Source organism: bacterium, assembly GCA_016708315.1.
In the GTDB taxonomy this organism is placed as follows: domain Bacteria; phylum Zixibacteria; class MSB-5A5; order CAIYYT01; family CAIYYT01; genus JADJGC01.
In genome coordinates, this window is the sequence record JADJGC010000004.1 from 57672 (window position 1) to 115342 (window position 57671).

General features: G+C 51.4%; 60 protein-coding genes (2 of these 60 cut by a window edge). 39 read left to right on the top strand and 21 right to left on the bottom strand.

Annotated features, from left to right (window positions below):
* The 3 genes from ispH to IPH59_05520 all read left to right on the top strand — a co-directional run.
* Positions 1-650 carry the 3' portion of a 4-hydroxy-3-methylbut-2-enyl diphosphate reductase gene (ispH, locus tag IPH59_05510; GenBank protein ID MBK7091163.1) on the top strand. It extends 280 nt beyond the left edge of the window, so the window shows 650 of its 930 coding nt (coding positions 281-930); its start codon lies beyond the left edge, outside the window; its stop codon occupies positions 648-650.
* Positions 631-1743 (top strand): flavodoxin-dependent (E)-4-hydroxy-3-methylbut-2-enyl-diphosphate synthase, encoded by a 1113-nt coding sequence (gene ispG, locus IPH59_05515; protein MBK7091164.1) that lies wholly within the window; start codon positions 631-633, stop codon positions 1741-1743. The genes ispH and ispG overlap by 20 nt, the downstream gene beginning before the upstream one ends.
* A gap of 106 nt (positions 1744-1849) precedes the next feature.
* Positions 1850-2197, top strand: coding sequence for a hypothetical protein (locus IPH59_05520; protein MBK7091165.1), 348 nt, complete (start codon positions 1850-1852; stop codon positions 2195-2197).
* 32 nt (positions 2198-2229) lie between these two features.
* Here IPH59_05520 and IPH59_05525 read toward each other — a convergent pair whose 3' ends face one another.
* The 6 genes from IPH59_05525 to tmk are packed head-to-tail and all read right to left on the bottom strand — an operon-like array spanning position 2230 to position 8589.
* On the bottom strand, positions 2230-4722 hold the full coding sequence (locus IPH59_05525) for an NTP transferase domain-containing protein (protein MBK7091166.1): 2493 nt from the start codon (positions 4720-4722) through the stop codon (positions 2230-2232).
* Between the two features lie 29 nt (positions 4723-4751).
* Entirely contained in the window at positions 4752-5417 is a 666-nt protein-coding gene (locus IPH59_05530; GenBank protein ID MBK7091167.1) for an MtnX-like HAD-IB family phosphatase, read from the bottom strand.
* Positions 5405-5677, bottom strand: coding sequence for a hypothetical protein (locus IPH59_05535; protein ID MBK7091168.1), 273 nt, complete (start codon positions 5675-5677; stop codon positions 5405-5407). Before IPH59_05535 ends, IPH59_05530 begins: the two co-directional genes overlap by 13 nt.
* A 2-nt stretch (positions 5678-5679) precedes the next feature.
* Entirely contained in the window at positions 5680-6432 is a 753-nt protein-coding gene (locus IPH59_05540; GenBank protein MBK7091169.1) for a sulfite exporter TauE/SafE family protein, read from the bottom strand.
* Positions 6432-7868 (bottom strand): hypothetical protein, encoded by a 1437-nt coding sequence (locus tag IPH59_05545; GenBank protein MBK7091170.1) that lies wholly within the window; start codon positions 7866-7868, stop codon positions 6432-6434. The genes IPH59_05540 and IPH59_05545 overlap by 1 nt, the downstream gene beginning before the upstream one ends.
* Positions 7843-8589: a dTMP kinase gene (tmk, locus tag IPH59_05550; GenBank protein ID MBK7091171.1), complete on the bottom strand. Its 747-nt coding sequence runs from the start codon at positions 8587-8589 to the stop codon at positions 7843-7845. Before tmk ends, IPH59_05545 begins: the two co-directional genes overlap by 26 nt.
* 14 nt (positions 8590-8603) lie before the next feature.
* Between tmk and ruvX the strand changes: the two genes are divergently transcribed.
* Together ruvX and mltG are read left to right on the top strand one after the other, a co-directional pair.
* Positions 8604-9026: a Holliday junction resolvase RuvX gene (gene ruvX, locus IPH59_05555; protein MBK7091172.1), complete on the top strand. Its 423-nt coding sequence runs from the start codon at positions 8604-8606 to the stop codon at positions 9024-9026.
* A 6-nt stretch (positions 9027-9032) separates the two neighbouring features.
* Positions 9033-10139, top strand: coding sequence for an endolytic transglycosylase MltG (mltG, locus tag IPH59_05560; GenBank protein MBK7091173.1), 1107 nt, complete (start codon positions 9033-9035; stop codon positions 10137-10139).
* 4 nt (positions 10140-10143) lie between these two features.
* Here the strand turns inward: mltG and IPH59_05565 are convergent, their stop codons facing one another.
* Positions 10144-10668 carry a DinB family protein gene (locus tag IPH59_05565; GenBank protein ID MBK7091174.1) on the bottom strand — a complete coding sequence of 175 codons (525 nt, stop codon included), beginning with the start codon at positions 10666-10668 and terminating at the stop codon, positions 10144-10146.
* Positions 10669-10805: 137 nt separating this feature from the next.
* On the opposite strand from IPH59_05565, the gene rtcA reads away from it, so the two are divergent.
* The 4 genes from rtcA to IPH59_05585 all read left to right on the top strand — a co-directional run bounded on the left by rtcA (position 10806) and on the right by IPH59_05585 (position 16256).
* Positions 10806-11918: an RNA 3'-phosphate cyclase gene (rtcA, locus tag IPH59_05570; protein MBK7091175.1), complete on the top strand. Its 1113-nt coding sequence runs from the start codon at positions 10806-10808 to the stop codon at positions 11916-11918.
* An 89-nt stretch (positions 11919-12007) separates the two neighbouring features.
* The gene (locus IPH59_05575; GenBank protein MBK7091176.1) at positions 12008-13198 is read left to right on the top strand and encodes a hypothetical protein; all 1191 of its coding nucleotides are present in this window, start codon (positions 12008-12010) and stop codon (positions 13196-13198) included.
* Positions 13195-14916, top strand: a complete 1722-nt coding sequence (locus IPH59_05580) for a sensor histidine kinase (GenBank protein ID MBK7091177.1) — start codon at positions 13195-13197, stop codon at positions 14914-14916. The genes IPH59_05575 and IPH59_05580 overlap by 4 nt, the downstream gene beginning before the upstream one ends.
* On the top strand, positions 14916-16256 hold the full coding sequence (locus IPH59_05585; GenBank protein ID MBK7091178.1) for a sigma-54-dependent Fis family transcriptional regulator: 1341 nt from the start codon (positions 14916-14918) through the stop codon (positions 16254-16256). Before IPH59_05580 ends, IPH59_05585 begins: the two co-directional genes overlap by 1 nt.
* Positions 16257-16265: 9 nt before the next feature.
* Here the strand turns inward: IPH59_05585 and IPH59_05590 are convergent, their stop codons facing one another.
* Positions 16266-16679, bottom strand: a complete 414-nt coding sequence (locus tag IPH59_05590) for a dockerin type I repeat-containing protein (GenBank protein MBK7091179.1) — start codon at positions 16677-16679, stop codon at positions 16266-16268.
* A gap of 4 nt (positions 16680-16683) precedes the next feature.
* Entirely contained in the window at positions 16684-18240 is a 1557-nt protein-coding gene (locus IPH59_05595; protein ID MBK7091180.1) for a pentapeptide repeat-containing protein, read from the bottom strand.
* Between the two features lie 243 nt (positions 18241-18483).
* Here IPH59_05595 and IPH59_05600 point away from each other — a divergent pair, with 243 nt between their 5' ends.
* On the top strand, positions 18484-19638 hold the full coding sequence (locus IPH59_05600; protein MBK7091181.1) for a hypothetical protein: 1155 nt from the start codon (positions 18484-18486) through the stop codon (positions 19636-19638).
* Positions 19639-20056: 418 nt separating this feature from the next.
* On the opposite strand, the gene IPH59_05605 is transcribed toward IPH59_05600, so the two are convergent.
* From IPH59_05605 to IPH59_05650, 10 genes are all read right to left on the bottom strand, one after another.
* Entirely contained in the window at positions 20057-20917 is an 861-nt protein-coding gene (locus tag IPH59_05605; GenBank protein MBK7091182.1) for an NmrA family NAD(P)-binding protein, read from the bottom strand.
* 120 nt (positions 20918-21037) lie between these two features.
* A complete protein-coding gene (locus IPH59_05610; protein MBK7091183.1) occupies positions 21038-22054 on the bottom strand; it encodes a hypothetical protein in 1017 nt (338 codons plus the stop codon).
* A gap of 132 nt (positions 22055-22186) precedes the next feature.
* The gene (gene recA / locus IPH59_05615; protein ID MBK7091184.1) at positions 22187-23212 is read right to left on the bottom strand and encodes a recombinase RecA; all 1026 of its coding nucleotides are present in this window, start codon (positions 23210-23212) and stop codon (positions 22187-22189) included.
* A gap of 167 nt (positions 23213-23379) precedes the next feature.
* On the bottom strand, positions 23380-23931 hold the full coding sequence (thpR, locus tag IPH59_05620; GenBank protein MBK7091185.1) for an RNA 2',3'-cyclic phosphodiesterase: 552 nt from the start codon (positions 23929-23931) through the stop codon (positions 23380-23382).
* A 55-nt stretch (positions 23932-23986) separates the two neighbouring features.
* Entirely contained in the window at positions 23987-25222 is a 1236-nt protein-coding gene (locus IPH59_05625; protein MBK7091186.1) for a competence/damage-inducible protein A, read from the bottom strand.
* Positions 25219-25677 (bottom strand): phosphatidylglycerophosphatase A, encoded by a 459-nt coding sequence (locus IPH59_05630; protein ID MBK7091187.1) that lies wholly within the window; start codon positions 25675-25677, stop codon positions 25219-25221. Before IPH59_05630 ends, IPH59_05625 begins: the two co-directional genes overlap by 4 nt.
* A 5-nt stretch (positions 25678-25682) precedes the next feature.
* Complete coding sequence (pgsA, locus tag IPH59_05635) at positions 25683-26270, bottom strand: CDP-diacylglycerol--glycerol-3-phosphate 3-phosphatidyltransferase (protein ID MBK7091188.1); 588 nt, start codon at positions 26268-26270, stop codon at positions 25683-25685.
* A 143-nt stretch (positions 26271-26413) separates the two neighbouring features.
* Complete coding sequence (locus IPH59_05640) at positions 26414-26659, bottom strand: GNAT family N-acetyltransferase (GenBank protein ID MBK7091189.1); 246 nt, start codon at positions 26657-26659, stop codon at positions 26414-26416.
* Entirely contained in the window at positions 26589-26999 is a 411-nt protein-coding gene (locus IPH59_05645; protein MBK7091190.1) for a hypothetical protein, read from the bottom strand. Before IPH59_05645 ends, IPH59_05640 begins: the two co-directional genes overlap by 71 nt.
* Positions 26947-27084, bottom strand: a complete 138-nt coding sequence (locus IPH59_05650) for a hypothetical protein (GenBank protein MBK7091191.1) — start codon at positions 27082-27084, stop codon at positions 26947-26949. The genes IPH59_05645 and IPH59_05650 overlap by 53 nt, the downstream gene beginning before the upstream one ends.
* Positions 27085-27154: 70 nt before the next feature.
* Between IPH59_05650 and IPH59_05655 the strand changes: the two genes are divergently transcribed.
* From IPH59_05655 to IPH59_05705, 11 genes are all read left to right on the top strand, one after another.
* Positions 27155-27895 carry an SDR family oxidoreductase gene (locus IPH59_05655; GenBank protein ID MBK7091192.1) on the top strand — a complete coding sequence of 247 codons (741 nt, stop codon included), beginning with the start codon at positions 27155-27157 and terminating at the stop codon, positions 27893-27895.
* Between the two features lie 100 nt (positions 27896-27995).
* Entirely contained in the window at positions 27996-28577 is a 582-nt protein-coding gene (locus IPH59_05660) for a hypothetical protein (protein ID MBK7091193.1), read from the top strand.
* Between the two features lie 106 nt (positions 28578-28683).
* On the top strand, positions 28684-29265 hold the full coding sequence (locus IPH59_05665; protein MBK7091194.1) for an arginine decarboxylase, pyruvoyl-dependent: 582 nt from the start codon (positions 28684-28686) through the stop codon (positions 29263-29265).
* Positions 29266-29364: 99 nt separating this feature from the next.
* Positions 29365-29568 carry a hypothetical protein gene (locus IPH59_05670; protein ID MBK7091195.1) on the top strand — a complete coding sequence of 68 codons (204 nt, stop codon included), beginning with the start codon at positions 29365-29367 and terminating at the stop codon, positions 29566-29568.
* Complete coding sequence (locus IPH59_05675; protein MBK7091196.1) at positions 29565-30365, top strand: glycosyltransferase; 801 nt, start codon at positions 29565-29567, stop codon at positions 30363-30365. Before IPH59_05670 ends, IPH59_05675 begins: the two co-directional genes overlap by 4 nt.
* Positions 30366-30424: 59 nt before the next feature.
* A complete protein-coding gene (locus IPH59_05680) occupies positions 30425-31402 on the top strand; it encodes a deoxyhypusine synthase family protein (protein MBK7091197.1) in 978 nt (325 codons plus the stop codon).
* A gap of 271 nt (positions 31403-31673) precedes the next feature.
* Positions 31674-32312 carry a regulatory protein RecX gene (locus IPH59_05685; protein MBK7091198.1) on the top strand — a complete coding sequence of 213 codons (639 nt, stop codon included), beginning with the start codon at positions 31674-31676 and terminating at the stop codon, positions 32310-32312.
* Between the two features lie 122 nt (positions 32313-32434).
* Positions 32435-33640, top strand: coding sequence for an alanine--tRNA ligase (alaS, locus tag IPH59_05690; GenBank protein MBK7091199.1), 1206 nt, complete (start codon positions 32435-32437; stop codon positions 33638-33640).
* Between the two features lie 11 nt (positions 33641-33651).
* On the top strand, positions 33652-34641 hold the full coding sequence (locus tag IPH59_05695; protein MBK7091200.1) for a hypothetical protein: 990 nt from the start codon (positions 33652-33654) through the stop codon (positions 34639-34641).
* A gap of 111 nt (positions 34642-34752) precedes the next feature.
* The gene (locus IPH59_05700) at positions 34753-35526 is read left to right on the top strand and encodes a geranylgeranylglyceryl/heptaprenylglyceryl phosphate synthase (GenBank protein ID MBK7091201.1); all 774 of its coding nucleotides are present in this window, start codon (positions 34753-34755) and stop codon (positions 35524-35526) included.
* Entirely contained in the window at positions 35513-36094 is a 582-nt protein-coding gene (locus tag IPH59_05705) for an SIS domain-containing protein (GenBank protein MBK7091202.1), read from the top strand. The genes IPH59_05700 and IPH59_05705 overlap by 14 nt, the downstream gene beginning before the upstream one ends.
* A gap of 1 nt (position 36095) precedes the next feature.
* Here IPH59_05705 and IPH59_05710 read toward each other — a convergent pair whose 3' ends face one another.
* Positions 36096-37229: a hypothetical protein gene (locus IPH59_05710; GenBank protein MBK7091203.1), complete on the bottom strand. Its 1134-nt coding sequence runs from the start codon at positions 37227-37229 to the stop codon at positions 36096-36098.
* A 147-nt stretch (positions 37230-37376) separates the two neighbouring features.
* On the opposite strand from IPH59_05710, the gene IPH59_05715 reads away from it, so the two are divergent.
* From IPH59_05715 to IPH59_05740, 6 genes are all read left to right on the top strand, one after another.
* Positions 37377-38477, top strand: a complete 1101-nt coding sequence (locus tag IPH59_05715) for a DNA replication/repair protein RecF (protein MBK7091204.1) — start codon at positions 37377-37379, stop codon at positions 38475-38477.
* Between the two features lie 163 nt (positions 38478-38640).
* A complete protein-coding gene (locus tag IPH59_05720) occupies positions 38641-38928 on the top strand; it encodes a DUF721 domain-containing protein (GenBank protein MBK7091205.1) in 288 nt (95 codons plus the stop codon).
* A gap of 14 nt (positions 38929-38942) precedes the next feature.
* On the top strand, positions 38943-40886 hold the full coding sequence (gene gyrB / locus IPH59_05725) for a DNA topoisomerase (ATP-hydrolyzing) subunit B (GenBank protein ID MBK7091206.1): 1944 nt from the start codon (positions 38943-38945) through the stop codon (positions 40884-40886).
* Between the two features lie 172 nt (positions 40887-41058).
* Positions 41059-41895 carry a hypothetical protein gene (locus IPH59_05730; protein MBK7091207.1) on the top strand — a complete coding sequence of 279 codons (837 nt, stop codon included), beginning with the start codon at positions 41059-41061 and terminating at the stop codon, positions 41893-41895.
* Positions 41896-41927: 32 nt separating this feature from the next.
* The gene (gene gyrA, locus IPH59_05735) at positions 41928-44396 is read left to right on the top strand and encodes a DNA gyrase subunit A (protein ID MBK7091208.1); all 2469 of its coding nucleotides are present in this window, start codon (positions 41928-41930) and stop codon (positions 44394-44396) included.
* Positions 44397-45270: 874 nt separating this feature from the next.
* Entirely contained in the window at positions 45271-45486 is a 216-nt protein-coding gene (locus IPH59_05740; protein MBK7091209.1) for a hypothetical protein, read from the top strand.
* Positions 45487-46211: 725 nt separating this feature from the next.
* Here IPH59_05740 and IPH59_05745 read toward each other — a convergent pair.
* Complete coding sequence (locus IPH59_05745; protein MBK7091210.1) at positions 46212-46415, bottom strand: hypothetical protein; 204 nt, start codon at positions 46413-46415, stop codon at positions 46212-46214.
* A 152-nt stretch (positions 46416-46567) separates the two neighbouring features.
* Between IPH59_05745 and IPH59_05750 the strand changes: the two genes are divergently transcribed.
* The 12 genes from IPH59_05750 to IPH59_05805 form a co-directional block, all read left to right on the top strand.
* Positions 46568-49552 carry a hypothetical protein gene (locus IPH59_05750; protein MBK7091211.1) on the top strand — a complete coding sequence of 995 codons (2985 nt, stop codon included), beginning with the start codon at positions 46568-46570 and terminating at the stop codon, positions 49550-49552.
* 57 nt (positions 49553-49609) lie between these two features.
* Positions 49610-50446, top strand: a complete 837-nt coding sequence (locus IPH59_05755; GenBank protein ID MBK7091212.1) for an isocitrate lyase/phosphoenolpyruvate mutase family protein — start codon at positions 49610-49612, stop codon at positions 50444-50446.
* A 120-nt stretch (positions 50447-50566) separates the two neighbouring features.
* The gene (locus IPH59_05760) at positions 50567-51046 is read left to right on the top strand and encodes a hypothetical protein (GenBank protein MBK7091213.1); all 480 of its coding nucleotides are present in this window, start codon (positions 50567-50569) and stop codon (positions 51044-51046) included.
* Positions 51046-51438 carry a glyoxalase gene (locus IPH59_05765; protein MBK7091214.1) on the top strand — a complete coding sequence of 131 codons (393 nt, stop codon included), beginning with the start codon at positions 51046-51048 and terminating at the stop codon, positions 51436-51438. Before IPH59_05760 ends, IPH59_05765 begins: the two co-directional genes overlap by 1 nt.
* A 60-nt stretch (positions 51439-51498) precedes the next feature.
* Positions 51499-52038 (top strand): hypothetical protein, encoded by a 540-nt coding sequence (locus IPH59_05770; protein ID MBK7091215.1) that lies wholly within the window; start codon positions 51499-51501, stop codon positions 52036-52038.
* 19 nt (positions 52039-52057) lie between these two features.
* Positions 52058-52384, top strand: coding sequence for a hypothetical protein (locus IPH59_05775; GenBank protein MBK7091216.1), 327 nt, complete (start codon positions 52058-52060; stop codon positions 52382-52384).
* Positions 52385-52448: 64 nt separating this feature from the next.
* Positions 52449-53438, top strand: coding sequence for a GDP-mannose 4,6-dehydratase (locus IPH59_05780; GenBank protein ID MBK7091217.1), 990 nt, complete (start codon positions 52449-52451; stop codon positions 53436-53438).
* Positions 53439-53560: 122 nt separating this feature from the next.
* Complete coding sequence (locus IPH59_05785) at positions 53561-54511, top strand: SDR family oxidoreductase (GenBank protein ID MBK7091218.1); 951 nt, start codon at positions 53561-53563, stop codon at positions 54509-54511.
* A complete protein-coding gene (locus IPH59_05790; protein ID MBK7091219.1) occupies positions 54504-55397 on the top strand; it encodes an exosortase/archaeosortase family protein in 894 nt (297 codons plus the stop codon). The genes IPH59_05785 and IPH59_05790 overlap by 8 nt, the downstream gene beginning before the upstream one ends.
* Positions 55394-56032 (top strand): EpsI family protein, encoded by a 639-nt coding sequence (gene epsI, locus IPH59_05795; protein ID MBK7091220.1) that lies wholly within the window; start codon positions 55394-55396, stop codon positions 56030-56032. The genes IPH59_05790 and epsI overlap by 4 nt, the downstream gene beginning before the upstream one ends.
* A gap of 34 nt (positions 56033-56066) precedes the next feature.
* Positions 56067-56954: a decaprenyl-phosphate phosphoribosyltransferase gene (locus IPH59_05800; GenBank protein ID MBK7091221.1), complete on the top strand. Its 888-nt coding sequence runs from the start codon at positions 56067-56069 to the stop codon at positions 56952-56954.
* A gap of 36 nt (positions 56955-56990) precedes the next feature.
* Positions 56991-57671, top strand: the 5' portion of a protein-coding gene (locus tag IPH59_05805) for a hypothetical protein (protein MBK7091222.1). The gene runs 234 nt beyond the window's last position; only the first 681 of its 915 coding nucleotides appear in the window; its start codon is at positions 56991-56993; the stop codon falls past the right edge of the window.

Below are 57671 nucleotides of genomic sequence, written 5' to 3' on the forward strand. Positions count from 1 at the left end.
CCACTTGTCCCTTGGTCGAGAACGTACACAGCTTCACGCGCGAACTGCTTCGCGACGGCTATCAGGTGATTCTCTATGGAGAGCCGGGTCACGATGAAGTACACGGCGTGATGGGGATTGACGAAGCCAACATTCACTTGCTTGCTGAGTATGAGGATATCGACCATTTACCGCGCTTTGAACATGGAAAGGTGGCTCTAATTACTCAGACCACTCGCGGCGTCAAAGCCTTCCAGCAAGTCTGCGACAAGATGAAAGAAATCTATCCCGAGATCAAAATCGTCAATACCATCTGCGACGCGACCGACACCCGGCAGGCAGCCATTCACGAATTGGCGCCGAATGTTGATCTGGTGTTGGTAATCGGTTCGCAAAGCTCCGGCAACTCGCAGCGACTTCGCGATATCGCCGAGTCGATCTGCGGCAAAGCCTATCTCGTCGACCATCCGACCCAGATCGATTGGGGTTGGTTTGAAGGTGTCGAGAAGGTTGGCATCACGGCGGGCGCATCAACACCAAGTTTCGCCATCGAGGGCATGCTCAAAGCGCTTCAGGCCGGCGTGGGAATCGATGTCGCCAATTCCGATGCAAAGTTATTCGAATACAAATCTTTTGCCCCATATAAGAAGAATGTTCAACAAACAGCGTAGAAAATCACATCAGGTCAAGGTCGGCAATGTGCTGGTCGGCGGCGATGCCCCGGTTTCAGTTCAGTCGATGACCACAACTCAGACTCGCGACATCGATGCTACGGTCGCACAGATTAAGCGCCTCGAGGATGTCGGCTGCGATATCATTCGCGTGGCCGTACTCAACAAGGAAGATGCTCAATCGCTCGGCGAGATCAAGAATCAGATCAAGATCCCGCTCGTCGCTGACATTCACTTCCATTACAGATTGGCTTTGATTGCCGCCGAACAAGGTGTAGACAAGATTCGCACCAACCCTGGTAACATCGGCGATGATGTCAAAATGGAAAGCGTCGTCGAGATCTGCAAGGAACGCAAGATTCCGATTCGCATCGGCGTCAACACCGGTTCGCTGGAATGGGATCTCGTCAAATCAATGGGGCGCTATAACCCTGACGCGTTGGTGGAATCAGCGATGCGCAAAGTACGCTTGCTTGAAGAGATGGACTTTCACGATATCTGCATTTCGATGAAGTCCTCCGAAGTCCCTGGCATGGTCGAGGGATATCGGAAGATTGCCCAGCTTGTAGACTACCCGCTTCATCTCGGCGTTACCGAAGCCGGTCCCCTTATGGGCGGCACGATCAAGTCATCGGTAGCATTTGGATTGCTTCTTCACGAAGGCATTGGCGACACGATTCGAGTCTCGCTTTCTACCGACCCGGTCGAAGAAGTGAAAGTCGGCAAGAAGATTCTCCAATCGCTCGGTCTCTTCAGCAATATGCCTGATCTTGTCAGTTGCCCAACTTGCGGCAGACTTCAGACCGATCTCTTCGGACTTATCAGCCGCGTCGAGAAGGTACTTGAAGGTATCAAGAAGCCGATCAAGGTTGCCGTGATGGGCTGCAATGTCAATGGTCCCGGTGAAGTTGGCGATGCCGATCTCGGCGTCGTCGGTTCGGCGGACTATCTCTCGCTTGTCCGCAAAGGCAAGGTCATCGGCAAGTTTCCGCCGGAACAGCTCGAGGTCGAGTTGCTCAAGGAATTGCAGGCTTTCCGCGATGACGAAATTGGCGCGAATGCCACGCAACCGATAATGGTGCCGACAGAGTAAAGACTTCCGCACAGGCAATTTCTGAACGGCTGAGAAGTTCCTCGGCCGTTTTTTTTCGTCCATTTCTCATTGACGAACGTGGCTGCAGTTTTTTTATTTATCAGCCATGTCGCAGAAGATCTGCATAGTCAACAAAGAGCACACGCCGCCTTCGTATGCTCCCGTCGTTTTCGCCAAAGGCGACCGCGTTATTATCGACAAGCGCGACACTGAATGGCCGGAATTTCTATGGTGTGTAAATGATGATGGCGAAGGGGCGTGGATACCGGAAAGCTATCTTGATCGCGACGATGACGTGGGAATACTAAATACTGTCTACTCTTCGATTGAGTTGAAGGCCGATAAGGACGAGCGCATGAGTATCATCAAGTCCGTCGCAGGCTGGCATTGGTGCCGCAACTCAAAAGGGAAACTCGGCTGGATTCCCGAAAAGAATGTGCAAGTAATTGAATAGAGCGAAAATCTGCTGTCTCCGCAGATACTACTTTACTCCTGCCACTTGACGACTTGCTCGCAATACTTCTTGGCCAGCACTTCGGCCTGCTTTTTGTCTTCCGATTCTGCGACCACTGTGAAATATGCCGCATTGCGATCCGGAGCAATCCAGACCCAGCTGTCGCCATCCTGGAAGCGTGCACCGTCCACGAGCTGTCGGTTCTTGCCTTCGGTGTTTTCCATCAAGAGGCGCATGACTTGGCCCTTCTTGGACCATGAGCAAGGGACCTGTTCTTCCACACTGTGAAAGCGTTCAAACTCCGAGCGCATTTCGGCAAGGTCGGCATTCTGTTTTGCGAGCATTTCCAACAACTTAATCGTGGCAAACATACCGTCGGCACCGAGTTGGAAACTCGACAACATGAATCCGCCGCGTGTTCCGCCAACAAAATCGATGTCCTCTGACTTGTAGGCTTGCATCATTGCCAAATGGTCGCTGCGTACGCGCGTAACTTGCACGCCGTATTGTTCTGCAATCTTCTCTACGCCCATGCTCGCCATTACCGGAACGGCGATTTTTCGCGTTTGGTAACTGCTTAGAAAAAGCGAGGTCACAATCAGCAGAAGCAACTGATCGGTTATCACGGCGCCGTTGCGATCAACAACAGTAATCTTCTCAGCACTGCGCGAAAGTTGAATACCGACATCGGCGCCAAGAGACTTTACGATTGAGGCCATTGTATTGAGTGAACGACGGCTGTCGGCTACCAACAGATTTGGATCAGGGTAGGCATTGAGAGAAATCAGTTCGGTGTTAAGTGAACTGAAAATCCCGCCGAAAATTTCCGATGCGCCGCCATGCGAGAAGTCGATTACTAATTTGAACTTCTTGGCGGCTATCGCCTCGGAATCGACGTGCTTCAAAAAATCAGTACGATAAGACTCAACGGTTCTTGTCGGATAGTCAAGATGCCCCACCTGCTCGACTGGTGCACGACGGAAATCTTCTCGGGCAAACAGTGTCTCGATGGAACGGGTCTTGCGCGTGGGCAAATCCATTCCATCGGGACCGAGGAAAATCATATCGGTAATGTGATACTGCGATGGATTCTGACGCACGTGCACGCCACCGCCATGCTTTCCCTGCTTCAGTTCGTAACGCATGATCGGAATCGGCAGCGTCCGCAAATCGACTACGTTGATGCCGCAAGACAACAGGCCGGAGATGAAACTCCGCGAGAATACTCGAGATGCCGAGGACACACCACGGCTGACGACGATCGACTCGCCTTTCAGAAGTGTGGCTCCAAATGCACATCCCAATTTTGCGGCGAATTCCGGTGTGACCTCAATATTTCCGAGGCCGGATACTTTGGAATCAGAGAACAACTCGCGATTCCATTTCTCGCCCCAGATAAGCGACGACGATACGGTAGCCCCAGCCTCAATCTCTTTGCCCGGCCAGATCTTGCAGTTCGCTTTGACGGTGGAACCTTGACGCAATTTGACATGGTCGCTGACCACAGCTTCTTCGTTGATGGAGACGTTCTTCTCGACAGTTACATCATTGCAGACAATCGCCTGTGTGATCTGCGCACCTTCACCAACAGTCGTGTCGTGCCAGATGACGCTGCTTTCGATGGTCGCATTGGCGGCAATTTTACAGCGATCGCCAATGACGGAATTGCTGATATGAGCTCCAGCCTCGATCTCGGCTCCGTCTCCAACGATGACCGCTCCCGAGAAATGAGCATTCTCATCGACGTGGAATTCGCGGTTAATCCAAATCGTTGCATTCTCGCGATGGAGCTGATTGTATGTTGTCTCGATCTTAACTTGTTCATTCAGAATGTCCAGATGTGCTTTCTGGTACTCGGAGAGATTGCCGATATCGCGCCAGTATCCGGGGGCAATGTAGCCATACAGGCGTTCATTGTCTTTGAGCATGCCGGGAAAAAGATTCTGCGAGAAGTCAAAGTTCTGCCCTTTGGGGATGCGCTCGAATACCTTCGGCTCCAGGATGTAGATGCCTGTGTTGATTGTATCTGAGAATACTTCACCCCAAGTGGGTTTTTCGAGGAATCGCGATATCTTTCCATCGGCGTCTGTAATGACCACGCCGTACGCGAGCGGGTTTTCCATTCGTGTCAGTATGATAGTAGCTGCCGCTTGCCGCTCTTCATGGAACTTGATTGCCGCCGTGAGATCGAAATCGGTAAGCACATCGCCACTGATAACCATTACCCGGTTGCCCTGATAGAAATCCTCGGCGGCTTTGACTGCACCGGCAGTGCCAAAATCATCCTCGGCGAGCAAGTACTTCATATTCACTCCGAATTCGGAGCCGTCTTTGAAGTAGCTCTTGATCTCCTCCGGCTGGAAATACAGAAGTGTGACGTAATCTTTGAGGTCGTGCTTCTTGAGGAGATTAACAATATGGTGGAGCATCGGGAGATTTGCTACCGGCACCATCGGCTTCGGCAGACTCTGAGTTAAAGGACGCAGCCTTGTTCCAAAACCTCCGGCCATAATAACTGTTTTCATATTCTATCGAGTTCCTGTTCCACGAAGCATCATGTTAGCAGATTAGCATCAAAATATCTTATCACATCATAAAAGTCGGCAAATTTCTGCCAGTCAACCGCTTTTTCCTGTGCGAGTTTGATTAAATCGCCGCGGGCAAAGAGGACATCAGCGACCCCGACTGCACAGCGATCCGAGAAACCGTCGCCGATATAAACAGTCAGCTCACCATCTTTTCGAAGGGACTTTACGCGTTCACCCTTGCAGGTACCGCAGAAACCGCAGCCATTAGCGAAGTAGGGGAAAGTCGGGTACAGACTGCCATTTATGAAGTTTGCTTTATTGGCGTGGATGTCCAGATCCGCGAACCCTGCCTTGCCAAGAAAGGCGTCGATGTAGAAATCGAGTCCATCGGAACAAATATGAAGCGGGATTTGGTGCTGTCCGAGAAGGTCGACGAACTCCTGAAAACCCCTCTCGACTTCAATGCGGCTAAGAGCTTCGATCATCTCTTCGCGGCTGGCTTTGATGTAATGACATTCGCGCCACAAACATTCACGCGAATTGATCTTTTGCTCAATCCAGAGCTTGACTGTTCCGTGATTTCGTTTGCCGGAGAAGTGATTAAACAGCGAGGCGCCAACGTCCTTGGCGGAGATAGTGCCATCAAAATCCGAGAAAACCCGAATTGGGCGAGGTTTCGTTAACCGATCCATTTGAATATCAGCCAAAGCAGCGATAGAATCAAACCGGCGATGGCGAGGTTCATTACTCGCCGGACGAACATCGTTATGGTAAACGCCATGAGTACTGCGGGAATGACTAAGAGGTAGAACTTGATTGCCAGCGCCGAGACCGGCAGGTTCTGTATCGAAATATCGAAGAACGAAGCGACTGAAGCTGAAATGAGCAGTAAGATCATGATGACAAGAGCGCTCTTGTACATTTGAGCCATGATCTGTTCTGGAGATTTCATTCTTAGCCTTTCACTGCTGACATGATCATGGTAACTGCGGTATAGAGCAAAATCGCCGCAAAGAGAATCTTGATATAGAGAGAATCGATCTTGTGAAACACCCTCGCGCCAAGAAAGGCTCCGGCAACCGTACCAAGAGTTGCAAACGGCACCCACTCGACGGGAAGATCCCCTCTGGTCACGTAAGGGATTGAAGCTACCGCGGCACTGATTCCGACCATCATCGTGGAAGTTGCGACTGCTTCCTTCACTGGCTTGCCGAGAATGATCTGGAGAATCGGCACTTTGACAATACCGCCGCCAATTCCCAGCAGTCCAACTAATCCGCCCGCGAATACCGAGGCTCCCATTGCCACCGGATAGGCGTTCTTTATTCCGCCGGCATTTTTGGCATCCGATCTCCCGAATAACATTACTACGGCTGAAAACACCAGGATTACTGCAAAGACTATTGCCAATCCTTGTTCAGAGACGTGACCCGCCAAACTCCCGGCTGCGTAAGAACCGACGATTGTCGTGGTTTCCAAGTACAATACTGCCTTGAGATCGACCAGGCCGCTCTCCAGATACTTTGTCGCTGAGGTCACCGAGGTCGCCATCACGCAACAGAGCGAAAGTGCGACAGCTTGGTGGATCGGCAGTTTGAGAATCAGCGTGAAAATCGGAACGAGCAGGACGCCGCCGCCAAGACCAAGTATTGATGATAGCGCACCGACAATTGCGCTGAGGGCGAGAATAACTGCGGAATCTTGCATTACTGGGCTGCCTTCTTGACGATTGCCAAAGCCTCAGCGAGACACGGATCATCGGTGCGAGCGCTGAACTCCAACGATGGCTCGCCACCGATCTTGACCCGGTGAATTGTCTTCAACAAGGTTCGGACGATCTCGAATCTGTACTCACCGAGCGAAACATCGCCAATATCTCGATGTGTCTCACGCATATGGCGATAGATCGGATCCATTTCCTTGTTCATGTCGTTAAGGCTCATATCGCTCAGAGCCCGGCCGAGCGGGTCATAGCGAAATCGTCTGTCGCGCAAATAGTTTTCGAACTGCGCCAAGAGCGAGTCTTCGTCTTCAGATCGAGGAAAGTCGGGAAATTTGTTCGCGGTGACGAAGTCGAGCAGATAACCGCCATGAATCAACTCAAATAGCAGTGAGCTCATGCGCGGTTTCCGACACTCAATCGAAGGAATTACTGCAGTCGAAGGTTCGGACGTCTTGGTCGAGTCGAGCAAAGTATCAACAACCTCACTGAATCCGTGATCGATTCTCTCGTCGAGTGAGACATAGAGCCGTTGACCGCTGCGCAGTAAAATCTCGTCGACCTCGGCGAGTGAACCGGCCGTGGATGCTCCAATTGTGGTTGCTTCGTCGATTGTTGCGAGATTTCGGGCGATTTCTTCGGTAGCGCCCTTGGTCGTGCGATCGATCAGGATGGCAAGTGGTTTACCTTTGACCGAATCTTCAATCAATTTTGAAATGCGTTGAGCCATCTTATGGTCATCACCGCCTGAATCGCGCAGGTCAACGATGAAACCACGAGCACTGTTTGTGTTCAACGTCTTTATCTCTTGCTCTATATCTAGTGCTGCTGGCAGTCGCAAGACAATGAAGCATATAGAATCTTCGAATGCAACCCGTGCACCATCGGCCGATTCAATCGCCGCAATTTGAACGGTGACACTGTCATCACGACCTTCGCGCTCGAAGAATATCTGCGTTGCTCCCTCGGAGCGCGAATTCAGATAGTCGATGAAGTCGATTACGACTTGATTTCGAAGCGTATCTACACCGGTAATCTTGTCTTGGGGAAGAAGGAAGCCGCTGAACGGCGAACTCTCAGCGATATCAGCGACAACAACGGCACTGTCTTGCGGTCTAAGTGTTAGTCCCCAGTTTCGCGGGCGGTTCGTTATCGTTGGTCGGTCAGCACCGCCGTCCGATAGTTCTACTCTGAACGGAATGGCGCTTTGCATTCCTCGCCAGGCGTCTGCAAAAACTTTGTCTGGTGCGACCTCGCCAAAGTACCTGCTCGACAATAACTCCGACTGTTGTGCCAACGCGATCATCACCTTGAAGAGCGAATCATTGACGCATAGATACGCTGCGCCAAGAACGAGCAGTACCGTTAGCGTGAAGAACGAAAGTGTAGCAACAGACTCACTTCGTGCGTTTCTGCGGTCCAATTTTTCTCCTGTTCAGAAACGCCTGACTCACAGCAAGAATCTCGGTAAAAATTTCTTCTGGTGTGTTTCGTCCGTCCACAACTTTGACGCGACGCGGCTCAGCCTTGGCGATTTTTAAGAATCCGTTACGCACGCGCTTATGGAAGTCACTTGCCGCTGATTCCATCCGGTCTTTATTGGCCTTGAGACGAACATGCGCTTTCGCGATCTCCAAATCGACAATGAATGTCAGGTTGGGTTTGATCTTCGCGGCGGCAAACTCGTTGGTGTCCTTGACGACCTTGGCCGGCAATTTGCGACCGTCGATTTGATATGCAATTGTGGAATCGGAGAACCGGTCGGTGATAACGATCTTGCCTTGCTTTAATGCCGGCTCGATAACCTTGTCGACTAATTCGGCGCGGGCAGCCAGAAACAAGAGCAGTTCGGCTCGGGCGCTCATTTGTTTGTGGGAGTTATCGAGCAGGATAGCGCGTACCGACTCCGAAACCGGTGTTCCTCCCGGTTCACGGATGAAGAGTACGTTGAAGCGATTCGCTTTAAGATAGTCATACAGCATCCGCGCTTGAGTCGACTTGCCGGAGCCATCGACGCCTTCAAAACTGATTAAAATACCGCGTTTAGTCATGATGGGAATATACGCACTGCTTTGATGACTAACCAACGAAAACTCTGCGAGACGGATATCACAGCTAACCATTTGACTCTCATAGCCAGTCACCGTACATTCCTCCAATGTTTGAAAAGCGTATTATCGGCATCGACTATGGCCGCAAGCGCATCGGAATCGCTTATTCTGATCCGATGCGGCTTTTCGCACAGCCACTGACGACCTTGACTCTCAAATCGCCTTCCGAGGCTGTCAATCGTGTTTGCGACGCACTGGCGGCTTACGATGTAGAACTAATTGTAATCGGCATTCCGTTGTCGCTGTCGGGCGGTCAGGGGGGCCAGATGGTTAACGAAATTCACGCCTTCGTTGAAGGATTACAGCAGCGCGGCTTCGAGACGCATCTGGAGGACGAAGCGTTTACCTCTGAAGTCGCGAAAGACACCCTGCGGGCCGGCGGCAAGAAAGAAAAGCAGATGCGCGGCAAACTGGACGTTGTTGCGGCTCAGATCATACTGCAGGATTATCTTGACTCGCACCGGCAATGAGAGCTTATGAAACGAATTTGGGAGATCGCGGTATGGTTCGTTACAACTCTCGCGATATTTGCGCTCATTCCCTTGATTCCCTTTGTTTATCTGATTCGGTGGATTGTGTTCGGTAAGTGGTACACCAAAGCGGCGCTGATACTTGTCATCATTCTGGCGGCCGGTGGTATTTATGCGTATCTTGAAGTCAGCGCGCCACTCGGGGATCAGCAACGCGAGTATTCCGTTGTAATCCGCCCCAATGATGACGCTGCCGATCTACGCAACCGGCTGGCCGATTCCGGAATCGCCACAGATCGAAGACTCTACAACATCACTATGAAATACACTCGTGCCGACCGGAACCTGAAACCGGGACGATACCGATTCAGAGGCGGATTGACACACTTCGAACTCGCCCTCCACTTCAAGAATTCCAATCCTGAATTGAGCAAGGTCACTATTCCTGAAGGAAAGACTATCAAGGAAATCGTCCCAATGTTGGTGAAAGGAATTCCAACGGATTCTGCGCAGTTGATTTCGTTGTTGAACGACGAGTCATTCAAGAAGAGTCTTGGTATCGAGGCGCCTTCATTCGAGGGCTATCTCTTTCCTGAGACATACTCATTTTATCCGTATCAGGAACCAGATGATGTGATTCGCGAGATGGTCGAAATGTTTCGAGGTTCATTTACGCCGGAAATGACAAATCAGATTGCGACTCTGAAGATGTCGTTGAACGAAGTGGTTACCTTAGCATCGATGATCGAAGCTGAGGCTGCTGATGGCTCCGAACGCGAATTGATATCGTCAGTTTATCACAATCGACTTCGCAAAGGCTGGAAGATGCAATGTGACCCAACCGTGATTTACGCGCTTGGCGGGCTCGATCGGCCGCTGCTGCGGAAGGACCTTGATTTTGATTCGCCCTACAATACTTATCTCTACTATGGATTGCCGCCCGGTCCGATTGGAGCACCGGGACTGGCCTCGCTCAAAGCGGCGCTTTTCCCCGCAGAAACAAACTACTTCTTCTTCGTTGCCACCGGCGACGGTCGCCATATTTTCACGACTTCACTTTCACAGCACAACAATGCTGTCAGCAAGACCAAGCGTTCCCGCCGAAGTAACTAGCCAATTAAGTTGCCTGACCTTGCGCGGCCTTGCGCCGGGCAGAGGCCAAATCAAAGATGCTGTCGACTCCTAACATGCGGCGCTGGGTGCTCATTTGGCCGATGTGGTAGGCTTCGTGCATCGCCAGAAACGCAATCGCAGACAACACGGTCTGCTCTTGTGTCGGCAGCTTGAACGGTACTGCTTTAGTGAGACTCTCTTCCGGCATATTCACAAGGCCATTCTGAAGTTTGGTCGTTTGATCCAACCAAATCGTCTTGATTTCGCCTAACGACGGGAATTGTGATTGGTCAACCTTGGAAATTGAAGACTCAAACATATCACCCCAAGGGCACTTCTCCTCGAGGCCCGTGAGCCCGAGCAGGTAGAATCGATTGGAAGCGACATGCCCCATGATCCACGTAAGCGAGTTGGCATTGGGCATGAGTTGTTTGCGGGCGAGGTCTTCCTCGATCCCTTCAAATCCAAGCCCAAATAGGTAGTTGTTGACCTGGATGATCTCGTTGATTGGTTTCAATGCAATGTGCATCTGTTCTCCTTCTCTTGCTCCCGGTTGAATATCTACTTTGGAGGACGATAATGGAATCACAAAGTTGCCTTGGTGATGCAGGAATATCGAGACTATTCCCTTGACCGCAGACGTAATTCCCCATAGTTTAGTAGCTTATGGCTGACAAAGACTTTCTGCGAGTAGACGGCAGTTTTGGCGAAGGCGGCGGGCAAATCCTGCGCACTTCGATATCCCTGTCGACTCTACTTGGTCGCCCTGTTGAAGTGACCAATATCCGCCGGAATCGCAAATTCCCAGGTATGATGCCGCAACATCTGACCGCCGTCAAGGCTTGCCAGCAGATTTGCAGTGCCACGGTGGAAGGCGCTGAAATCAATTCCGAGCGCTTGGCATTCACTCCCGGACAAATTCGCGGCGGCAAGTACACTTTTGATGTCGCTGAGAGCAAGAAGTCCGCGGGAGCCGCAACACTGGTTTTGCAGACGATCATCTTACCGCTCTTGTTCGCCAAGAGTGAGTCGAACATCATTATCCGTGGTGGCACTCACGTCCCGTGGTCGCCGCCGGCCACTTATCTCAAGCAGGTCTTTCTTCCGGTTATTGGATTGATGGGTTGTCAGACGTTCTTGAAGATAAACCGTTGGGGTTGGTACCCTGAAGGCGGCGGTGAAATAGCCTGTCGTGTTCGACCAATTGATCGACTTCGAGCCCGTCAATTCAATCGACGCGGCGAACTTCGCAAAATATATGGCATGTCTGTGACCTCCAATGTAGGAGGCGGTGTTGGCGAGCGGCAGATGCGCGCCGCAGTTAAACAGCTTCGTGCGAACAATCTCGACGCTCAGATGCGCAATAGCGATGTCGCTGCCAACGGCAAAGGCACGATCATCTTTCTGACAGCCGAATTTGACAATGTCCGGGCCGGATTCTCGACAATCGGCGAAAAGGGCATGCCGGCTGAAAAGGTCGCCGAAGCTGCGGTTACGGAGTTGCGTAACTATCTTGGCAAGGATGTTTGTCTTGATCACTATCTCGCCGATCAGCTTATCCCTTACATTGCTTTGTGCGGTGAGCGTGTTGAGATGAACATCTCGAAGATCACAAATCACCTTAAGACCAATCTCTGGGTGACGCAGAAATTCATACCGATCAAGTACAAGCTCAGCGGTCCGCTTGGATTTCCCGGGGTGCTTACGATAGAACCGGCACCCGAACCGGAGCCGCAACCCGCGGCGCCGGAAGTTGAAACACCGGCTGTACCTACCTAAAGGGCAAGCTTCTCATCCAAGCCGGAGATTATTTCGATTCTCCCAATTTGGATGTGTATAATCTTCAGAATTATTGATGAAACAATACCATGTTCAAGATCGCTAAATTCCATGCCACCATACTGCTTGGATTGATCTTGCTTTCCTTGAGTGGTGTAGCAAAGGCGGAGCATCTCTACGAAACCCGGATTGATCCTTTGCGGCTCGATTCGAGTCGACTTTATCTCTGGCTCGACGCAGATTTCACTGCAACCACTGACTTCACTTTGGAGCTGACTATCAATGATGGGACACTATATAGCGGCCGTGTTGACGGTGTGCTTGAGCGCGTCGTTGTAAGCCAGGAATTACCTGAGAGTGTGGTAGCGTCACTGCGTAGTTCCAAGGAATATACGGCTCGCATCTTTCTGGAAACCGAGTTGGTGTGCGACTCGCTGATTATCGCGGTGCCAGGTAATTTGAGACAATTGTGGCTTGATACACTACTTACTTCCAATCCTGAACTGCCGATTCGTTACATGTTTCGATACTATGATGACATTCGTGAGCTTGAGATTGCAGCGAGACTCGAGCAGGTCGATTTGCTTCTGCAACCGGAGATGGGAATGCCAGGATTTAGTACGCTTTTTGATTCACCATACATACTGGAATGGAATCTTGTCAGCGAAGGAATCAAGGACGATCTCTTGGCTACTGCGCTGAACTACTGTCTGCGCGGTATCTTTGCAGAAGCGAATGACAACTCGTACTCATGGCTCATCTCGCCATCTCATATCGAGACTATATTCCCTAAGAATCCCTCGCACGCCGAAGAGCTTTTCGCACAGTCGAAGAATGGAAAGGACAAAATCGTCTGCTCGTTTCCCGGATTTAAGATGTATCCGCAGCTTTCCGACAGAATCAGTATGACGGTTTCAAAATGCGGCGCTGAGAAGTTCATCTTTCGTGACGACCGCTCCCAGGCTTCGACACTTCAGTTCTTTGCATTTAGTTCTGCCGAAGATTCAAGCTCCATACTTGCCCGCGCATGGCGGGAGGTTCTGCTTCCCCAGCGCGGACTGCTTGAATTTGGCGACGGAGCCAAGCTCGACAGTTGCCTAATGGCCTTATCAGCAGGTATTGATTGCCGCGAGCAAGTCTCGCGACGTCTTGCTGAATCTGCACGGTTTGTTCCGCTGGGACGTACAATGCTCGCAGTCAGGAAATTCGATCATGTCCGCTATCTCGGAATCGAGTCCACAGAAGTAAAACTCTCAGATTTCTACACAATCAAGCGATGAGATTACCCGGAAAGATCATTTCAGCCTTTGCGCTGGTGTCGTTACTGCCGTTGATATTGATGTCAGTGCTCCTATATCTCTTTGTCAATAGCAGTACTGAAGAGCACTATATGCGCCAATCTGAATCGGCATTGGCAGCGTTTCGATTTCATTTTGACGATCACTTGATGCGGCTTGAACGCGACGCCAATCAGCTTACCGGCGATTCAGAGTTTCTCGTAAATGCTCTCGATCTCCCAAAGCGTGAGGCTGAACTTACCGCCCTGCTTGAGACGTACCTTGCACGAGACGAGTTCCAGTTTGCAGTTATCCAGATGAATGAACCACCGGCATTGTTTAAAGTATTCCAGGATGGGTTGGGTTCTTACGTCGGTATGTACCAACCGACGCCACTCTCCGCTGATGGAGGTTCCAACGCCGGCGTGGTTCGCCTTTCGGAACAGCATGGCAGTTCCTTGGCGGTCACAGTCTCCGTACCCGTGTATTTTCGCGACCAAATAGCAGGAGAACTGACCGTCGGCATTATGCTCTCGACCCTGATCGAGCACTTTCCGCTGGCTGCTGCCAATCTCTCCGGAATATTAGTAACAGCAAACGGCCAAGGTCTGTATGCTGCTACTCCTGATTCGTTGTTGCGCGCCAACATAGCCCAGATTGCTGCAGTGCGTTCTGCCGAGTCTATCTGGCAGGCAAGCGTGCAAAACCGAAACTATTTCATACAAGAAAGTGAAATTGTCGGAATCAACGGACAGATAGTAGCATCGATTGAATACATCTTTGATCAAAGCGACCGTGATGAGAATCGCGCGCGTCTACTGCGAGTGTTCGTAGCGTTGGCAGCAGCATCGGTGGTGTTAGCAGTTCTTCTCGGCTACTTTTTTCAACGCGCACTTTCAAAGCCAATTGCCGAAATGGCGCTATCAGCCAAGAGAATTGCGGGTGGCGAAGCGCCAAACCGGATTCACTACTATTCTGACGATGAAATTGGCGATCTCGTAGCCGGTATCAATCGGCTCTCCGATGACCTTCGTGACACAGAAATACGCTTGCGCCGCTCCGAGCAGGTTGCGGCATGGCAAATGTTCGCGCGACAGACAGCTCACGAAATCCGAAACTTCCTCATGCCATTGGCTACAACGGCAGCCCAGCTTGAGCGCTGGTCGCAGAGCGGCGATGTCAGTCAAGAGCGCGCGGCAGAGATATCGCACAGCATTCAAACTGAGATACAGCGTATGAAGCATCTCCTTGGTGCCTTCAGCGAGTTTGCAAGGATGCCGGCGCCGGAATTGAAGCTTACTTCATTGACTGCGATTATTGCCGAAATCCGAAGTGACTTCTCCGAAGAAATCGCACTTGGCCGGATTCATCTCGAATCAAACGGCGCCAGCGGAACCCTCAATTGCGATGCGAGCCAGATTAGGCAAGTCCTGCTTAATCTTATCAAGAACAGCTTCGAAGGAAACGCGAGCGTCGTTGAGCTTCGTATTCACAATTCTGACCAGAAGATGCTCTTCGAAATCTGCGACGATGGCTGCGGCATTGATCAATCGCGAGGCATTGATCCGTTCACGCCTCTGTATACGACAAAAGAACGAGGCTCCGGTCTGGGATTGGCAATTTGTCGTCGAATCGTCGTCGACCACGGCGGAGATATAACTTGTGCAGCGAATCCCACTCGCGGTATGACTTTTACGTTCTATCTTCCGATTGAGGCGTAATGAAGAAGACTCGGTTACTCATAGTCGATGACGATCAGCGCATCCGTGCGACTCTTTCTTCCTATTTGCGCGAAAGCAACTTTGACGTGATCACTGCGGCGAGTTGCGCCGAGGCGCGCAAGCTCAACAATGATAACATCGATGTAGTTCTGCTTGATCTCATGCTTCCGGACGGCAGCGGGCTTGATCTACTTCGCGAATTTCACGAACGCTTTCCCCGCCAGGAAGTCATTATGATATCGGGTGAAGCTTCACTTGCCGATGCCGTGTCAGCAGTGAAGTCCGGCGCTATCGATTTTCTGGAGAAACCGCTTGGTCCGGAAAAAGTCGAGCACACGATCAATAACGCGGTGCGTCTTGCTCAACTGAACCGCCGCGTCAATCTTGATCAAGAGAACATCGAAAACCGCTATCAGTTGATTGGCGATTCGTCAGCCATGCGAGCTGTGCGAGAGCAGATTGATGCAGTGAGCCAAACTGATTCGACGGTCCTAATTCTCGGAGAGTCTGGTACCGGCAAAGAGGTGGCCGCAAATCTGATTCATCAGAAGAGCACTCGCACGTTGGCTCCATTTATTGCTGTGAACACTGCCGCCATTCCGAGTGAGCTGTTGGAATCAGAGATGTTCGGTCATGAAAAGGGTTCGTTCACCGGAGCGACGCAACGTCGAATCGGCAAGATTGAGCAGGCCGCTCAAGGGACTTTGTTCTTGGATGAAATTGGCGAGATGCCGCCATTGCTGCAGGCTAAGCTCCTTCGCGTCCTCGAAGAATTTCGCGTTGAGCGAATTGGAGGCGACCATTCAATCGAAGTGGACTTCCGCCTGATTTGTGCTACTAACCGACCGCTTGCCGAAGAGGCGCGCAATAGCAAGTTCCGCCAGGATCTTTACTACCGTATAAACGTCTTCACAATCGAGTTGCCGACACTGCGAAGTGTTCCCGGTGATATTGAAGTCATCGCAAACCATCACCTAAAGCGGCTTTGTGCAAAGATGGGCAAGGTTCAAACAACGCTCGGTGGCGATCTTCTGCGCTGGCTGAAGTCATATCAATTCCCGGGCAATGTGCGCGAGCTGCGCAACATAATCGAACATCTGCTGATTACTCACCGCGAAGGAGAACTCTCTCTAAGCGGTCTGAATCGGCTGACCGAATTGTCTCACGCCGCATCGGGATTGTCATTGAAGGACGCGGTCGCTAGGTTTGAGGCAGAATACATAGAGAAGATTATCAGGGAGTCGGGAGGCAATGTGTCGCGTGCAGCCGAAACTCTTGGGCTCGATCGGAGCTATCTCTATCGCAAGATGAAATCTCTGGGGTTGGACGGCTCTGAATAGGACAACGACTTAGTTACAGTAGGATGGCAGCGACCCGCCATTAAAGATGTAGCTGATAAGAAATACCGCATCCGATATTGTCAGCATCCCACTGCAATCTGCATCGGCACTGGCCGGATTCGGCGGCGGCTCAGTACCGCCAAAGATATAACTAATAAGAAACACAACATCGCTGATCGTGACAGATCCGCTTCCGTCAACATCTCCAGCGACAAAATTCGGGAGATTCTGCTGTGCAAAGAAACCCGAAGTGAGTCGTCCTGCGTTACCTGATATCGCTTGTCCATAGACAGAATCAAGAATTAGGGTGCCACTGCCTGACCGTCCCGAGGCAGTGTTACCGGTTTCCGAATTTATGGAAGCGGTAGTTGCCGAGCATAGGAGCAGTACCAGTGCGGCCACAATCGCGATAAGGGCTTTCATCGCTCTAATACCCCGTGCGAATGAAGATTGCCTGCATTCCGCCTTGCGACATATCGATTGGGGCTGAGCTGAGAACGCTTGCCCGAACATTACCATAAACGGTCACAGCACCCGCGGCCGCCACAGGGATGACAGTTGAGATCGAGACCGTGATGTTTCCTCCAACGTTTCCGCTCGCGGAAGATATTTTTGCTTCGCCGTAGTGATCGAATCCTGAGGATGAGGTGCTTATCGAAATCTGTGCCGCTTCGTTGGCGCCAAGGTTGGCAATGCCATGCATCAGAACGAGAATATATCCAGGTGCCGGTGCATTGACCGTGATGCTCATCCAATTAACGACGGTTGTGCTGACTGAAGTCAGGATTCCGCCGCTTGTTTGTGCTATACCCGGTTCATCGAGGAGCTTTGCTGAAGTGATTGAATTTGCGCCGACATGTCGATCAACTATGGAGTTGATCGCGATGTCTGTTCCGGTAATTGTTTCGTCGGATATCGAAGCACCGGTAATGGAGTTCGTTGTTATATCGGAACCCGTGAGAGAGCCATCCTGGATGTGATAGCCGGACAGCTGTTGTGGACCAATGTCATTGAAACCGATAGATGCGTTTGAAATATCCGCGCCGGTAATCGTGCCATCCGTTATCTGCGCACCGGAAATTGCTACTCCTGACAGGTGACTCGACTGAATCGAGCCGGCAGCTATCTTAGCGCCGATAATAGTCGAATCAGCAAGGTCAGCTTGCGTCAGACTCCCGTCAACGATACTGCTTCCGTCGAAAGCCGATATCGACAAATGCTCCGCGGAAATTGAACCGGCTGCTATTTTTGGCCCAGTGATAGTTGAGTCTTGTAGATCATTAGCTGTCAACGATCCGTCTTGAACTGCCGTCGACCCAACTGCGCCGTTGGCTATGTGGGCTTCTTCAACTGCACCAGACTTGAGCTTGTTTCCGGTAATCAATGAGTCAGCAAGGTCAGAACTGTTTATTCCACCATCATTGATATTGCTGGAGTCTACCATCACTGCCGGCAAACGTTCCGGCGCAATTGTACCTGACACGATTTCGGAAGCGTCGATGTACATCGGATGATGTGCGGAGGTATCTGAATTGTGTTTAGAGATTGCAAAATTCACGGTCTGGCTGTCGGCGAAATGACTCGAGTTGTGTCCTTCGAGCAACAGAGCGTTGCCTGCAATAAACGAATACACTGTCGAACCGATTAAGTGTCTCGGCGAGAACTCAGGTTCGTTTCCCATCTTGATCCCGAGCCACAAAGGTGAAGTCGCGAAGACTTGTGGGTCGAACGCAGTCACCGAACCGAGATAGGCGTGAATCAGCCCGTTCTTGATTTCGAGTACTTGTGATTCGCTCCACAGCCCGATGCCACCAGTGGAATCATTATAAAGAGAGAAAAGGAAGGAATAGCTTCCATCAGCATAAGCGGCGCCGGATGAATCCTTGAGGCTCCCTTGGTAACTTAAGACCGGATTGATTGCCCCACTTGCGGGTAATGCCAAACAGATAGCCAACACCAAAGCAACGATAGCAGTAGCTTTCAACGCAACCTCCGACAGGTAGAAATGTTCGCAACGCGTAGACCTTGAGGGTAGACCTCTTAAATATACTCATATACCCAGTTTTTCCAAGTAATTTGTGGTTTCCACGTCACACGATGTCACACTTCTATTGTCGGACATCTACGTTAAGTTATTGTTGTCCCTATGGTTAGAATCTGGCACGCCCTTTGACTGCTTAGTTCTCCAGGAACTGTAAACCGAAACCTCTTATACGGAGAACATACCATGTTAAACAAACTCAAATTCGCCGCCGGACTCGCCGTAGCAGTCACCGCATTCGGACTGATAATCGGCTTGAGCCTGAAACCGCGTCTCGCGGTCGAGACTATTGAAGTCCCCGCATTGACTTCCAATGATCAACACAACTCTGAAGTGCTTTCGTCTTCACAAGAACTCCCATTTGGTCCCGACACAAATCCAATTCCCGAAGTAGGACCTAATGCTGAGTTGGATCGCAATCGTATACACCTGAACGGTGCGAACAACAGCCTTGAAGATCTGGCATTGCTCGATTCGTTGGAATTTGACGATGTTCGCGATGTCGAGATTGATTTTGATCGCGCTCTATTGGCCACTGCCGGTGGAGTGCTCGAATTCTACACTGATGATTCTTCGTTCGCAATCTACAGCTATCCGCAAGAACTGCATAACTACGACAGTTATGCGGTGCTCTCGGTCGATGACAATATTCTTGTCGGCACAGCTGCTGGAGTCTACTTGATCGACGCGCTTGGAATTGTCCAGCCAATCTGGAGCGAGATCTCAGACACAATCACAGTGCTCGAAAATGTCGAAGGCTGCATCTATGTCGGTACGCGCAACCTGGGGTTGTTCGAAGTCAACGGCAACATTGTGACCCATCTCCTCGCAGGCAAGAGTGTCATCGCTGTGGCGGAAGACGAATATGCACTGTGGTGTGCAACTGCTGAAGACGGTCTTCTCTACAACGAAGGAGACGGCTGGCACAAACGTCAGCTTCTCAGCGACACCGAAGCATTTGATACTGTAACCGCACTTGAGTCTGCGTTCGGCAAACTTTGGGTTGGTACACCCAAAGGGCTTTTCGTCTACAATGGCGACAACTGGCAGCGCGTTGACACCACTGAGTATCTCTTCGATGAGGGTGTTACGGCACTCGCGGCGGGCAGAAGCTACATGTACATAGGCACGAAGCATGAAGGCGTGTTCGCTTACTACAACGGCTGGCTTTCGCCGCTCGACTGGAGCGACAATCTGCCGGTGCGTTCGCTCGATGTTTACGACGGCAAGTATCTCGTGGGGCTCGACAAAGGGGGAGCCATCCTCAACTCACGCAAAGGGGCAGTTGATATTCTTCCGCTGATCCGCCAGAATCAAGGCATTCTCTCTATCCTCCAGTAGCCTCGGGTTCAGCGGTTGAAACAAAGCCCGGGTAATCCCCGGGCTTTTTGTTTTGTGTCGGGAGTCATGTGTTGTGGTTCACCAAAGCAAAAAGCGGCCGAAACCGCTCTTTGCTTGATGGGAAATAGTCCTGACTCGATTTACCGTCGTCAGGAATGTAAGTTAACAACTTGCAAATCTCTTGCCAACTGCGATGGAACTATTGCGTAACAACGAGTTGTGCGTCAAGCACTCGCCCGGATCAAACTCCGATGGGAAAAAAAGTGTCGGTATTATCGACACCTTCTTCCGCTTTTGTGCACAATCGAATACAAGTTATGCAATTACAAACTCTGACAGGCGTCGATATGGCGGACAGAATTGACGAGAGAAGTAGCCGGACTCAGTGAATCAGGAAAATTCTACCGCGACATCCAACTTACTTCCAGATTTCGGCACACTCTGCGCAGAAGGCACTGAATGCCCTCGGCTTGTGATGCAGAATCTTCTCTGCTTCGACAATGTCGGCGGGCTCCGGCTTCAGGCCTTTCTTCTGAAAGTAGTCATACATGATCCGGAAATCGTGTACCATCCAGGCAGGCAAACTCGCACTCGCCGATTCCGACCACTTGTTGAGATCATCTCCCATGTAGTTGATCTCTGTGCCAAGATGCTCACTCCAGATGCGTGCGCATTCTTTGCCTGTCAGCGCATCGGGGCCGTTCAAGTTGATAGTCTTGCCCTCGAATCCTCTTTCGGTTAACGCATTGGTTGCGGCATCGGCGACATCGCGAACATCAACGCGATAAATGCCGGTCGAGCCAATTGGCTGCGGATACAAGCCATATTCAAGCATCACGTCTTTGTACCAGAAGTCGTTTTGATAGAAGTTATTCGGACGGATGATTGTGAATGCGATGCCCGATTCTCTGATGGCATTCTCGATCGGAATCTTGCTGGCAAAGTGCGGGATGTGAGTTGAATCGGGAGGCAACACAACTGAGAGATAAACGATTTTCTTTACTCCGGCTTTCTTTGCGGCTCGGACGGCATTTTGACCGTGAACAGCTTCATCGGGATGAACAGGAGTGATCAAGAATAGTTTCTCGATGCCGCTGAACGCCTTCGTCAATGACGGCGGATCGGACAGATTGCCGACGACACCATTGACTCCACTTGGCAATGAGGCTGCTCTCTCCGCTGAGCGTGTCATGACGCTGACCTTCTCGCCTGCTTCCAGTAGATTGAGTAGGGCTTGAGTTCCGACTGTGCCGGTACCACCGACTATGAAAATTGACATCTGAGAGTCCTTTCAGATATGGCAGATTTGATGAGTGCTGTTTGAAGTTGCGACATTAGTTATACGAGCAATTGTGCAATGTTGAAAGACTCAACAAAAGACTCGTTTGGTGGTGGTGAGCTAGGGGTGGGGTGCTCTATAGTCGAGCCCTGAAACTTCAGGCTCGATAGTTTCAATGAAGTTATCCATTCCACAATGAGGACAGTCGAATCGCTTGAGAGTTAGTTCGCTATCATTGATAGAAACTTCTGAGCCGCACTTGATACATACCCTTGAGTACCTGGCAATTGACAGCAAATTCAAGAACACGATTATTGAGAGACCAACAGCCAAAACTTGGAGCGGTGTGCCCAGGAACGTCATCCAGACAATATCTGATAGGTAGTCCGGAAGAATAATATCAATCAGAAAGGAAAGCAAAAATCTGGGCTCCATTAACAGAAAGAGAAACGAAAGCTTCCACCAGCTTCCGTGAATCAGTCGAATTGAGGTTCGGAGAGACTCCAGCACTCCAGTCCGTTGAAAAACAGCTGAATACAGAAAAAAGAAAAGGTAGGACGCCAAAGCAAATCCGATAATCATCGGAAGAATTAACTGTACGACGAAGCTGACGTTGACAAACATGAACTCTGGACCGATCAACTCCTCAAGCCTGTAACCCACATCAGATAGAAAACCCCAAATCGGTCGAATCAACACTGGAATGTTCATGCCTGAGTTAAGCACGAAATCATAGATCGTGCCGGCCAAGAAGAGAGTCAGAGCGATTTTTCCCGATTGCCGCAGAATATCCGGTGGTCTTGGTAACTTGCCTTCAATCTTGGACCTGACCATCACGAGCGCAGGAGCCAGCGCGACAAACCAGAGTGCTTCGATGGCGCTTCTGGTGATCATTCCAAGCAACATTGCCAGACTATACGAGTAATCAAGATTCTTGAGAAGGACTCGCGTGATTCCGTCACGAACCATCCACAGGATCGGCGGCGCGAACAAAGCGGTGACAAGTATTTCCGGCCAACACCTTTGAAGCAGCGTACGAGTGTCGGAGAAAATGACGCGATACGACCATGTGCCTGATTTGAGCACAGCGAGATTAAGACCTGCGGGCACTGTATCTTCGACAATTGGTTCCGACACAACAAACACTCCCTTAAGAGGGCAGGACTATATAGACCAAACAAGTCGACTTGAGGCTCAGTACACCAAAGCCCACCTGAAGCAAAACACAGGCGGGCTTTGTACTTAGGTTAGCTTAATGGAAAGTCGAAGCTACTCCTCCGCCTCCTGATGCCCGTTCGTTCCCAATCCGACCTTTTCCATGATCGCGGCTTTGAGCTTCTCTTTGATTTCAGGATTGTTCTGCAAAAACGCCCTAGCATTTTCGCGTCCTTGGCCCATGCGCTCTTCACCGTAAGAGAACCACGTCCCGCTCTTTTGAATCAGATTGTGATTCGTCGCGATGTCAAGAATCTCGCCTTCGTAGTTGATACCGGTACCGAACATGATATCAAACTCCGCTTCCTTGAACGGCGGCGCGACCTTGTTCTTGACCACGCGCACCCGTACGCGGCTGCCGATCACCTCGTCGCCTTCTTTGAGCGACGAAATGCGGCGGATATCGAGGCGCACCGAAGAATAGAACTTCAGCGCATTGCCGCCTGTCGTGGTTTCCGGATTGCCGAACATCACACCGATCTTCATGCGGATCTGGTTGATGAAAATCACGCTGGTCTTCGATTTGGAGACCGTGCCGGTCAGCTTGCGCAGCGCCTGCGACATCAGACGCGCTTGCAATCCCATGTGCGAATCGCCCATTTCGCCGTCGATTTCAGCCTTGGGTACCAATGCCGCAACTGAGTCGATTACGATACAGTCGATTGCGCCGGAGCGCACCAGTGTTTCGGTGATTTCCAGCGCCTGCTCGCCTGTGTCGGGTTGGCTGATCAACAGGTTATCAGTGTCCACGCCAAGCTTCTTGGCGTACTGCGCATCGAGCGCATGTTCGGCATCGATGAATGCCGCTGTCCCGCCGGCGCGCTGGGCTTGCGCGATGATGTGCAATGCCAGCGTTGTCTTGCCGGAGGATTCCGGGCCGTACAGTTCAACCACGCGGCCGCGCGGTATTCCGCCGGTGCCGAGTGCGACATCGAGTGTGAGCGAGCCGGTCGAAATCACCGGGATACGATCAGTGGCATGAACGGCGCCGAGGCGCATAATCGAGCCCTTGCCGAACTGCTTTTCTATTTGCGATAGCGCTGCATCCAACGCCTTGGTTTTGCCGTCTGTGGCTGCCATATTGTATTTGTCCTTTCTATAATTATCAGTGGGAGATGCCCATTACAATTAGTCACCGCTTTGCTTCAAAGTCAAGCAGATGCACCAATAAAATCGCATTGGCTTCTCCCCTCGCCCGCTGGGAGAGGGGTCGGTCAGCGATCCCGATCTTATCGGGAGGGTGAGGGCTACAAACTAAACCCCGCTACATCCCGATACACTGGACCGCTGGACCGCAGCTGCGATTCGATCAGGTGAATCTCATCTACCTGAAGCGGCATCGGACCGAAGTTAGCCCTGCCGAACGCCGCCTTGACCATTTCGAGACGATCCTCTTCTTTTACCCGCCCCAATGTCAGATGCGGCGAGAACGGCCGCTTCTCAGGATCGAATCCCAACGGTGTCATGTTCGAATCAATCTTTGCAGCCAATGATGTCAATCGCTTTTGGGGATCATTTATTCCAATCCAGAATACACGGGGAGCACGCATATTCGGAAATACTCCGCATTGCTGCAGTGAGACTTCAAATGCGCCGAAACCAGATGCCGAACTTGCGACCGCCTTTTTGATGCCATCCAGCTCGTTGATTTCTGCTTCGCCGAGGAATTTCAGGGTGATGTGAATGTTATGCGGCTCGACCCATTTGACCCGGCCGGGGAGTTTGTGGAATTGTTCAAGGAAGTCCCCCACCTGATTTTGTATTTCTGTTGTGATTCTTGCGGCAACGAAGAGGCGCATAATTGACCGTGGGTCCCTTCTCCCCACCCCGAAAGTTTCGGGATCGAAGAGTCTTCTAAACGAGTTTTCGCCGGAGTATATCGAGCGCCATCATGGCTGAACGCTCGCGGATTCGCTCACGGGTGCCGAAGAGCTTCAGTTGTTCTGCCGACACGCGGTCTTGCTTGTCAGCGTACCCAACGTATACCATACCAACCGGTTTCTCGGCAGTGCCGCCGCCCGGACCGGCGACTCCGGTGACAGAGATCGCATAGTCGGCGCCAGTTAAGCGCAATACGCCCCACGCCATCGCCTCAGCGACTTCGTGACTGACCGCGCCCCTTTCCGCTAACAGATCATGCGGCACATTGAGCACTTTCTCTTTCACATTATTGGCGTAAGCCACAACTGAGCCGACAAAATACTCGGAACTCCCGGGCATATCTGTCATCATTTTGGCGATGAGTCCGCCGGTGCATGACTCGGCCGTCGCCAAGGTCTTGCCTTTGGTCTTAAGAAGCGCTCCGACCATTTCGGGCAGACTTTGTTCGCCGACTGTGAAAACATAGTCGCCAATCCGGCTGGTAATTGCCTTCGCCAAGGTGTCCGCAGCTTCGAGCGCTTCGGTTTCGTTCGGCGAGATTGAAGTAACTCGCAAATCGACGCCCTTGTAGCTGGGCAGATACGCCAGTCGTAGTTTGTCGTTGTTCGGCTCCAAATCGGCAATCACGTCCGCGATTCCGGTTTCGGTAATTCCGACAGTGCGAATTCGCCGCATAATGATATGATTTCGTCCCGGGCGTTTGGCGAGGTAGGGGATGATCGACTGGTCGAGAATTGCCTCCATCTCGGACGGCACTCCCGGAAGCGCGGCAAAAAATCGCTCGGAGTCCTGAAACACAATTCCCGGGGCCGTACCAATCGGGTTGTTGATCAGGTCAGCGCCCTGCGGTTGTAACGCCTGATTCTGCGCCAATGCCGGCATTTTCATGTTTCGCAAGCGGAATAGCTCTTCGAGTTTCTTGAGTATCTCATCCTGCAACACTAGTTTGCGGTCGAATGCCGCACAAATGGCGTTCTTGGTAATGTCATCTTTTGTCGGTCCCAAGCCGCCGGTCATGATTGTCACCGCTGATCTGTTCCAGGCTGCTGTGATTGCTTCTCTTATGTCGTCATGACGATCACCGACGGTCGTTTTGTGGACGACTTCAATACCGACGTTCGCCAGCTTGCGCGCTATGTAAGACGAATTTGAGTCAACGGTCTGGCCGGAGAGAATCTCTTCGCCGACAATAATGATTTCCGCGATCACATCCAGACTCCGAAATAGAGCAGAACTTGCAGCATAAGATTTGTATAGATGCCGCAGGCAAAGTCGTCGCCCATGATTCCCCAGCCGCGCGGAAGAGTACGCTCCCAATAGCGCGCCGGGAATGGTTTGATGATGTCCAATATCCTGAAAATGACAAATCCGGTCAGATAATATTGCCACATCACCGGGACGAAACAATACGACACCATGATACCGGCGACTTCGTCAATCACAATCGGTTTGCCGTCGTGTCCGAAGAAGTGCTCGGCTTCGGTGGCGATCCAGACCCCGAGAGCGGTCATTAGAACCGACGGGATGACCTGATACGGAATCCCCAGCGGAAACAAAAACCACGCAATCACGACACCGGGGATTGTCCCGGTCGTGCCTGGGATCGTCGGTGACAAACCGAACCCAAATCCCGTGGCCATCATTTTGATAAAGAAATTCTTCAATTCGCCTACTTCATTGTATTACGCAGAAGATAGTAGCTTCTGCGCAGGTAGTCAATTCCGGTACCGACTGTAATTACGACAGTCGCGAGCATCAGCCAAAAGATGATCTCATCGGGAATGGATGATTGGAGCCATTCCGATTCAATATTCAGCGGCGGAAGAAACGTACGCAAGTTGATAATCAGCATGATGACAGTGATGGAAGTCATCTGCAGGAAAGTCTTGATCTTGGCGGGAAGCGACGGCGTAATCAACGCTCCTCGATAGGCTGCCAGTGTCCGCAATCCCGTTATCAAGAACTCACGCAAAATGATTAGCAACACCATCCACATCTGCACGTAACCCAGTACGACAAACGCGATGAAAGCCAATGAGATGAGAATCTTATCTGCCAGCGGGTCGAAAAACTTACCGAAACTCGTCGAGATGTTGTACTTGCGAGCATAGTAGCCATCGAAGAGGTCAGTCAGAGCCGCAACAATGAAGAGTATCATTGCCCAGAATTTTGCCCAGACATCGTCAACAATGACCAGCGCCATAAACACCGGCGCGAGCACGATGCGGACCATGGTCAGGAAATTCGGAAGATTCACGCAGCTCCCTCGATTTCAGACTCCCTTCTGAAGGCCGGGATTTTCAACTTGCGTGAATGTACGATGGAAGAGCGAACGGGTCAATGAATTATCACGCGATTAGTCAGGTACCAGCAAAGACACTTGTCTTTGCTGGCAGACGTTCAAACCTGCTTGCGGACAATCGCCCGGCTTGGTGTCGGTTTCTTGACAATCTCGAAACCCGCCTGCTCGAAAGCGCTGGGAAGGCCTGTGAATGCAAATGCATCCGGCATCATTCCCTTGCGCGATATCACCGGATAGCCTTCGACCATTCTCCCGCCAGATTTCTTGACAAACTTAGCAGCGGCATCGATCAACTTGACCGCGACACCTTGACGCCGGTATTCTTTGTCGACAAAAAGACACACTATCGACCAGACCGGGAATTTCGTCGAGCGGCTTCAAAGTTCGGGCGCGCTCCAAACCGGGAAATTCCTCACGCGGCGCTACTGAGCACCAGCCGATAGCCCTGTCGCCGTCGAATGCCAGTATTCCCGGTACCGCTCCGGAGTCGACCAACTTCTTGAGTGCCCGCTTGTTGCCGTCGCCGGAGTTTGCTTTGTATTCTGAGCGCGGAATTCGCCAGAACATGCACCAGCAGCCCGCACAAGCACCGCGCTCGCCGAAGAGTTCAGTCAGCTTCTTCCACTCCGGCTTAGTCGCCGGTCGGAAGGTAATCTTGGACTTGGTTGATTTTGGTTTTGCCATAGTACAAATTATAAATATCATTCGGTTCAGCGGCGCCATCACTTTTTGCAGCGTCCAATCCGCGGCCAAGTCTCTTCGTTGACAAAGTCCCTCCATTTATGTAGATTCGGCGCGGTTATTAACATGATATTCAAGGAGGAACGACTTTGCAGAGTTTGAAAGGTAAGGTCGCTTTGGTGACGGGCGGCACCAAGGGTATTGGAAAGGCCGTGGCAATTCGCTTAGCGCAAGCAGGAGCCGATGTCGCGGTGAACTATTTTCGTAGTCGTGATGCAGCGGATGAAATGGTCGCCGAGTTAAAGGCGCTGGGCTCCGACGCTATTGCCATTCGCTCAAATGTTGGCAAACACGAGCTGCTGCATAAGATATTTGATGAGGTTCGCGAGAAGTATGGCAAACTCGATATCCTCGTTTCTAATGCTGCTCTGGGGCTTTACACCGAAGCGCTCAAAATCGACGACAAAGCTTGGGATCTTTCGATGCACACCAACGCTCAGGCATTCTTGCTTTGCGTGCAGCACTGTATCGACATGATGCCGGATGGTTCGCGAATCGTTTCGCTTTCGTCGCTTGGCTCGCATCGCTATATCAATGGATACTCGGCAATCGGCGTGTCCAAGGCTGCTGTCGAATGCCTGACTAAATATCTCGCATATGAGCTTGCCCCTAAACGCATCAATGTTAATTGCGTATCTGGCGGATTTATCGACACCGACGCCTTAAAAATCTTCCCTTCATACGATGAGATGTTCAAGGAAGTCGTTCGCCGCACGCCGTTTGGACGCGTCGGAACACCGGACGAAGTTGCCGGCGTTGTGTTCTTCTTGTGTACCGAGGACGCCCGCTGGATTACCGGCCAGACGATTATTGTCGACGGCGGATATACACTGGCTTAATCGCGTCCCGAGGGTGATATCTTTGTATAATCACCTGTGACCGAACACCTCGCCTGAAGCAGGCGAGGAGATTGATTCCACCTTGAAAGGACTTGATTCGATGTCTCAGTACTTTATTGCTCTTCGCAGAGTGTCGCTACTTGTCGCCCTGGCAATTCTTACCAGTCTTTCGTCAATGACACTTGCACAGTCTGATCCGACCCGCACGTTAGTCGAGAACTATCTTACCGCCCAACGCAGTCTCAACTGGAAGTCGGCTGCTTCGTTAATCGCTCCGGCCGATCTCGCAGCGTTTAAGAAAGACTGTCAGGCGGTTCTCTCGGGGATACCAGGACAGATTGATACCACCATTCTTCGCCCTGCTTCCTTTGGAAAGAAGGCCGCCACAGAGATCGCTTCCACCGATTCGGTAGCATACTATGCTGGGATTTATACGACGATATTTGAGCTCTACCCGGTGATGCGGGAGATGTTCACCAACGCCAATAACACAATTTTGGGTTCAGTGAATGAGGGCGATACCCTGAAACACTTCACCTGTCGCGCCAAGACAACTGCCCAGAAAGAGAAAGTCAACAACATCGAAATCATCACCCTTCAGAAAGTCGGCGGCAAATGGTATGTGATGGCCAAACGCTCGCTGGAGCAGATGGTCGGGCTCTTGCGGCGGTCTATCAGATAAGATCCTTCGGGTCGAAATTCGTATTGCATCGTCGGACAAATTTCGTATTTTCCCGCGTTGTTGCGCATCACTTAATTGAGGTTCTTCTTTTTCCAAGGAGTAAGCGTTGAACTTCGTACCTAAAAAGCTATTCCTGACGAAGGGCGTGGGCAGACACAAAGAGAAGCTCGCCTCTTTCGAGCTGGCACTTCGCGATGCCGGTATTGCCTATCTGAATCTTGTCAACGTGTCGTCGATCTTTCCCCCGCACTGCAAACTGATCACGCGTCGTGTCGGCCTTAAGTATTTTCGCCCCGGGCAAATCGGCTTCTGTGTCATGAGCCGCGATGCGACTAACGAACCAAACCGCTTGGTTTCGTCCTCGATCGGCATTGCCATGCCGAAGGACAAGTCGAAATTCGGTTATCTTTCCGAGCACCATGGTTTCGGCCAAACGCAAAAGGTCGCCGGCGACTATGCTGAAGATCTTGCCGTACAGATGTTGGCGACGACGATGGGATTGGAAATCGATCTCGACAAGTCGTGGGATCAAAACAAAGAACAGTGGAAACTCAAAGGCGAAGTCGTTTATTCGCGCAACATCACCCAGTCAGCTGAGGGTGAAAAGAATGGCATGTGGACAACGGTGATTACCGCTGCCATGCTGATTCTCAACGATGATATCGCTGAAGACGAAGACGACGAATAGATTTCAATTGAATGACCCCGATGCCCCGGTGATTTCATAAATCCAGATCACCGGTTGCGTATAAACACCGTTTCCAACGACAACAATGAGCGATTGCGAATGATGAAGGAAATTACCTGGAGACACTGGCTCGTTATAGCCCTTCTATATCTGGCGCTTCCGTATATCATCGAGACAATCAAGTCTGGCTCTTCAGCCAACGACAACACCAATGCGTCTCAACACCCGGCTTGGGTCAAGAGCTACTTCCAGTCGCGCACTGGCGGGCAATTTACTGTGGAGCGCGGAGGCTGGATTGAGTGAAACTGCTCATTCTGACTCATTGTTACCCACCGGACGGCGGACAATTCATCAAAGTTAGAGCTGACGGACTTGGTGCGACCGTGCTCAACATGGCGCGGCCATTGGGGCTGAGCAGTTTCTGGAAATTCCTCAGAAAATCAATAGCACAATCGCGCAACCACGAATTGATGGAAGCCCATTGGCTCTATCCGGCTGGACTTGCAGCGCTGATTGCCTACAAGATCACAGGAACCCCCTATCGCGTTTACTGCCACGGCACTGATGTTATTATGGCGGAACGTTCGTGGTTCTGGCGCATGGTGGCAAAAAGCATTGCCAAGAATTGCAAGGATAAGATCTGTTTCGTTTCAGCGTTTCTGGCTCGCCGTGCGGTTGTGTTTCTTCCGGCCAGCGCAAATGTCGTTATCGACCCAATGCCGGTGGACAACACCATTTTTCATAACCGTGGCGAAGAACGGACTTATGATGTTGGCTATATTGTGAAGAAGAATACCGGTCGCTATCGCGAAGCTCTCCGCGTTGTCGAGGACAATCCGCGCTCGATTCAGATCAATTTCTTCGAGCAGAAAACCCAGGAGCAGTTGGCAACGATCTTCAATCATTGTAAAGTAGTGATTCTTGCTTCCGAGAAAGAGGGCTATGGCCTGATTCTTGCCGAAGCCGCCGAATGCGGTGCAAAGATCATCGGCGTTGACGATGGCGGGATACCGGAAGTTGTCGCTAAGTATAATGGTCAGATATTCGATGGAACTGCAGCAGACTTGAAAACCAAACTAACGGCGCTACTTGCCGCGTAATGCAAGTGTGCAGCATTAATGATTCTTTGGACTATGTAATTGTTGAATAGGTGATACTAATGAGCAACGGTGAAATAACGAAATTCCTGAAACATCATTATCGGCACTTTAACTCCGCCGCCTTGATTGATGCTTCAGTGGCGTACAAACAGCATATCGCGAGCGGCGGCAAGATGCTCCTCTCGCTTGCCGGAGCGATGAGCACCGCCGAGCTCGGCATCTCACTGGCAGAGATGATCCGCCGCGATCAGGTGCATATCATAAGTTGTACCGGCGCGAACCTTGAAGAGGATTTGTTCAACTTAGTCGCTCACGACTACTACGAACGCGTCCCGCACTATCGTGATCTCACCCCGCAGGACGAAGCTGCTTTGCTCAATCGCCACATGAATCGTGTAACCGATACTTGCATCCCCGAAATGGAAGCTATGCGCCGTCTCGAAAAAGCTCTCGTCGATGAATGGACACGCGCCGACAAAGCCGGTGAGCGCTACTTCCCGCATGAGTTTATGTATCGCATCATCAAATCGGGTGTTCTAAAGCAGTATTACCAGATTGACCCGAAAGACTCCTGGATGATTGCTGCTGCCGAGAAGAATCTCCCCATGGTCGTCCCGGGCTGGGAAGATTCGACTATGGGCAATATGTACGCCGGGCACGTTATCACCGGCGACGTCAAGAATGTCCACACAGTCAAAACCGGCATTGAGTACATGACGTTTCTTGCAGAGTGGTATACGCAGACATCAAAGAAGTCCTCGATCGGCTTCTACCAGATCGGCGGCGGTATTGCGGGCGATTTCCCGATCTGTGTCGTCCCGATGCTGCATCAGGACCTGCAGCGCGATGATGTTCCGGTTTGGGGCTATTTCTGCCAGATATCTGATTCGACGACCAGCTATGGCTCATACTCCGGTGCGGTACCTAACGAGAAGATCACCTGGGGCAAGCTCGCCGTGGATACGCCGAAGTACATCATCGAGTCCGACGCTTCCATCGTCGCACCGCTGATGTTCGCCATTATCCTCGACTGGTAGTCTCGATAAGCGGTTACTTCTGACAAGTTGGTGCCTTACGGCTTATGATTGGTGACTCACTGTCATCAATCCGGCTGGTCCAGTCACCCGGTGCCATCTTGAATTCCCCTCCTGTCGAAGATCCCGCTTGTCGGAAGAGGGGTGCCTCGATCTGGTCCGAGGAACGAATGCGAATCAAGGCAGGTGAGCGTCCGTAACGAGCAGGTCGGAACGGGAATGGCCCCAAAACCCCGCACTTGCAATCTCCGCTATTCTCCCTTACATTTCTTATATGCCGCGCATCACAAAACTCGAACCGCAGGTTAAGCACCCCAGCCGCTGGTCAATCTTCGTCGACGAGCGATTCTTTGCCGGCTGTTCAGAAGAGATGATGGCTTCGTTGAACTTGCACGTCGGCGACGACCTTAGCACGCAGCGTCTCGACGAAATCCGCGAAGCTCTTGGCATGACCAAGGTTCGCGACTCGGCTCTGCGCTATCTCGCCCGCCGCAGTCGCTCTGAGTCGGAGATGCGTAAATATCTCGAACGAAAGGGATATGATTCCAGCCAAATTGACACGACGATTGCCTGGCTACAGGAGAAGAAGTATCTCGACGACACGCAGTTTGCTGAAGCTTGGGTACGCAACCGCCAACAGCTTGCCCCGCGCGGCAAACGGCGGTTGATGATGGAACTCTTTCAAAAGGGAATTGACCGCGATACTGCCACCCAGACTGTTCAGCGAGGCATTTCACCCGAAGAAGAAGCTGAAGCTGCCTACAAAGCCCTGCAATCGCGCAAGAATCGCTATCGGGGCATGGAAACACTTGAAATTAAGCAGAAAATCTATAACTTTCTTAGCTACCGTGGGTTTTCCTCCGATGCAGTGGAATCTGCTTACGAGCGATTCATAAAAGATCTGGCATCGTAGGGGCGCGGCCCAAGGTCCCGCGTTTGTCGCGAGTTCCCGCGCCCGCTGAAATGGCGCAAATCTGGACGCCTATTGAATAGAACTCTCGCAGAGAAATAGCAGAGAGCAACACAGGAGACAACTTGAAAGCATCCGAAATACGAGAAGCATTCTTAGCATACTTCGAATCCAAGGACCACAAACGCCTGCCCAGCTCGTCGCTGATTCCTCAGGATGACCCGACCTTGCTGTTTACCAATGCGGGGATGAATCAGTTCAAGGATGTCTTCCTCGGCCAGCGCAAGGTCGACTACAAACGCGCCACGACGTCGCAAAAGTGCATTCGCGCCGGCGGCAAGCACAACGACCTCGAGAATGTCGGCGAAACTGCGCGGCATCATACGTTTTTCGAAATGCTCGGCAATTTCTCCTTCGGTGATTACTTCAAGGAAGACGCTATCAAGTTCGCGTGGGAGTTTGTCCGCAAAGACCTTGGACTTGCGGCGGACCGTCTTTATGCGTCGGTGTACAACGACGATGATGAAGCCTTCGCTTTCTGGGAGAAGATCGCGCCGGAACTTAAGAACGGCCATATTTTGCGCTTCGGTGAGAAGGACAATTTCTGGTCGATGGGCGAAACCGGTCCGTGTGGGCCGTGTTCGGAGATTCATTATGATCGCGGCGAGCAGTATGGCAAAGACGCAACCGTCAACGATGACGGCGACCGCTTTATGGAAATCTGGAATCTCGTCTTCATGCAATACGACCGTGACGCCACCGGCAAAATGACGCCACTGCCAAAACCATCGGTCGATACCGGCGCCGGGTTGGAGCGCATCGCGATGGTGATGCAGAAGGTCAATTCGAACTACGACACCGACCTGTTCACACCAATGTTGAGTGCCATCGTTGACCTTACCGGCAAAGAGTATCATCAAGACAAGCGCGGTCTCTCGCACCGCGTAGTCGCTGACCATATCCGCGCATTGACTTTCGCCATCGCTGACGGCGGAATTCCATCCAACGACGGTCGCGGGTATGTATTGCGCAGAATTCTTCGTCGTGCCGCTCGACACGGCAGACTGCTCGGCAAACACGATCCGTTTATTTACAAGCTCACGTCGGTCCTTGTCGATTCGATGGGCCATCAGTTCCCGGAGATCAAGTCACAGGCCGAGCACGTTGCGCTGGTGATCAAGTCCGAAGAAGAGAGCTTTGGTGAAACCCTCGATCGTGGTATTGAGATTTTTGACAAGATCGTCGAGCGCCTCAAGAAGCAGAATAAGAACACCATTCCCGGCGACGAAGTATTTTGGAGATACAATCATTCACCTGATTTCATCTTCTGATCCTCTTCCAATTGGTCGAAGTCACCGCCCGCGTCGACGGCGTCCGTCAAAAACACACCCAGCGCAATCATACAGCTACGCACTTGCTTCACAAAGCACTGCGCACTGTACTTGGCGACCACGTCCAACAGAAGGGCTCACTCGTCGACCCGCACAAACTGCGTTTCGATTTCTCGCATTTCAAAGCTTTGAGCGAGGATGAGATCAAAGAAATCGAACGCCTCGTCAATGAGCAAATTCTGCTTAATCGCAAAGTCACTTGGAAAAATTATCCAATCGAAGAAGCCAAGAAACTCGGCGCAATGGCACTCTTCGGCGAGAAGTACGGCGATATCGTGCGCATGGTCGAAGTCGACGGCTACTCCCGCGAACTCTGCGGCGGCACCCATGTGCAAGCCACCGGCGAGATTGGATTGTTCATCATCACCGCTGAAACAGCGATCGCTGCAGGAATTCGCCGTATCGAAGCCTTCACCGGCGACGGCGCTTTCAAATATCTTCGCGGCGTGAAAGAACGTCTCGATGCGACGGCACAAATTCTCAAACAGCCTGAGGACAAGATCGTCACCCGTGTAGAGGAACTGCTCGAAGAGTCGAAACGCCTCAAGAAGGAACTCGAAAAGACTCAGGCAGAATCGGCTTCCGGTGAAATTGAAGGTCTGTTCAAATCGAAGGCCGTCGATATCAAAGGCGTGAAAGTGCTCATGCACACGTTCGACACCAAGGACCAGCTCAATACGTTTGCTGACTACACAAAATCGCTGAATTATCCAGCGTCAGGAGTCTTCTACAATCCGGCCGGGCAATATGCGATAACGGCGTCAGATGCAGCAATCAAATTGGGATTGCAGCCGCGCGAGATCATCAAGGACGTCAACACGAGTCTTGGCGGACGCGGGGGCGGACGCGAATACTTCGTCCAGGGCGCAACTACACAGACCATAGACGAAGCCAAAATCAAGGCAACAATCTTGCCTTTGATCGAAAAGTCAATTAAGTAGACGCGGATTAAGTGGCGCGCTAGAGAACCAAGGATCAGGTCCTCAACTTTCCCCTCTCCCTCCGGGAGAGGGGAAGGGGTGAGGGCCTTAAATGAGGACCATTTGACCAAAATTCTCGACCATCTACTCAACGTCGCCCATACCAGAGGCGCCGGATTTTTGACCCTCATCGATCCGAATGAGCATCCGAAATCGCGGCTGATCGACAACGCCCAGCATGCCGAGGCCGGCGGCGCTGATGCACTTCTGATTGGCGGGTCGTTGGTGTTGACTTCGCGCATGGAAGAGGTCCTCCGCGAGATCAAACAGCGCGTCACGATTCCGTTGATCATTTTTCCCGGCGGAGCCAGCCAGGTTTGTCGCTATGCTGACGCCATCTTGTTTACGTCATTGCTATCGGGACGCAATCCTGAGTTTCTTGTCGGCGAGCAAGTCAAGGGCGCGCCCTTAGTCAAGGAATTTGGTCTGGAGGCGATTCCAGCGGCTTATCTGCTGATCGAATCTGGCACGCGCACATCGGTCGAATATCTTTCTCACACACATCCAATTCCGCGCAATAAACCCGACATCGCCAAAGTCCATGCGCTCGCGGCAAAGTATATGGGTATGAAATTGGTTTATCTCGAGGCGGGCTCTGGCGCCATTCACTCTGTGCCGGAGGATATGATCACTGCTACTCGCGACTACGCCTCGCTGCCGATAATCTGCGGCGGCGGAATCAAGCACCCTGAGGACGCTGGACGCAAAGTCGCTGCCGGCGCCAGTTTTGTCGTCATTGGAAATCGTTTCGAGGAAAGCAATCCGCTATCGCTTTTCGTGGAATTCGCGGAGGCAATTCATCAGAAATCAACCGCATTTGTAGACAGGTCACATGACAAGACGTAATCAGATTATTGCCGATGCAGTCAGCGATTCGTTGGCACTTCGTTATGTAGCGAGTGAAGAACGCTCCAAGTGGCTGCTCGCGGCTTCGGAAAAACTTGCCGAGGCTCTCAATCAAGGCAAGAAAGTTCTGATTGCCGGTAATGGCGGATCAGCCGCCGACTGCCAGCACTTTGCCGCCGAATTCGTGGTGCGATTGACATCAGACAACAATCGCCGTGCCTTGCCAGCTATCGCGCTGACGACTGATACTTCGATACTGACAGCAGCATCGAATGATTACGGTTTCGATTATATCTTCAGTCGCCAGGTCGAAGCGCTTGGAGTAAGCGGAGACGTGTTTATCGGGCTGTCGACATCCGGCAAATCGAAGAATATCCTTGAGGCATTTCGTGTCGCCAAATCACGCGGGCTAACCACATTTGGACTCTTTGGCCAAGCGGGATTGGCAGAACCGGAACTATGCGACTTGCCTCTTAACGTGCCAGCGACAACCACGATGCGCATTCAGGAAGAGCACATTTTTGCGCTTCACTTATTGGCGCTTCTCACCGAGTCGTTGGTACAATAACCTAACAGCTACTGCATGGCGCTGGACCGCCGCCGAAGATGTGATTTATCACGTAAACGGCATCGGAGATGCTGATACCGCCGCTGCAATTGGCATCGCCGGCTGACAGCGGATGTGGTGCCGGTCCTCCTCCGAAGATGTAACTGATCACGAAGACGGCATCAGAGATTGAGATGCCACCGGAACCGTTGGCATCGCCGCAAACCGCGGTGCAGCCAACTCCCTTCGCACCTAATAGAATCCCGCACGCGTTGTTTTCAGGAGCGTTTGGCGAAGTGCTGTAAACTCCCCAATTACCTGATGCGACGTCGCAATATTGCGGGTCTTCGGAGATATTATTTTGAAATCCAGTTAGATCCGTCGAGTCCTCCGTCCAGTAGTTGCTTCCGTTGTCCCAGACGTTGTTGCACGACACCAGCAGTTTTCTTTGATCGAATATCGTTAGATAAGTGAACTCAATTCCAGTTTTGCAGCCTGAAATGGAGTTCGCGCGGATGATCGGTATTGATTTGTGCATTCGATAGCGTATACCGGTGTTGAATTGCGCCCCAACAGCGCTGATAAATGTGTTGTTCTCGATAGTGCCATTGACCCCGCCATTGGCAAAAGCCTGTTCGTCGAGGTTGATTCCCCACAGTATAGTCTCGAATATGTTGTTGCGGATGTCCGGAGTGATGGGACCCTCTTCAAACGGGATGTATCCATCGATTCCGTAGTAGCATTCCGTTATGTAATTTGATTTCACTGAGACCGAGGAATTTCCGTCGTACAATATCGCTGTTTCTCCGTCACGAATCGTAAACCCTTCAATTAGGGCCGTCGCTGCCGTTACAATTGCCGTTGCACCGTTACCGTCGATGACGGTAGTTTCGAATCCTGAACCGACGATCGCGATTTGGTCTTCCATCACGATGCTGCCGGTATAAGTACCAGGCAGCGCAAACACGGTATCGCCGGTTGAAGCTTCGGCAATTCCTTTGGGAATCGTCCGGTATGGCGACGCAATTGTCCCGTTACCACTGGTGTCGTTTCCTCCCGGCGAGACATACACTTTCGTCGCATAGGCGGTGCTCATTGCCGTGGTGAAGACAAAAGTGAAAACTGCGAAGTATCTCCCGATCATCCGTGGACGCATAGTTCCTCCATGTTGGCGTGATAGCAATCACTCTAATTAAACACCAATTGAGATTGAAAAATCGAAATTGGGTGGCAGATTCTGTAACACCGTCTTGGACTTTGCGAATATGATTGCAATTTCCTTAGTATTCTACATTTTGAAAATATGCACATCACCCGCGTCAAATTGGTCAATTTCCGCAATATCGCTGACTTAGAATTCTCACCGGAGCCTTCGGTCAATCTCATCGGCGGACCCAATGGCGCCGGGAAGACCTCCATAATCGAAGCCATATTCTTCGGCTGCACTGCCCGGTCATTTCGCTCGGCAAGCGACGAGGTTCTACTGCGTAAAGGGGCAGACGTTTGCCGCATCGAGATTGATGGTGTGGTCAACGAACGCGAAACGACTGTCGAAATCGCCTGGGGACGCGCCCACAAACGCCAGATCAAGGTCGACGGCATCAAGTTGACGCGCGTCGCCGACTTGTTCGACTATTTCCACGCCGTTTCCTACATCCCCGAAGACACGGAATTGGTCTACGGAGCTCCCTCGGTACGTCGCCATTTGCTGGATCTGTATCTTTCCCAAGCAGACAGATCATATCTCAATGACTTGTTCGAATACAATCGCATCCTCGCCCAACGCAACTCGTTGTTAAAGGAGTTCGAGATCGGCGAGGATTCTCCCACCGACTATGAGATGCTGGATGTCTGGGACGGCCAACTCGCCGGTGTGGGTGCTCGAATAAACGCCAAGCGCATTGGCATGATTGCCGACTCAGCCGAGCAATTGGCGCTATATTACCGCACGATTGAAGCCGGCGATAGCATCCTCTCCTGGAAGTATGAATCTTCCATCAATGACGACCCATCGTCGGCGACTGCGTTTCAACAGAAGCTTGTCTCATCGCGCCGCCGCGACCTCTATATGGGTTCGACGTCGGCAGGGCCACACCGCGACGATGTCAGCATCAATCTCAATTCTGAGCCGATGCGCGGTTATGCCTCGCAGGGAGAAGCCAAATCGGCGGCTCTGGCGATTAAATTCGCCATTTATGGATTCTTAACCAAACGATTGCACGGAGCGCCGATACTGCTTCTCGACGAAATCTCCAGCGATCTCGACCCAAACCGGCTTGCTTCATTGATGAGCACCTTGCCGAAACTTGGGCAAGTTTTTCTCACTACCGCCAAACCGGCCGAACTGCGGGAGACCGCATCAATACAGGCTGAAATCGCTGTTGTTGCAGGTAAGTTACAATAAGCCGACAGTTGCAAACATCAAACATGGACTTCGTGGAACGCTTTTGCAATTCATTGAACGACAACGCGTTACAAAGACAAAAAAGCGCTTCCGGCGGGAGTTTTATCTTGCTTGTTGAGGTTACAAAATCGTATATTAATAGCTTATTTAGCGGTGGGAATTGATGTTACGGCGCGCAGAATCTATCAACAAAGTCCTGAAACGGACAATCACAAATCTCGGTTTGGACCGCAAAATCCGCGAGTTCGACGCCGTTCGCTTGTTCGCGGAAGTTGTTGGAGAGAAGATCGCGCAAAAGGCACAGGCAGTGAAGATTGATCGCGGCACGCTCACGGTGCGTGTGGCATCGTCGGCGTGGCGACAGGAACTCAACTACACCAAAGCTGAAATGATCGACAAAATCAACGCCGCATTAGGCGACAATATCGTTACTGATATCTATTTTACTTAAGATAAGAGGAAGCAATGGCCGAAATCGACGAACTTGATCCCAAAGCCAAAGACGGCTCTAACTATGATGCCAAGACTATTCAGGTGCTCAAAGGTCTCGAGGCTGTTCGCAAACGCCCGGCGATGTACATCGGCGATACCGGAGCGCGTGGACTGCATCACCTCGTCTACGAAGTTGTAGATAACTCAGTTGACGAAGCACTCGCTGGCTATTGCGACCTGATCAAAGTCGCCATCACCAAAGAAAACACCATCATCGTCGAAGACAATGGCCGCGGCATTCCGGTTGATATGCATCCGACGCAGAAGCGCCCCGCGCTCGAAGTAGTCATGACGATTCTTCACGCCGGCGGCAAGTTCTCGCACGATTCATACAAAGTTTCCGGCGGTCTTCACGGCGTCGGCGTCAGCGTGGTGAACGCACTTTCAGAGTGGTGCAAGGTCGAAGTCAGCCGCGATAACAATATCTATTTCCAGGAATATCATATCGGTGTTCCGGCCGGCGACATGTCAATCATCGGCAAGTCCAAGAAGAACGGCACCAAGACGCATTTCAAACCAGACAAAGAAATCTTCAAGAAGGTTGAATTCTCCTATGACGTCCTCGCCGGACGCATGCGCGAATTGGCGTTTCTAAATAAGGGACTGCGCATCGAGATCACCGACGAACGCACCGACAAGACTGAAGTCTTCCACTACAAGGGCGGTATCGTCGCGTTCGTGCAATATCTCAACGAGAATAAGGTCACAGTCCACAATAAGCGCTACTACTGCGAGAAAGAGCGCGACGGCGTCACTGTCGAGGTTGCTCTGCAGTACAATGACTCCTATGTCGACAACGTGTTCTCCTTCGTCAACAATATCAACACCGTCGAGGGCGGCACGCACATGGTCGGTTTCAAGACCGCGTTGACCCGTACCATCAACAACTACATGACCAAGAACAACCTGTTCAAGTCGGGCAAGGATAATATCGACTCGCTTACCGGCGACGACGTCCGTGAAGGTTTGACGGCAGTTGTTTCCGTCAAAGTTCCTGATCCGCAGTTCGAAGGTCAGACCAAGACAAAGCTCGGTAACTCCGAAGTTAAAGGCATAGTCGAATCGGTCGTTGGTGAAACGCTTTCCGAATGGCTCGAAGAGAACCCGACCGACGGCAAAAAGATCGCCGACAAAGGTCTCGGCGCAGCTTACACCAGAGAGGCTTCACGCAAAGCCAAGGACCTTGCCCGTCGCAAGACCGCTCTCGATTCGGGACGCTTGCCCGGCAAATTGGCAGACTGTTCATCGCGCGATCCCGAGCAGTGCGAGATCTACATCGTCGAGGGCGACTCGGCAGGTGGCTCCGCCAAACAAGGCCGCGACCGCCGTACGCAGGCGATTCTCCCGATCAAGGGTAAGATTCTCAACGTCGAAAAAGCGCGCCTCGATAAGATTCTGTCCAACGACGAAATTCGTTCGATCATCACCGCGCTCGGCGTCGGTTTCGGCGACGAAGAATTTGACATCGCCAAATTGCGCTATCACAAAGTCATCATCATGACCGACGCGGACATCGACGGCTCGCATATCAAGACCTTGCTTTTGACCTTCTTCTTCCGTCACATGAAGAACTTGGTCGAACGCGGATATATCTACATCGCCCAGCCGCCGCTGTATCGTCTTAAGACCGCCAAGAAAGAGGTCTACGCCTACTCTGACGAAGAGCGCGACCGTTTGCTTGATCAAAGCGGCCGCAAGGGCGTGTCGATCCAGCGCTACAAAGGTCTTGGCGAAATGAATCCGGACCAGTTGTGGAACACGACGATGAATATCGAAACGCGTACGCTGCTTTTGGTGACACTTGAAGATGCCGCCAGCGCAGATCATATTTTCTCGATGCTGATGGGCGAGGAAGTCGAATCCCGCCGCAAATTCATCGAGGACAACGCCAAGTACGTGAAGAATCTGGATATATAGAAAGTTTCAATGTGGGTTCGACTTCAGTCGAACATCCTGCCACAAGCGGGACGAGTTTTCGTAGGGGCGTGGTTTGCGCGCCCGGGTTTATTCCCCTCTTGAGAGGGGTGGCTCCGAGCCGAAGAATGAGGCTCGGAGACGGGGTGTGTAGTTTCGAAATGGATGTCTACAGATGAAAAGCGCAAACATGTTCGCAACATTTTTAAGAAGTCTCTTCCTTATGGCCTTCATGACTTCGATGCTGAGCGCTTCTGAAGTCCCAACATCGACTGCTTGGTCAGCCGACACTTTGAGAATTGTTTGCAGCAATCTGTTCGCTGTCGAAAGGACGGAGCGCGGTGGCTTCAACACGCTTGTTTCGATGCCTGAGGAGGGCAACCTCTTATATTCCCTTGCCCAGAAACACGAGTTGTTTCTAGATTATCTAGTGGATCATTGCGGATTCGATATCTCTACACTCCCCAATACGGAGGATAGTATCGAACTCAATCGCGCATTTCGTGAACGTCTTCAAGGCCATTCTGAGTTCAACGCGTGCCTGCTGCCGGTGCTGACAGGTTACCTAAAGAAGCAAGGTATCACCGTTAGAGATGTTGCCGCAACAACTCTAGACACTTCGGCTTGGACATGGGCGGAGGTTATGCCCTTGGCATCGCGATTTGTGTACATCGATGGGCGGGATAGTGCACGACAATTGCAGACACATGTCTGCACAGGTGAAAACGGCGTAGTCGCATATAGCGAGCGCAAAAACGTCTGGGTCGAGGCGATGGTCTTTGAGGCAATCATGAATGATCTGTTTAGCGAGGACTCACAAATCTACCCTGAATTTCTGAGTTTTGCAAAGTCGGTAAATCTGGTCGCCACGAGTGACGATTCTACTACTGCCGTTCTCCAGGTGCGAGAAGCGATGTTTGGACTTGTCGAAAAGAGCGCAGTATTCAAGAATGTTATCAACGAAGCATATACGAATATGAGCTACTTAATACCGCTGAAAATCAGTGAATAGGAATTTGTCTTTCATTGGAGATATAAATAACCATGGTACTTAACCGCGAAAATCTAATTTCGGTCTATCTCGAAGAGGAGATGAAATCCTCCTACCTCGACTATTCCATGTCCGTCATCACATCGCGCGCACTGCCCGATGTCCGCGACGGCCTCAAACCATCCAATCGCCGCATCCTGATTGCGATGAACGACCTCAACCTCGCCCCCGATCGCCCGCATCGTAAATGCGCCAAGATCTGCGGCGACACCTCGGGTAACTACCACCCGCACGGCGAACAGGTCGTTTATCCCACGCTGGTGCGTATGGCGCAGGATTTCAACATGCGCTACCCGCTCGTCGACGGCCAGGGCAACTTCGGCTCGGTCGACGGCGACGACGCCGCCGCCATGCGATACACCGAAGCGCGCCTCACGCCGATTGCGATGGAGATGCTCGCCGATCTCGAAAAAGACACTGTCGATTTCATGCCCAACTATGACGAGACTTTGCGCGAGCCGAGAGTGCTTCCCGCGAAGTTCCCGAACCTGCTCTGCAATGGTTCATCGGGTATCGCTGTCGGTATGGCGACCAACATCCCGCCGCACAACTTGCGCGAAATCGTCGACGCACTGGTGGCGGTGATCGACAATCCGGCAATCGACACTGAAGTTCTTCTCAAATACGTCTCCGGTCCCGATTTCCCGACCGGCGGCATCATCTACGGCCGCGACGGCATCCGCGATGCCTATCGCACCGGCCGTGGACGCATCAATGTCCGCGCCAAAGCCAATGTCGAGAAACTCAAGAACGGTAAAGAACAAATCGTCGTTTCCGAAATTCCCTATCAGGTCAACAAATCCAACCTGATCGAAAAGATCGCCGACCTCGTCCGCAACAAGATCGTCGAAGACATCTCCGACCTGCGCGACGAATCCGATCGCGACGGCATGCGCATCGTCATCGAACTTAAACGCGATGTCCAACCGCAGATCGTGCTCAACCAGCTCTTCAAGCACACGCAGATGCAATCGACATTCGGCGTGATCATGATCTCGCTCGTCGACGGCGCACCAAAAGTATTGCCGCTTCGCTCGATGCTCGAAGAGTTCATCAAGCACCGCCACGAAGTCGTCATCAGACGCGCCAAGTTCGATCTCAAGAAAGCCGAAGACCGCGCCCATATCCTCGAAGGACTGCGCATCGCGCTCGATCATATCGACGCTGTCATCGCGACGATTCGCTCTTCCAAGACTGTTCCGGAAGCCAAAGATAATTTGATGTCGCGCTTCAGGCTTTCCGAAATTCAGGCGCAGGCAATTCTGGAAATGCGCCTCCAGCGCCTCACCGGACTCGAACGCCAGAAGATCGAAGACGAGTACCGCGACCTCATCCAGCAGATCGAATATCTCAAATCCGTCCTCGCCAGTCAGGATATGCGCATGCAGATCATCAAGACTGAACTGATTGAGATGAAGGACAAGTACGGCGACGAGCGCCGCACCGAGATCGTCGACGCCGAGGAAGAAATCTCCATCGAAGATCTCATCGCCGAAGAGGACATGGTCATCACCATCAGCCATCAGGGCTACATCAAGCGCCTCTCAACCTCTGCCTACCGCAAACAAAATCGCGGCGGCCGCGGCGTGAAGGGAATTGATGTCAAGGAAGAAGATTTCGTCGAGCATCTGTTCATCGCCTCGACGCACGACTACATTCTCTTCTTCTCGACCAAGGGCAAAGCCTATTGGATCAAAGTCCACGAGGTCCCCACCGGCGGCAAACTCGCCAAAGGCAAACCGGTCGTCAACATGGTTGATCTTTCCGAAGGCGAAAAGATCTGCGCCTTCCAGCCGGTGCGCAGTTTTGAAGAAGGCAAATTCGTCGTCATGGCGACCCGCAACGGCGTCATCAAGAAGACCGACCTGTCGGCATTCTCGAATCCGCGCCGCGACGGCATCAAAGCCATCGACATCCCGGATGACGACATTCTCATCGAGGTCGACATCTCCGACGGCAACCACGACATCATTCTCGCCACCCACGAGGGCCAGGCGATTCGCTTCGAGGAAAACAAGGTCCGCGCCATGGGCCGCACGGCTTACGGTGTCAAGGGCATTGAGCTCGAGAAGAAGGACTACGTCGTCGGCATGATCGTGGTCAAACGCGACACGTCGATTCTGACCGTCTCCGAACTCGGCTTCGGCAAGCGCTCCGAAATCTCGGAATACCGCGTCACCAACCGTGGCGGCAAGGGCATCATCAACATGAAGACGACCGACAAGACCGGCAACGTAATCGCCGTCAAGGAAGTTGTCGATCAGGACGGTTTGATGATCATCACCGAGAAGGGCATTGTCATTCGTCAGGACATCAAGTCGATTCGCGTGATTGGCCGCGCCACCCAAGGCGTCAAGCTGATCAATCTCGAATCCGGCGACCGTGTCACTGATGTCGCCCGCATCATCGCCGAAGACGACGAACCCGGCGACAATGGCGACCAAGCCGAACTGGAAGTGTAGTTAGTTCTTACACGGGCGCTCTTCACCGGGCGCCCGTTTTGATTCATAGTGTAGATTCTACGCCCTGTAATTCCCGCCAAGGGTCCCTTTGGGACGAAAGCGGCTGCCGAAGGCGTCCAGGTTTGTAGGGGCGCGGTATCCGCGCCCGAATTGGGGTAACAAGAAATGTCTGACGCACTTGATTTCTTACAACCAATCATTGAACACCAATACGCCAAAGAATGGCGGGATTACAAAATGCGGGGCACAATCTTGGTGCTCCTCTTTATAGGCTATCTTCCCTTTGGGATTCTTATCGATTTCACATGGCTGACTTGTTCTTAGGTAGTCAATCAGATTTATTCAAGAGGCGATAAGGCTGCTTTCAGTTGGATACTGACCTTTTGGCATCGCTAAGGCTGGCACAATTGAAGGAGCAGGTCGAGCACTACTAGCGTTAGCCCAAATTCTTAAAGCTACAATTGAGGGCCGACCGATCGATACGTCAGCAATTAACAACAAGGAACTAGGAGAGTTACGTCCTGTCATCGATTTTACTCTATCCTACAACCACGATATTCAAATGCTATCGCAGGAAATGTTCACGGAACTGAATGGCTGCTACGGCGATATTTTGACCCCTTCTAGACCGCCGTCAGATTGAGCTACAAACGATCAAGAATACAAATTGCTAAGGCCGACAGCATAAACCATCACATGAAAAGAGACTTGTCGACCGAATCGATACTGGAAGGGCTCTTTGAGATTGACGATAACTTCCGTGTAAATTTCGTTGGTGGATTTGATGAGAGCCAAGCAGAACCAAAATCAAAATCGACGAGTTGTTTTCGAACCGAGACAGAATTCGCGCCTGGATGGGAGGATGCAATTCCTATTGAACCGACAAGGTACGTATCGTCTCGAGAATGGCCAGCTTGTCTTTGACACGGAAGCTAATCTCCTTGGCTACAATCAGTTTGTCGACCAAGTTCACGCACTTTCGGATGAACATGAAGCGTGGTTAAAAGGTGCTCAACAGCTTGAATCAAAGGTTGCGAATTCGCGAAAAATGAGGCGTTTCTCAGAAAATTTCCGCAGCTTAGGACTGTAGTCAGGCTTGCAGTACGGCACCAATCGACGCAAATGCTGAATGAGGAGTGTTAAATGGATGGGCAACTAAGTGAGCCCGGTTGAGGATGGACATGAGGTTTCGAGTAACCGAGCACCAGATATCGAGTCTGCCGTCTCCGAGTTGTTCGAACGGCAAGATCGGTGTCTGAACACCGATTCTTTCTAACTATTCTTCAACTTCTCGCATTCGTTCCAGACGGTCGAAAAAGTGGCCTGACGGACGGCCAAAGCGTGACCTCTGACCGGTTCCTGGTTGGGAATGAGCAGTTTTGCGAATTCATTTCTGCTTTGGCAGCTACAGACTTGTCAGAAACAGAGACAGATTCAGAGCGTAATTTCTTAAGGGATTGCAGATGCTCGCATACTCACAGTTCTGGGAACTCCTTGAAATTCAGACGTTGCTTCTACAGTTGTCATTGATTGCGAACAATGAACAATATGATCCGAATCTCAGGAGGGATTCGCAGGCTCGTGTTTAATGGGGACAGATCATCAAAGAAGCAAGAGCTGATTTGAAGATTGGAAGTATTACACTTTCGTCAGTCAATTTCATAGCAGATTTGGTGAGCTTGAATGGATGAGGACGACAAATGATATTCGTCAAGGCTTAAAATGGACACCTCTTTGCAGACACGCTGAAGTTTGTATCCTCTTTGTTTGCTGTCAGAAGGAACGCAGAAGAGAATCTAATTGAAAAATGCCCATTTAAGTTCCGGTGTTCTCGATTGGGCGAATTTCGGTTTGTGGACAACTGCTGATGAAGTCGTCTAACCCCACCTTCTCTTCCCTCCACGCCTCCGGCTGTTTCATCATCCTCAATCCCTGGGACATCGGCTCGGCGAAGATTCGGCAATCTATGCCTCTCTTGCGAAAGTAGCGACCATGCGGTTTGGGCGTGAGAGTTTCCAATAGTAATTCTCCTTGACATCACCGCCTTTTGAATCTACTCTTGAGTACTGGCGCGACTCAGAGTATCGAATTGCTCAATATTGACTTGCTTCTCCCGTGCCGGAGCTAACTTGAATTTAATCAGAATCGATTCAGAGGAATGGGAGGGTACCATGCAGAATCGCTATTGGTTGACTGTGATGTCACTTCTCGCGGTCATATGGCAGTCAATTCTGATCGCAGCACCTGCGGTTCAGGAAACAGGCGAATTGAAATTCAAAGATGCCTATTGGGACAGTATCGGCGGCAGCTACCCGCCTGGAACCGATTTTGTTTTTCTTCAGTTGAATGACCCTGACGCGAACGACTATTCAACCGCTTCGGACAGCGTGATAATTATGATCGAATGCGAAACTGGGGACATGGAGAGCATTTTCCTGTCCGAAACTTCTATCAACAGTGGAATTTTCAGGGGCGCTCTCCCACTAGTTTTAGAGACCTCGAAATTTCTAAGTCACCTGAAGCACAAGTATCCCGAGGGCTTTCCTCGAGAGGACAGTGACGGAACGCTTATCGCTGAAGAACTGTCAGAGTACGAAGGAATGACCCGCGTAAAGAATCTGGCAATTGGAGACGGCGCGCTCCAGGTGTCGGCAGGTAGCAGCGTGATTGCCACATACCATGATGCTCTCAACGATTGGGGAGTTGAAGAAGATATCTCAGTGCAAGTGATTTATGGCGGCTGGGAGGGATACGTCAGTGGAACCTGGAACGCAGAGAACAGCCCCTATGTTGTCGTAGGGGATGTTATCGTTGGCTATGGGTATAGTCTGACACTTGCTCCGAGTACAAGGGTCGAGTTTATGCAAGACGCGTCTTTGAGAATTGACCAGGGCGCAACGTTGCAGATCTCCGGGGCGCTTGACGATAGCGTCTACCTCGTATCAAAGGTCGACAATCCTGCCGACTCAGAGTTTTGGGGGGGAGTTATTCTTGGCTTCTACGCTTCGTCACCTCTGAATGTTGATATCTCATATGCCGTAGTCGAACATGCTCGGCTCGGTCTAGATCTGTCTGGTGGATCCCCCACCATCTCCGACAGCCGAGTCTCCTATTGCGGCGATAATGACAGTTATTACAGCAATCGGGCAGTTTTTGTGAACGGACCTTATCAGATTAGCGACTGCGTGATCGAGAATAATTACGGAGATGGGCTGTTAATCGGATCAGATCAGGGCAGCATTATAGGAGGAGCGATTCGTAATAATTATGGAAATGGCATTGTGGTGAATGGAGGCCCCGCAGTTATAACTGGAGTGAGCGTCTTGAAAAACGGAGGCAATGGCATCCTGATTCAAACCTATGGCCCGACGAATCAGCCCACTATTCACCAATGCGAGCTGTTCGATAATTCTGAATTTGACGTTATGACAAATGCGAGCAATGATGTCGATGCCAGATTCAATTGGTGGGGAGATGCCACAACCGCTGAAATAAATACCGGACCCAATCCGAAAAATCTCTCAAGGATAAGCGACTATTTTGACTACTCTTATCGGGGCAAAATCAAGTATGGCGGCTGCGTATCTTGTCCTCCGGCTGGCTCGTCCGGCATATTGTCCTTTGCTGACTCCTTTGGTAACGATCTTTCCAGCAGTTACGCGCCACTGACTGATTCTGCTTTTGTTAAACTTAACGATGATGACCTGAATGTAAATCCTGCTGTTTCTGAGAGCGTCACAGTCAGCATCACCACAGACTCCGGTGATGACGAGTTCCTAGTGCTATACGAGAGAGACAGCAACAACTCCGAATTTCGCGGCAGCATTGCCTTTGACTTGCTGGTCACGAAGTTGGTCAAAGGAATTCACGAGAACTATACTGAAGGACCGAGTTCAGATTCAGAGTTCCAAAGGGCGGTGGACGAGCAATTGACGCTTCAAAACGAATCAACTAACTCTATGCGCGCGGATAATGACGGTGCGCTTCAAATATCTCCCGGCGAGAAAATCATTGTCGAGTATGTCGACGCATTGAATGAATGGGGTTCACCTGAGGCTATCCAAGACGTGGTGCTCTATGGCGGTTGGGCAGGCTATGTAAGCGGCGTCTGGCCTAAGAGCAACAATCCATACGTAGTTGTCGGAGACATAAGGATCGGACCGGGATACAGCCTTACTATTGAAGCAGGGGCAGTAATCAAGTTCATGCCCTTTGCTTCGCTGTTGGTTTCTGAGTCCGCAACCTTGCGAGTGTTGGGCAACCAAACTGACAGTGTTGTATTCGCAGCATACTACTCTTCTCCCGCTGACTCGCAAATCTGGGGTGGAATCCAAACGACTGGCTCGAGCTATCGACCGAGCAAGATGGAAATCTCTCATGCGGTCGTCACGTATGCCAGAAGCGGCATCAGAGCCACAGGCGGAGGAGGTACTTTCAAACTCCAGCATTCGCGAGTAGCAAACTGCGGCAGTAACTACTACTATGGGGGAGAGCAGGGCGTCTATGCTAACTCACCCCTTGAAATCAGCGATTGCATTCTCACAAACAATCTCGGGGACGGACTAGTTGTGTCCGGGGCTTCGGGGACAGTGAAAGATTGTGAGATGAGTTTCAACTCGAACGCAGGTATTCAAATTCAAGACAGCAAGATTGCTTTTGAGCGCGTCAGTGCCATCAAGAATCTACAGGACGGAGTAAGATTCTCGTACTCTTACAATGACGCCGATCTTCCGACCTTCCACCATTGTCACCTTTACGATAACACGCTATGGGACTTCTACAATGGTTCCAATCTCGACATCGATGCGAAATACAATTGGTGGGGCGAAGCAACGACAATCGAAATGCGCAATGGCTCTAATCCAAAGAACATTACAAAGATCTATGATGAATTCGACAATAGTTACAGCGGAATAGTGAAGTATGGAGGATGGATGAACTTCCCGTACGTGAAGGGAGACATCAACGGGGATTATCAGTTGGACATTTCTGACGTCGTTGGGCTTATCAGCTATTTGTATGCGGGTGGAGCAGTACCCGACCCAATAGAGGCAGGAGACTGCAATTGCGACGGTAGAATCAATTTGACTGATATTGTGTTTACGATTAATTATGTCTTTGCCGGAGGACCAGAGCCGGGTTCAACATGTCCATAAGACCAACGGATTCCAAATCCTGAACTGAAAACGTGCAATTGAAGCGACGAAGTAATCATGGCTGAAAGCAGACACGCGACGTTAGTCTCTACCCTATCCACCCTCCACGCCTCCGGCTGTTTCATCATCCCCAATCCGTGGGATATCGGCTCGGCGAAAATTCTCCAACATATCGGCTTCAAAGCGCTGGCAACAACCTCGGCCGGATTCGCCTTCTCCCGCGGCCTGCCCGATGAAGCAACGGCGCTGTCGCTGAACGACGTTCTCGCCCACATCAAAGAAATCGTCGAGGCCACACCGCTTCCCGTCAATGCCGACTTTCAATCCGGCTATGCGGATGATCTGGAAACACTCGCCCGCAATGTCACACTCTGCGTCCAAACCGGCGTCGCCGGACTCTCCATCGAAGATGCCACCGGCGACGACACTTCGCCGCTCTACGACCGCGCCATCGCCATCGAACGCATCCGCACCGCCCGCAAAGCCATCGATGCCACCGGCACCGGCGTCCTGTTGACTGCCCGCTGCGAGGCTTTCCTCGTCGGCGATCCCGATGCCGAACGTATCGCTCTCGACCGTCTGGTCGCCTTCGCCGAAGCCGGCGCCGACTGCCTATATGCGCCCAGAGTCACCAGCGCTGAAACGATCAGCCGCATCGTCAAAGCCGTCGCGCCCAAACCGGTCAATGTGCTGATGGTATCACCCGTGCCCGGCCTGACATTCGCGCGCCTTGCCGATCTCGGTGTCCGCCGCATCTCGGTCGGTTCGGCACTGTCGCGTGTCGCATTGGGAGCCTTCATCCGCGCAGCAACCGACATCCTGAAGTCCGGCACATTCGACTCACTCGCCGATTCCGCCCCATTCAAGGATCTGAACGACATCTTTAAGACATAACATTTACATAGGCCTGGACTGGACTTCTCCCCTCGCCCTTTGGGAGAGGGGTCGGGGGTGAGGGCGTAGCTTGATTTCTCCCCCTTGACACCTCGTCCAAAAACACATTAAATTCCCCCCATGAAACCGACACCACTCATCGAAGCCGACCCGGTGCATGTCGCCTCGGTCAGCGCCATTATCAAATCACTTTATGACTCGATCTCGTTCAAGCAGGGCGACGCCGCCGACTGGAAGAAGATGCGCTCGCTGTTCATTCCAGACGGTCGTTTGCTGATTCCCAAACGCGCCACCACCGACTCGATTTCGCTCACGACCGAGCAATTCGTCGAGCGCGGCAAAATCGTCTTCGCCAATGAGACCTTCGCCGGCAAAGGATTCCGCGAAACCGAAATCGCCCGCCGCGAGGAGGCATTCGGCTTCATCCGGCACATCTTCAGCGCCTACGAAGCAGTCTTGACCGACATCGACGACATGGTCATCGGTCGCGGTATCAATAGTATCCAACTGCTGTGGGAAAGCGAACGCTGGTGGATCGTCTCGATGGTCTGGGACGACGAGCGCCCCGACAACCCGATGCCCGACTGGGCAAATCCGTGATCGACGCGCTCTTCATCCTATATGTTGCCGATCAGGAGAAGAGCACCCGATTCTATTCTCGCGTTCTTGGTCGCGCCCCCGATCTCAACGTCCTCGGAATGACCGAATTCAAACTGAATGACGGCAGTATTCTCGGCTTGATGCCGGAGTCTGGAATCAAGCGGCTTCTTGGTGACCGGCTTCCCAATCCAGCGGACGCCAACGGAATCCCAAGGGCAGAATTGTATCTCTCAGTGCCAGATGCTGACTCGTTTCATCAACGCGCACTTGCTGCCGGCGCGGTCGAGTTAAGCGCAATGGAACTCCGTTCCTGGGGACATCACGTTGCTTACAGCCTCGACCCCGATGGTCACGTGCTCGCCTTTTGCGAAATCCCTACAATCACTTTGTAGAGAGACATATCTGTAAACAAATCGGTCCTCTTTGCGTCTAATCTTCGGGAGGAGTCTAACATGTATCAAGTCGTCTTCAGGGTGGCGGCAGTTGCGCTTCTTGGCTTGCTCTCTCTCCAATGCTCCGATCCGCCCTACAAGCCGGATACTCTTTATGTCAATCTCGGAAATACATTCGACCTTGATTACGAGCAGTCTGCGGTGGTCATCAATCAAAATCTCAAAATCACTTTTCGCGGCATGTTTTCCGAAAACCGCTGCTATGGACAGCCAAATTGCATTGATCCGGGCTTCGTCGAGGCCGCAATCAAGGTGCAATCCACGACCGTGGGCTCGACGGAATTGATCTTAGGCAAGTACGGCCTTTCCTGGACCGATGAAGCGCGCGCATTGTCGAAAACCTGGAAACGGATACAACTTCGAGCTTCACGCTGTGCGACCCGACCCTTACGAACTCGTCATCGCCAAATCATCGACATCACCTCTACCGCCGTGGCGAATCACACTGCGCGTCGTCGAAGAGTCACCGAAATCTGCTCTTGTCGAGCCGGTGACGCCGGTCTCGTACACGCCGACGCAAATCACTCTCGACCCGTTTGATCTTGACAGCGTATCGATTGTGGCAGACACTTTGTTTGTCCACATCGCTCACGGCGGCGGCTGCAAGAACCATTACTTTTTCATGTACATGTCCCCTGGTGAATTCGCCGAGTCCAATCCCGTTCAGGCCAGTCTTTACCTGCGTCACGACAATAACGATGATGATTGCCGCGAAGGTTGTCAGGATGAGCGCTGTTGGGTCAACACGACTTTGCGCTTCGATCTAACGCCGTTAAGGTCGCACCACCAAGTAACCTATGGGACTCCCGGTCCGATTTTGCTTAACGTCTATGATTACTTCACCGAGATCCCCGACGGAAAAATGCAAGTCTTGTACAGTCCGTAGGCAACCGTACCGCCGTAAGATTCTCTTCTTGCGTTAATATCGCCAACATCGCAATTATACAGACATGGAACTGAAGAACTGCTCCGTCCTCGTTACCGGTGGCGCCGGATTCATAGGCAGTCACCTTGTCGAAGCATTGCTCGTCAAAGGCGCACACGTCCGTGCATTTATTCGCTATAACTCACGCTCTGACCGAGGCTGGCTCGAGACTCTACCGAAAACGACTTTGGAGAATGTTGAGATTATCGCGGGCGATATTAAAGACTCTGATGCCGTCCGCAATGCCGCCAAGGGCTGCGAAGTAGTATTTCATCTGGCGGCACTAATCGGGATTCCATATTCGTATATCCATCCGCGCAACTATGTCGACACGAATGTGATCGGAACAACCAATGTTTTAACTGCTTCGTTAGATCATGGCGTTAAACGAGTCGTGCATATCTCAACTTCTGAAGTTTATGGCACTGCTCAATACGTTCCGATTGATGAGAACCATCCCAAGGTTGGCCAGTCACCATATTCGGCATCAAAATTGTCTGCCGACCTTCTGGCGGATTCGTTCCATCGGAGCTTTGGTTTACCGGTCGTTACAATTCGTCCATTTAATACCTATGGACCGCGCCAATCATTGCGAGCCGTGATTCCGACGATCATCTCCCAACTTCTCAGTCGGCGTGAACTTAAGCTCGGGGCAACGACACCTACGCGGGATTTTACATTCGTAACCGACACTGCCTCTGGCATGATTCGTGGGGCTGAAGCCGACGAAGCCGTCGGCAAGACAATCAATCTCGGGACGGGAAGTGAAATCTCGATAGGCGACTTGGCAATACTGATCGCCAAACAGATGAACATTGAACTGGAATTCCAACGCGACCCAAACCGAATACGTCCCGGGGATTCCGAAGTGGAACGATTGCTTTCCAACAACGGACTGGCTCAAAGTGTATTAAAGTGGAAGCCTGAAGTGGGGCTCGATGAAGGAATCAAACGAACCATTGCCTGGTTCAGCGAAAATCCGTCATCAAGCAGAATTGACGAGTATTTCCGCTGATCCAAGTGTATGAACTTTGGCGTAGTTCAAACGACTTCAGCATATTGGACCTATCTCGAGTCAAGGCCAAGGCTCTGAATGTCGATATGAAAAATGAACTCATTGCGAGAGGATAAATTCTTATGAGATATTTGGTTACCGGAGGCGCCGGGTTCATAGGTTCGAACATCGTCAAGGCTTTAGTCAGCAGAGGCGACAAGGTTCGCATACTCGACAATTTCTCAACCGGCCGTCGTCAGAACCTAAAAGAAGTCGAAAACGATGTCGAAGTTATCGACGGCGATATTTGCGACTTCTGGGTTGCCCTTGATGCCTGCCGCGATATCGACTTCGTTCTTCATCAAGCAGCGCTTCCATCGGTAAATCGCTCGGTCGAGAATCCTCTTACTGCTAACCATGTCAATATCAATGGCACGCTCACCATGCTTGAATGTGCGCGCCGTAACGGTGTCAAGCGTTTCCTCTTTGCATCTTCTTCATCAGTCTACGGAGACACCCCGACATTGCCCAAGAGAGAGGATATGCTCCCCGCCCCGATGTCGCCATATGCGGTTAACAAGATCACCGGGGAGTACTACCTTGGTGTCTATTCCGATCTTTACAAAATGCCCTGCGTGGCGTTTCGCTATTTTAATGTTTTCGGACCCAATCAGGATCCTAACAGCCACTACGCGGCGGTTATTCCCAAGTTCATCAACGCGCTTCTTGCCGACGAACAACCCACGATTTTCGGTGACGGACTGCAATCGCGCGACTTCACTTACATTGACAACGTCGTCAATGGCATCATCCATGCCTGCGAAATGAAAACGGTCGTGCCCGGCGTTTACAACCTTGCCTGTGGCGGACAGTATACGCTCAATGAATTGCTGAAGGATCTGAACGAATTGATCGGGAAGAACATTAAGGCTCGTTTCGAGGATGCCCGTCCCGGCGATATCAAACATTCATTCGCTGATGTTTCCAAGGTCGAACGTGTACTGGGCATCAAGCCGACTATCGATTTTCGTGAAGGATTGGAGAAGACCATCGCATTCTATAAACGTGAGGCAATGCTGACGAGCCGTGTCTAATCACACGATCCCTAACACGCCAGGCTCCGGCACTTCATTGGCGCTTCCCTGGTGGCAACTTGCCATCATCGGCGCCGTCATTTTGATGATGTACCTGCCGATTCTCATCGGCCTCGCCGGTGACTGGTACAATGATGATAATTATTCACATGGATTCCTGATTATCCCCATCAGTCTCTGGTTAGTTTGGCGCAAGCGTGATATTCTTCGCACCATCCCGCTGGAGTCAAGCAAGTGGGGTATTCCCGTCATTTTAGGATCACTCGTGGTTTTCATATTAGGAACCGCGGGAATGGAGTACTTCACAGCGCGGGTTTCGATGGTGAGCCTGATGTTTGGCGTTACTCTCTATCTCGCCGGATATCGCTTCGCTCGAGAAATCTGGTTTTCATTCTTCTTTCTACTGTTCATGATTCCAGCGCCTTACATCATTTATTATAGCGCAACCTTCCCTTTGCAAATGCTCGGTTCAAAGATCGCCGCAGTATTACTAACCATTGTTGGAATTCCGCACCTGAGGCAGGGAAATGTCATTCACTTGCCCGACAACTACTCGCTTGAAGTTGCCGAGGCTTGTTCAGGACTTCGATCATTGGTAACACTGCTTGCTCTTGGTGCCTTACTTGCCTATTTGACTCAAAATTCCAAATGGAAAGCCGTGACTCTTTTTGCTGCCACAGTTCCAATTGCAATCGCCGCCAATATCTTCCGAATTTGTGTTACTGCCATCGGCGCTTACGGGGTATCGCGAGCACTTGCCGAGGACTTCATTCACGAATTGTCCGGCACAATTGTCTTCATGTTCAGTTTGATTTGCCTTTTGATTCTCAGCAATGTTCTGAGGCTCGGCGAGAAGCGGGACGAAACTGAGGGAACGAAACTTTGAAGAAGTTCTTGATTATTCTCCTGATTCTCGTGCCGTTTGGCGCGATGGCGACAGTCCTTCGTTATATTGCCGTTGAGCCCGAACAGCCGTCGCAATTGACGCAGATGCCGCTTGAAATCGACGGCTGGAAAGGCGTAGTCTTTCCGGTTGGCGAGGCGACCGCGTCGGTATTGCAGGCGACCGAGATACTTCTGCGCGGTTACACTGATACCAGCGGCAACTACGTGGGGCTTTACATCGCCTATTTCCAGGACCAGAAATACGGATCACAAATCCACTCGCCGCGACATTGTCTTCCCGGCGGAGGATGGGTACTGACCGGACTCGAGCACGTCCCCTTCAGCCTTGGAGATCGAAGTATCGATGTGAATCGCATGACGATCGCCAAACGCAGTCGCGTCGACCAGATGTTCTATTGGTTCCATACGCGCTCAGGTGATCTCGCTTCCGAGTACTCCCTTAAGTTCGACCTCGTCCGCAATTCCCTCTTGTTATCTCCGACCGATGCGGCTATTATTCGCCTGACCGTTGGACAAGGCGACAGAAGTCAGGATGAATGCCAGCGGCTGGCGGAACGCTTTATGCAGACCATTCTGCCTGAAGTTCGCAAAGCGTTGCCTTTCGACACAATATAGACACCGCTATCTCGGTGAGAGTCCAGACAAATTCATGTTAATGCGCGCCGTTATCAGCATCATGCGCCCGGAGCAATGGGTCAAGAACCTCATTGTTTTCGCAGCATTGATCTTCGCCCGCCGGTTTACCGATACGCAGGATGTACTCCATTCATTGCTGGCGTTTGGAATCCTCTGCTTTCTCTCATCCGCCATTTATATTGTCAATGACCTGCACGACCGCGAACAAGACAGCCTGCACCCGACCAAGAAATCGCGGCCGTTGGCTTCCGGGGCGCTTTCACCAATAATAGCCCGTTTGCTTGCTGTGACTCTCATACTCGCAGGTATGGGAGCATCGTTCTTGTTGCCGCGCGAGTTTCTCTACATCGTCATGATTTTCGTCGCTTTCAATATCCTCTACACAGCGCTCCTAAAGACCATTGTTATCATTGATGTCATGTCGATTGCTGTTTCATTTGTACTGCGCGCCGCTGCCGGATCGTACGCAATTTCGGTGGAAACGTCGCCGTGGTTAATCGCCTGTACTTTTCTTCTTGCACTATTTCTCGGATTCGGTAAGCGCCGTCACGAGCTGCTAATTCTCAAAGACCAGGCCGTCGGGCACCGCGTTTCATTGAAAAAATACTCGCCCTACTTTCTCGATCAACTCATCGGTGTCGTCACTGCTTCGACGGTTGTTGCGTACACCTTTTATACACTCTCGCCCGAAATTCAAGAAAAGCTTGGTGTTCAACACCTCGAGTTAACAATACCCTTCGTTCTCTACGGTATTTTTCGGTACCTATACCTGATTCACCAGGAAGAACGAGGCGGCTCTCCAACACGGCTGCTGCTGACCGACATGCCAATACTAATCAATATTGTCTTGTGGTTTCTCTCGGTGATGGCGATATTCTGGGTGACTGGGGGAAGACAATAATCAGCTGTTTGGCTTTGTTTGTGAGGGTTATCTAATATGAACCGCATTAAGATCTTCTTGCCGATTTCCGCATTTCTTTTACTCTCGTTCGCCTTTGTTGCTTGCTCTTCCTCATCATTACCCAAGGATCCAATGGATGCCATGCGTGCCTTGCTCCCGGGACGGACAGCTTTAAGCGGACTCACTCTGAAAGACACAGCGATTGTATTTGAGCGAAACACCGTCTGGGACCACTTGGGACAGAGGGCAGAGATGAACTTGAATAATGGTCTCGACAAGATGTCGACTGCCACCTACGCGTCATCCGACAACTCAAGTTCAATGACCATTGACCTAATCCTCTATCAGGAACATGTAAATGCTTTCACGATGTTTGCTCTTCAGCGCAATCCGGAAGCAAGATTCCTCGACATCCTTGAAGAAGCCTACATTCTTGGAGACACACTCGGGTTCCTGAAAGGGAAGTATTACGGCAGAATCCTGCGCAGCGGAAGTGTTCCGGACACTGAACTTGAAAAAGCTGCCAGAATGATCACCGATAAAATCATCGACTCGGTATCGGCTTTCCCGAAACAGCTTGATGTGTTTCCGACCGATGGCCGAGTCCCTCATTCTGTATTTATGTTGGCGCGAACCCAGGATCGGGCAGAGGAAGTTCCGGAGTTTTACGGCTGTCAATACATCGAAAATGCGGACACCGTTACGCTCTACTTTATG

Bases quoted from the DNA above. Each gene is read 5' to 3' on its own strand.
- ispG (MBK7091164.1), top strand. From the start codon at position 631: ATGTTCAACAAACAGCGTAGAAAATCACATCAGGTCAAGGTCGGCAAT.
- IPH59_05520 (MBK7091165.1), top strand. From the start codon at position 1,850: ATGTCGCAGAAGATCTGCATAGTCAACAAAGAGCACACGCCGCCTTCG.
- IPH59_05525 (MBK7091166.1), bottom strand. From the start codon at position 4,722: ATGAAAACAGTTATTATGGCCGGAGGTTTTGGAACAAGGCTGCGTCCT.
- IPH59_05530 (MBK7091167.1), bottom strand. From the start codon at position 5,417: ATGGATCGGTTAACGAAACCTCGCCCAATTCGGGTTTTCTCGGATTTT.
- IPH59_05535 (MBK7091168.1), bottom strand. From the start codon at position 5,677: ATGAAATCTCCAGAACAGATCATGGCTCAAATGTACAAGAGCGCTCTT.
- IPH59_05540 (MBK7091169.1), bottom strand. From the start codon at position 6,432: ATGCAAGATTCCGCAGTTATTCTCGCCCTCAGCGCAATTGTCGGTGCG.
- ruvX (MBK7091172.1), top strand. From the start codon at position 8,604: ATGTTTGAAAAGCGTATTATCGGCATCGACTATGGCCGCAAGCGCATC.
- mltG (MBK7091173.1), top strand. From the start codon at position 9,033: ATGAAACGAATTTGGGAGATCGCGGTATGGTTCGTTACAACTCTCGCG.
- IPH59_05565 (MBK7091174.1), bottom strand. From the start codon at position 10,668: ATGCACATTGCATTGAAACCAATCAACGAGATCATCCAGGTCAACAAC.
- rtcA (MBK7091175.1), top strand. From the start codon at position 10,806: ATGGCTGACAAAGACTTTCTGCGAGTAGACGGCAGTTTTGGCGAAGGC.
- IPH59_05575 (MBK7091176.1), top strand. From the start codon at position 12,008: ATGTTCAAGATCGCTAAATTCCATGCCACCATACTGCTTGGATTGATC.
- IPH59_05580 (MBK7091177.1), top strand. From the start codon at position 13,195: ATGAGATTACCCGGAAAGATCATTTCAGCCTTTGCGCTGGTGTCGTTA.
- IPH59_05585 (MBK7091178.1), top strand. From the start codon at position 14,916: ATGAAGAAGACTCGGTTACTCATAGTCGATGACGATCAGCGCATCCGT.
- IPH59_05590 (MBK7091179.1), bottom strand. From the start codon at position 16,679: ATGAAAGCCCTTATCGCGATTGTGGCCGCACTGGTACTGCTCCTATGC.
- IPH59_05600 (MBK7091181.1), top strand. From the start codon at position 18,484: ATGTTAAACAAACTCAAATTCGCCGCCGGACTCGCCGTAGCAGTCACC.
- IPH59_05605 (MBK7091182.1), bottom strand. From the start codon at position 20,917: ATGTCAATTTTCATAGTCGGTGGTACCGGCACAGTCGGAACTCAAGCC.
- recA (MBK7091184.1), bottom strand. From the start codon at position 23,212: ATGGCAGCCACAGACGGCAAAACCAAGGCGTTGGATGCAGCGCTATCG.
- thpR (MBK7091185.1), bottom strand. From the start codon at position 23,931: ATGCGCCTCTTCGTTGCCGCAAGAATCACAACAGAAATACAAAATCAG.
- IPH59_05645 (MBK7091190.1), bottom strand. From the start codon at position 26,999: ATGGCAAAACCAAAATCAACCAAGTCCAAGATTACCTTCCGACCGGCG.
- IPH59_05660 (MBK7091193.1), top strand. From the start codon at position 27,996: ATGTCTCAGTACTTTATTGCTCTTCGCAGAGTGTCGCTACTTGTCGCC.
- IPH59_05670 (MBK7091195.1), top strand. From the start codon at position 29,365: ATGATGAAGGAAATTACCTGGAGACACTGGCTCGTTATAGCCCTTCTA.
- IPH59_05680 (MBK7091197.1), top strand. From the start codon at position 30,425: ATGAGCAACGGTGAAATAACGAAATTCCTGAAACATCATTATCGGCAC.
- IPH59_05685 (MBK7091198.1), top strand. From the start codon at position 31,674: ATGCCGCGCATCACAAAACTCGAACCGCAGGTTAAGCACCCCAGCCGC.
- IPH59_05705 (MBK7091202.1), top strand. From the start codon at position 35,513: ATGACAAGACGTAATCAGATTATTGCCGATGCAGTCAGCGATTCGTTG.
- IPH59_05710 (MBK7091203.1), bottom strand. From the start codon at position 37,229: ATGCGTCCACGGATGATCGGGAGATACTTCGCAGTTTTCACTTTTGTC.
- IPH59_05715 (MBK7091204.1), top strand. From the start codon at position 37,377: ATGCACATCACCCGCGTCAAATTGGTCAATTTCCGCAATATCGCTGAC.
- IPH59_05720 (MBK7091205.1), top strand. From the start codon at position 38,641: ATGTTACGGCGCGCAGAATCTATCAACAAAGTCCTGAAACGGACAATC.
- gyrB (MBK7091206.1), top strand. From the start codon at position 38,943: ATGGCCGAAATCGACGAACTTGATCCCAAAGCCAAAGACGGCTCTAAC.
- IPH59_05730 (MBK7091207.1), top strand. From the start codon at position 41,059: ATGAAAAGCGCAAACATGTTCGCAACATTTTTAAGAAGTCTCTTCCTT.
- gyrA (MBK7091208.1), top strand. From the start codon at position 41,928: ATGGTACTTAACCGCGAAAATCTAATTTCGGTCTATCTCGAAGAGGAG.
- IPH59_05750 (MBK7091211.1), top strand. From the start codon at position 46,568: ATGCAGAATCGCTATTGGTTGACTGTGATGTCACTTCTCGCGGTCATA.
- IPH59_05755 (MBK7091212.1), top strand. From the start codon at position 49,610: ATGGCTGAAAGCAGACACGCGACGTTAGTCTCTACCCTATCCACCCTC.
- IPH59_05760 (MBK7091213.1), top strand. From the start codon at position 50,567: ATGAAACCGACACCACTCATCGAAGCCGACCCGGTGCATGTCGCCTCG.
- IPH59_05770 (MBK7091215.1), top strand. From the start codon at position 51,499: ATGTATCAAGTCGTCTTCAGGGTGGCGGCAGTTGCGCTTCTTGGCTTG.
- IPH59_05780 (MBK7091217.1), top strand. From the start codon at position 52,449: ATGGAACTGAAGAACTGCTCCGTCCTCGTTACCGGTGGCGCCGGATTC.
- IPH59_05785 (MBK7091218.1), top strand. From the start codon at position 53,561: ATGAGATATTTGGTTACCGGAGGCGCCGGGTTCATAGGTTCGAACATC.
- IPH59_05800 (MBK7091221.1), top strand. From the start codon at position 56,067: ATGTTAATGCGCGCCGTTATCAGCATCATGCGCCCGGAGCAATGGGTC.